Source organism: Candidatus Omnitrophota bacterium (genome assembly GCA_025453395.1).
Classification (GTDB): domain Bacteria; phylum Omnitrophota; class Gorgyraeia; order Gygaellales; family Profunditerraquicolaceae; genus JAlOQK01.
Window position 1 is genome coordinate 1 of record JALOQK010000006.1, and the last position, 57,671, is coordinate 57,671.

51 protein-coding genes (1 of these 51 running past the window's edge) are annotated in these 57,671 nt (G+C 42.1%); 1 reads left to right on the forward strand and 50 read right to left on the reverse strand.

Annotation, left to right across the window (positions count from 1 at the left end; translation table 11 throughout):
* From MUF05_06165 to MUF05_06240, 16 genes are all read right to left on the reverse strand, one after another.
* Nucleotides 1-1,594, reverse strand: a 1,594-nt coding sequence (locus MUF05_06165) for a putative Ig domain-containing protein (protein ID MCU0666658.1), incomplete at its 3' end; no start/stop codon positions are given.
* A gap of 14 nt (nucleotides 1,595-1,608) precedes the next feature.
* On the reverse strand, nucleotides 1,609-2,403 hold the full coding sequence (locus MUF05_06170; GenBank protein MCU0666659.1) for a response regulator: 795 nt from the start codon (nucleotides 2,401-2,403) through the stop codon (nucleotides 1,609-1,611).
* A gap of 586 nt (nucleotides 2,404-2,989) precedes the next feature.
* Nucleotides 2,990-4,393 carry a hypothetical protein gene (locus tag MUF05_06175; protein MCU0666660.1) on the reverse strand — a complete coding sequence of 468 codons (1,404 nt, stop codon included), beginning with the start codon at nucleotides 4,391-4,393 and terminating at the stop codon, nucleotides 2,990-2,992.
* A 72-nt stretch (nucleotides 4,394-4,465) separates the two neighbouring features.
* Nucleotides 4,466-6,622: a tetratricopeptide repeat protein gene (locus MUF05_06180; protein ID MCU0666661.1), complete on the reverse strand. Its 2,157-nt coding sequence runs from the start codon at nucleotides 6,620-6,622 to the stop codon at nucleotides 4,466-4,468.
* A 12-nt stretch (nucleotides 6,623-6,634) separates the two neighbouring features.
* Nucleotides 6,635-7,345 carry a hypothetical protein gene (locus MUF05_06185; GenBank protein MCU0666662.1) on the reverse strand — a complete coding sequence of 237 codons (711 nt, stop codon included), beginning with the start codon at nucleotides 7,343-7,345 and terminating at the stop codon, nucleotides 6,635-6,637.
* 42 nt (nucleotides 7,346-7,387) lie between these two features.
* Complete coding sequence (locus MUF05_06190; protein ID MCU0666663.1) at nucleotides 7,388-8,005, reverse strand: sigma-70 family RNA polymerase sigma factor; 618 nt, start codon at nucleotides 8,003-8,005, stop codon at nucleotides 7,388-7,390.
* A gap of 251 nt (nucleotides 8,006-8,256) precedes the next feature.
* The gene (locus MUF05_06195) at nucleotides 8,257-10,359 is read right to left on the reverse strand and encodes a sodium-translocating pyrophosphatase (protein ID MCU0666664.1); all 2,103 of its coding nucleotides are present in this window, start codon (nucleotides 10,357-10,359) and stop codon (nucleotides 8,257-8,259) included.
* Nucleotides 10,360-10,486: 127 nt separating this feature from the next.
* Nucleotides 10,487-13,186, reverse strand: a complete 2,700-nt coding sequence (locus tag MUF05_06200; protein MCU0666665.1) for a cation-translocating P-type ATPase — start codon at nucleotides 13,184-13,186, stop codon at nucleotides 10,487-10,489.
* Between the two features lie 84 nt (nucleotides 13,187-13,270).
* Nucleotides 13,271-15,886 (reverse strand): diguanylate cyclase, encoded by a 2,616-nt coding sequence (locus MUF05_06205; protein MCU0666666.1) that lies wholly within the window; start codon nucleotides 15,884-15,886, stop codon nucleotides 13,271-13,273.
* Between the two features lie 173 nt (nucleotides 15,887-16,059).
* Nucleotides 16,060-16,341: a hypothetical protein gene (locus MUF05_06210; protein MCU0666667.1), complete on the reverse strand. Its 282-nt coding sequence runs from the start codon at nucleotides 16,339-16,341 to the stop codon at nucleotides 16,060-16,062.
* Nucleotides 16,342-16,347: 6 nt separating this feature from the next.
* Nucleotides 16,348-16,848 carry a nitroreductase family protein gene (locus tag MUF05_06215; protein MCU0666668.1) on the reverse strand — a complete coding sequence of 167 codons (501 nt, stop codon included), beginning with the start codon at nucleotides 16,846-16,848 and terminating at the stop codon, nucleotides 16,348-16,350.
* Nucleotides 16,849-16,850: 2 nt separating this feature from the next.
* Nucleotides 16,851-17,231, reverse strand: a complete 381-nt coding sequence (locus MUF05_06220; protein MCU0666669.1) for a YbgC/FadM family acyl-CoA thioesterase — start codon at nucleotides 17,229-17,231, stop codon at nucleotides 16,851-16,853.
* Nucleotides 17,232-17,648 (reverse strand): secondary thiamine-phosphate synthase enzyme YjbQ, encoded by a 417-nt coding sequence (locus MUF05_06225; protein ID MCU0666670.1) that lies wholly within the window; start codon nucleotides 17,646-17,648, stop codon nucleotides 17,232-17,234.
* Nucleotides 17,649-18,125: a hypothetical protein gene (locus MUF05_06230; protein ID MCU0666671.1), complete on the reverse strand. Its 477-nt coding sequence runs from the start codon at nucleotides 18,123-18,125 to the stop codon at nucleotides 17,649-17,651. It lies immediately after the preceding gene.
* A 73-nt stretch (nucleotides 18,126-18,198) separates the two neighbouring features.
* Nucleotides 18,199-18,780 (reverse strand): HD domain-containing protein, encoded by a 582-nt coding sequence (locus MUF05_06235; GenBank protein MCU0666672.1) that lies wholly within the window; start codon nucleotides 18,778-18,780, stop codon nucleotides 18,199-18,201.
* Nucleotides 18,777-19,439 carry an HAD family phosphatase gene (locus tag MUF05_06240; protein MCU0666673.1) on the reverse strand — a complete coding sequence of 221 codons (663 nt, stop codon included), beginning with the start codon at nucleotides 19,437-19,439 and terminating at the stop codon, nucleotides 18,777-18,779. Before MUF05_06240 ends, MUF05_06235 begins: the two co-directional genes overlap by 4 nt.
* A 63-nt stretch (nucleotides 19,440-19,502) precedes the next feature.
* Between MUF05_06240 and MUF05_06245 the strand changes: the two genes are divergently transcribed.
* Nucleotides 19,503-22,187 carry a cellobiose phosphorylase gene (locus MUF05_06245; GenBank protein MCU0666674.1) on the forward strand — a complete coding sequence of 895 codons (2,685 nt, stop codon included), beginning with the start codon at nucleotides 19,503-19,505 and terminating at the stop codon, nucleotides 22,185-22,187.
* Nucleotides 22,188-22,300: 113 nt separating this feature from the next.
* Here MUF05_06245 and MUF05_06250 read toward each other — a convergent pair whose 3' ends face one another.
* The 34 genes from MUF05_06250 to MUF05_06415 all read right to left on the reverse strand — a co-directional run.
* Nucleotides 22,301-22,525 (reverse strand): DUF167 domain-containing protein, encoded by a 225-nt coding sequence (locus MUF05_06250; GenBank protein ID MCU0666675.1) that lies wholly within the window; start codon nucleotides 22,523-22,525, stop codon nucleotides 22,301-22,303.
* Entirely contained in the window at nucleotides 22,522-22,914 is a 393-nt protein-coding gene (locus MUF05_06255; GenBank protein ID MCU0666676.1) for a response regulator, read from the reverse strand. Before MUF05_06255 ends, MUF05_06250 begins: the two co-directional genes overlap by 4 nt.
* A 4-nt stretch (nucleotides 22,915-22,918) precedes the next feature.
* Nucleotides 22,919-23,212, reverse strand: coding sequence for a hypothetical protein (locus MUF05_06260; protein MCU0666677.1), 294 nt, complete (start codon nucleotides 23,210-23,212; stop codon nucleotides 22,919-22,921).
* A gap of 66 nt (nucleotides 23,213-23,278) precedes the next feature.
* The gene (gene fusA / locus MUF05_06265; protein ID MCU0666678.1) at nucleotides 23,279-25,333 is read right to left on the reverse strand and encodes an elongation factor G; all 2,055 of its coding nucleotides are present in this window, start codon (nucleotides 25,331-25,333) and stop codon (nucleotides 23,279-23,281) included.
* A 972-nt stretch (nucleotides 25,334-26,305) separates the two neighbouring features.
* Entirely contained in the window at nucleotides 26,306-27,370 is a 1,065-nt protein-coding gene (locus MUF05_06270; GenBank protein ID MCU0666679.1) for a DUF362 domain-containing protein, read from the reverse strand.
* 3 nt (nucleotides 27,371-27,373) lie between these two features.
* On the reverse strand, nucleotides 27,374-29,830 hold the full coding sequence (locus MUF05_06275; protein ID MCU0666680.1) for a DUF748 domain-containing protein: 2,457 nt from the start codon (nucleotides 29,828-29,830) through the stop codon (nucleotides 27,374-27,376).
* Between the two features lie 16 nt (nucleotides 29,831-29,846).
* Entirely contained in the window at nucleotides 29,847-31,316 is a 1,470-nt protein-coding gene (locus tag MUF05_06280; protein MCU0666681.1) for a hypothetical protein, read from the reverse strand.
* 69 nt (nucleotides 31,317-31,385) lie between these two features.
* Nucleotides 31,386-33,062, reverse strand: a complete 1,677-nt coding sequence (locus tag MUF05_06285) for a hypothetical protein (GenBank protein ID MCU0666682.1) — start codon at nucleotides 33,060-33,062, stop codon at nucleotides 31,386-31,388.
* A 20-nt stretch (nucleotides 33,063-33,082) separates the two neighbouring features.
* Nucleotides 33,083-34,006 (reverse strand): class A beta-lactamase-related serine hydrolase, encoded by a 924-nt coding sequence (locus tag MUF05_06290; GenBank protein ID MCU0666683.1) that lies wholly within the window; start codon nucleotides 34,004-34,006, stop codon nucleotides 33,083-33,085.
* 32 nt (nucleotides 34,007-34,038) lie between these two features.
* Nucleotides 34,039-34,788 carry an N-acetylmuramoyl-L-alanine amidase gene (locus MUF05_06295; GenBank protein ID MCU0666684.1) on the reverse strand — a complete coding sequence of 250 codons (750 nt, stop codon included), beginning with the start codon at nucleotides 34,786-34,788 and terminating at the stop codon, nucleotides 34,039-34,041.
* 1 nt (nucleotide 34,789) lies between these two features.
* Nucleotides 34,790-35,815 carry a M42 family metallopeptidase gene (locus tag MUF05_06300; protein MCU0666685.1) on the reverse strand — a complete coding sequence of 342 codons (1,026 nt, stop codon included), beginning with the start codon at nucleotides 35,813-35,815 and terminating at the stop codon, nucleotides 34,790-34,792.
* A 14-nt stretch (nucleotides 35,816-35,829) separates the two neighbouring features.
* Nucleotides 35,830-36,867 (reverse strand): 3-deoxy-7-phosphoheptulonate synthase, encoded by a 1,038-nt coding sequence (locus tag MUF05_06305; GenBank protein ID MCU0666686.1) that lies wholly within the window; start codon nucleotides 36,865-36,867, stop codon nucleotides 35,830-35,832.
* Between the two features lie 58 nt (nucleotides 36,868-36,925).
* Nucleotides 36,926-38,446 carry a hypothetical protein gene (locus MUF05_06310; GenBank protein ID MCU0666687.1) on the reverse strand — a complete coding sequence of 507 codons (1,521 nt, stop codon included), beginning with the start codon at nucleotides 38,444-38,446 and terminating at the stop codon, nucleotides 36,926-36,928.
* Nucleotides 38,447-38,452: 6 nt separating this feature from the next.
* Entirely contained in the window at nucleotides 38,453-40,183 is a 1,731-nt protein-coding gene (locus MUF05_06315; GenBank protein MCU0666688.1) for a cation:proton antiporter, read from the reverse strand.
* Between the two features lie 23 nt (nucleotides 40,184-40,206).
* Complete coding sequence (locus tag MUF05_06320; GenBank protein ID MCU0666689.1) at nucleotides 40,207-41,673, reverse strand: glycosyltransferase family 39 protein; 1,467 nt, start codon at nucleotides 41,671-41,673, stop codon at nucleotides 40,207-40,209.
* Between the two features lie 40 nt (nucleotides 41,674-41,713).
* The gene (greA, locus tag MUF05_06325; protein ID MCU0666690.1) at nucleotides 41,714-42,184 is read right to left on the reverse strand and encodes a transcription elongation factor GreA; all 471 of its coding nucleotides are present in this window, start codon (nucleotides 42,182-42,184) and stop codon (nucleotides 41,714-41,716) included.
* Between the two features lie 16 nt (nucleotides 42,185-42,200).
* On the reverse strand, nucleotides 42,201-42,980 hold the full coding sequence (locus tag MUF05_06330; protein MCU0666691.1) for an EFR1 family ferrodoxin: 780 nt from the start codon (nucleotides 42,978-42,980) through the stop codon (nucleotides 42,201-42,203).
* Between the two features lie 9 nt (nucleotides 42,981-42,989).
* Nucleotides 42,990-43,916: a glycosyltransferase family 2 protein gene (locus MUF05_06335; GenBank protein ID MCU0666692.1), complete on the reverse strand. Its 927-nt coding sequence runs from the start codon at nucleotides 43,914-43,916 to the stop codon at nucleotides 42,990-42,992.
* Between the two features lie 155 nt (nucleotides 43,917-44,071).
* Nucleotides 44,072-44,572 (reverse strand): hypothetical protein, encoded by a 501-nt coding sequence (locus tag MUF05_06340; protein MCU0666693.1) that lies wholly within the window; start codon nucleotides 44,570-44,572, stop codon nucleotides 44,072-44,074.
* A gap of 79 nt (nucleotides 44,573-44,651) precedes the next feature.
* Nucleotides 44,652-45,380 carry a thiamine pyrophosphate-dependent enzyme gene (locus tag MUF05_06345; GenBank protein ID MCU0666694.1) on the reverse strand — a complete coding sequence of 243 codons (729 nt, stop codon included), beginning with the start codon at nucleotides 45,378-45,380 and terminating at the stop codon, nucleotides 44,652-44,654.
* 2 nt (nucleotides 45,381-45,382) lie between these two features.
* Nucleotides 45,383-46,303: a class I SAM-dependent methyltransferase gene (locus MUF05_06350; GenBank protein ID MCU0666695.1), complete on the reverse strand. Its 921-nt coding sequence runs from the start codon at nucleotides 46,301-46,303 to the stop codon at nucleotides 45,383-45,385.
* Nucleotides 46,300-47,238: a GDP-mannose 4,6-dehydratase gene (locus MUF05_06355; protein ID MCU0666696.1), complete on the reverse strand. Its 939-nt coding sequence runs from the start codon at nucleotides 47,236-47,238 to the stop codon at nucleotides 46,300-46,302. Before MUF05_06355 ends, MUF05_06350 begins: the two co-directional genes overlap by 4 nt.
* An 87-nt stretch (nucleotides 47,239-47,325) precedes the next feature.
* On the reverse strand, nucleotides 47,326-48,165 hold the full coding sequence (gene lipA / locus MUF05_06360; protein MCU0666697.1) for a lipoyl synthase: 840 nt from the start codon (nucleotides 48,163-48,165) through the stop codon (nucleotides 47,326-47,328).
* The gene (locus MUF05_06365) at nucleotides 48,143-48,868 is read right to left on the reverse strand and encodes a lipoate--protein ligase family protein (GenBank protein MCU0666698.1); all 726 of its coding nucleotides are present in this window, start codon (nucleotides 48,866-48,868) and stop codon (nucleotides 48,143-48,145) included. The genes lipA and MUF05_06365 overlap by 23 nt, the downstream gene beginning before the upstream one ends.
* The gene (gene gcvPB / locus MUF05_06370) at nucleotides 48,865-50,310 is read right to left on the reverse strand and encodes an aminomethyl-transferring glycine dehydrogenase subunit GcvPB (GenBank protein ID MCU0666699.1); all 1,446 of its coding nucleotides are present in this window, start codon (nucleotides 50,308-50,310) and stop codon (nucleotides 48,865-48,867) included. The genes MUF05_06365 and gcvPB overlap by 4 nt, the downstream gene beginning before the upstream one ends.
* Nucleotides 50,311-50,318: 8 nt before the next feature.
* Nucleotides 50,319-51,650: an aminomethyl-transferring glycine dehydrogenase subunit GcvPA gene (gcvPA, locus tag MUF05_06375; protein MCU0666700.1), complete on the reverse strand. Its 1,332-nt coding sequence runs from the start codon at nucleotides 51,648-51,650 to the stop codon at nucleotides 50,319-50,321.
* Nucleotides 51,647-52,036 (reverse strand): glycine cleavage system protein GcvH, encoded by a 390-nt coding sequence (gene gcvH, locus MUF05_06380; GenBank protein MCU0666701.1) that lies wholly within the window; start codon nucleotides 52,034-52,036, stop codon nucleotides 51,647-51,649. The genes gcvPA and gcvH overlap by 4 nt, the downstream gene beginning before the upstream one ends.
* A 45-nt stretch (nucleotides 52,037-52,081) precedes the next feature.
* Complete coding sequence (gene gcvT / locus MUF05_06385; GenBank protein MCU0666702.1) at nucleotides 52,082-53,164, reverse strand: glycine cleavage system aminomethyltransferase GcvT; 1,083 nt, start codon at nucleotides 53,162-53,164, stop codon at nucleotides 52,082-52,084.
* 21 nt (nucleotides 53,165-53,185) lie between these two features.
* Nucleotides 53,186-53,896, reverse strand: coding sequence for an energy-coupling factor ABC transporter ATP-binding protein (locus MUF05_06390; GenBank protein ID MCU0666703.1), 711 nt, complete (start codon nucleotides 53,894-53,896; stop codon nucleotides 53,186-53,188).
* A complete protein-coding gene (cbiQ, locus tag MUF05_06395) occupies nucleotides 53,897-54,703 on the reverse strand; it encodes a cobalt ECF transporter T component CbiQ (GenBank protein ID MCU0666704.1) in 807 nt (268 codons plus the stop codon).
* Nucleotides 54,696-55,709: an energy-coupling factor ABC transporter permease gene (locus tag MUF05_06400; GenBank protein ID MCU0666705.1), complete on the reverse strand. Its 1,014-nt coding sequence runs from the start codon at nucleotides 55,707-55,709 to the stop codon at nucleotides 54,696-54,698. The genes cbiQ and MUF05_06400 overlap by 8 nt, the downstream gene beginning before the upstream one ends.
* Nucleotides 55,710-55,727: 18 nt before the next feature.
* Entirely contained in the window at nucleotides 55,728-57,080 is a 1,353-nt protein-coding gene (locus MUF05_06405) for a carbohydrate porin (protein MCU0666706.1), read from the reverse strand.
* 32 nt (nucleotides 57,081-57,112) lie between these two features.
* Nucleotides 57,113-57,526, reverse strand: coding sequence for a nickel-responsive transcriptional regulator NikR (nikR, locus tag MUF05_06410; GenBank protein MCU0666707.1), 414 nt, complete (start codon nucleotides 57,524-57,526; stop codon nucleotides 57,113-57,115).
* A 78-nt stretch (nucleotides 57,527-57,604) separates the two neighbouring features.
* Nucleotides 57,605-57,671, reverse strand: partial view of an ABC transporter permease gene (locus tag MUF05_06415; GenBank protein MCU0666708.1) — the 3' portion only. 1,904 nt of this gene lie beyond the right edge of the window; 67 of the gene's 1,971 nt are visible here — the last part of the coding sequence; its start codon lies off the right edge, out of view — the gene reads right to left on this strand; its stop codon occupies nucleotides 57,605-57,607.

The following is a 57,671-nucleotide window of genomic DNA, read 5'->3' on the forward strand; positions in this document are numbered from 1 at the left end:
CATCAACTGTCCAATTGCTGAAACTATACCCAGTATTCGCTGTAGCAGTAAGTGTAACTTCTGTGCCATAAGGATAGACTGCTAGATCCGGACTCTTGGCTACTGTCCCGTTATTAGCGGTAATATTTAAGGTATAGGTATTTTGACTAAAGTTCGCGGTAACAGCTTTGTTGCCGTTAATAGTAACTTTTACAGGATTAGTGCTGCCAGTTGCGTCGCCTGTCCAATTAGTAAAGCTATACCCGGCATTAGCTGTGCAGGTAAGAGTAACTTCTGTGCCATAGGTATATGTCGCCTGATCCGGGCTCTTGGCTACTGTCCCGTTATTAGCGGTAATATTTAAGGTATAGGTATTTTGACTAAAGTTCGCGGTAACGGTCTTATCGTTATCCATGGTAATGGTCTGCGGATTTACGCTACCGGTTAAACCACCGCTCCAGGATGAAAAAGTATAACCAGAATTAGCAACTGCTGTTAAGACAACGCTCTGTCCTTCATTATAGGTAGAACTATTGGGATTGCGGCTTATTGAACCATTATTAGCTGTAGTAGTTAAGGTAAAGGTACGTGCCACATTATTTACCGTCAAAGTAACTGTTTCGGAATCTGACCCGCCATTGCCATCGGAAACACCAAAAGTAACCTGATAGGAACCCGCCTGGCTATAGCTAGGAGTCCAAGAGAATGTAGCAGCAGATAAAGTCGCCCCTTGCGGCAAATTGCTCGCAGAATAAGTTAAAGTGTCATTATCCGCATCTGAAGCTGCTAAAGTTATACTTAAAGTCTGCCCCTCATTAACGCTTTGTGCTCCTATAGAAGCTAATACTGGAGCGCGATTTGTATTAGTAACAGTTATAGCTATATCCTCACTATCAGCGCCACCCCTACCGTCACTAACCTCAAAATGCACGTTGCTATATGTGCCGGCCTGTGTATACGAAGGGGAGAAACTGAAGGCCTTGGTACTTGTATTAAAACTAGCGTTGGTCGGAAGATTTGTGGCGCTATAAGCAAGAGTATCATTATCTAGATCGCTTGCACTTATATTAAACATTAAGGTTGCGCCTTCTGCCACTTGTTTATTACCAATAGAATCAAGCACCGGTGCTCTATTGGCTTGGCCCAATACTGTAATTGAGCCATTTTGCTTAGTAACAGTATTGCTGCCGCCGCTTAATACTGCCTTATTCAAGGTAAGCGTGCTGACGCCAGAGGCAGCTTGCGCATTGATCGTAAACTTAAAACTAATAAGTGTACCTGAACCGGAAATGCCATAGGGGTTAAATATAGCAATCACTATTTTCCCCGCGGTATTCCCGTTAATAATCGGCATATAATTAGCCTGCCCGGAAATTGCCCCTGAAGTATCATAGCCAGTATAAGTAAACTTACCGGAATCATAAAGCAGCTCTCCATCAAAAGAGATAGCCCCGTCGGCAAGCGCAAGCTGACTCATGGCCAAAGGAACAATCACGGCATCACCTGGGTTACCGGAAGTATTTCCGGCAGCGATTGTCACGTTAGCCGCCATCGCCTGCTTAGGCATAAACAAAACAAACATTAACGCTAACAAAACCAAGATTTTCTTAAACATTTTTTTCTCCTTAGTTATATTTGCACCCATTTAATCTCAATAAGGCCATTCTTAATACAAGCGGCCTGAACCGTTCTTATGATTTTCTTAAGCTGGATTTTATTAATTTTATCGAGGCTGGGGATGTCATACATCACAACCGCCTTAGGCCAAAAATTATTATGGGCGAACAAAGTCATCATTTTTGAGTAATCAGCCAGACACGCGGCATTTACTAAGGCGATATCCGGAGTAAATTCTTCAAATTTCTGCATAAGCGTATCCGCAGAATTAACCACATCCATAGTGTATTCTTCACCCTTAGAAGAAAGATTATGAAAATAAGCGTTTAAGAAACCATAGATCTCTGGTGACGGTTCTACAAAAAGAAGTTTGGCGCTTACTGTCAACACGCGCGCGTTAGCTTCATCCTGCACATCTAATTCATAGATCGGGCTTTCTTTGGCGTTAAAAGAATCCATAAGCTTGCTATATAGCTTTTGGATATCAACCGGCTTTATAAACGAAGCGTCCATAACATGCTCTTTTGAAAGGGCGTCTATTTCCTGCGGATAGCCGCTTACTACTATAACCTTAGTCTCTGGAGATCTCTGTTTAACAAATCGCGCTACTTCAGCCCCGCTTTTCCCGGGCATAGTAATATCTAATAAAACTACATCTTCTTTCTCTTTTTCTAATATGCCTAAAGCTTCCTGGGCATTGCAAGCCGAGGAAACACAGTGCCCCTTGTCAGAAAGAAAATGAGTTAAACTTGTTAACACATCCGGTTCATCATCTACTACTAAGATCCTTCTTCCTAAGTTGTCCATTTTATCCTCCGCCTAGTTGAGGCGCGCTTGGCAATCCTTTTTACCAAGGCGCCTATTTACTTTCACACCCCGCGCTTATCAGCATACGTCTTTTTTTCTATACCCGGCGCTTATTTGAATTGCGCCGGTATATTGCTTTCGGCAATAAAAAACCCTAAGGCGATTTAACCTTAGGGTATAGACACTCCATAAATGTTTCTTTTTTATGGCAGCCCAGCTATCCGCGTCCTTTACTTTTTTAAGGATGGAGGGATCTGTGGCTTTGCCCCCTGCTGTTACGCAAGGGTCCGCCTACGTGTTGTGGCGGAGTCTCCCGATTACTCGAGGTTTGCCTTTTACATAAAACTGCTTGGCGTTTCTAAAAGATCAAGCGTGCTTACGTTCTATATAAACTATAACATAAAGCCAATGCCTGTTTCAAGCCAATTGCGGTTTTTTTGGAAACCGCTTTCTATAATTATACCCGTAATTTATAATGAAGTAAGTTCTTGTGGCACAACAACTTATATAAACAGGCAGATATCAAATGAAACATTGAAGCGGCATTATTCAACACTTTTTTATTTAATGGCCTTGACAAATCACACTATTTTCTTTTTGAGAAGGCCCCGCCGGTCATAGCGTCCAGATAAGCGCTCAACTCTTCAACTTTAAGTTTTTTATCATTGACCTTATTTATATTTTGGGAATCTATCTGCTCTAATTCTTTTTTTATCCTTAAACGCTCAAAATAAATCCGGGTTACCTGGTCTAAAATATCGCCGCGCAATTCCACCATTAATTTAGAACGCACATCAATATTTGTCTGGTCCGGATTCCAGATAAGCTCTGACAGATCCCAGCTTAACCCCACTGACCAACCAATACTATCTTTTCCTTTCATCAAATAATCATCTCCAGTTTTGGTAGTTGAACCAGATTCCCAATGCCAGATATCCCCGGTATCCCGATCAACTGAAGCGCTCAATTTAGGCAAAAATGCTTTAGCCCTTACCTGTTTTCTCCAGGCAATAATCTTTTCTGGATACACTTCCGCATAGGAAATAGCGGCCATCTGTACTTCACGAATCCCCAGTTCATCATCAGCTGTTTTATCTTGGGCAGGAAAATTTGATAGATCTTCAAACTTTCCTTTGAACAATCCACGTGAACCAACAAGATAAATATTGCCCTGATTATCCTGATGCAAAGAGAATAAATCCCCTGCGGCAAGGGGCAGAAATAATCTGCTCCATTGACCGGATTCAAAGATAAAAATATCTCTTTGGGATAAGCAATAAAATCTATCTACCCCAAAATAGAAAATGGAACATGCTTCTTTTTGCGGCAAACCAATAGAAGGAAAATCCTGCCACGACAAACCCTGATCAAGGCTTTTATAAATTACCCCCTTAGAAAGCAAATAAATTATATTACCTCGCGCATCAAAACAAAGCTTATGACAAACTTCATCACTACCCGGTATTTTATTATCATCTGAAACTGTAGAAACCCAATCCTCTTCTTTATCCAATTCTTTGCTTTTTATTTTCTGCCAAGACAATCCGTAATCAAAGCTTTTAAACAACCCCTTATTAGAATAAGCAAACACATTCCCTTTTGGTACAGCTAAAATAGAATAAACTGCAACGTCCTTTAAGGCGCCTCTGTTTTTACTCCATGTACTGCCGTGATCGCTACTTGAGAAAATCCCTTTTTCAGTACCAACATAAATATTGCTGCCCAATTTCTCCACACAAAGATAATCCACCTTGGCAAATAGGCCTGCTTGTAAAATCCTCTTCCAGCTCTTGCCCCGGTCAGAGCTTAAAAATAACCCCTCTTTTATAACAGACCAAAACAAAATTTCACTGTTTTTGCCTTCCGTTATAAATACACGGCTTGCTTTAACATAAAGGTTCCCCATTCTTTCCCAGGCTAAAGCCTTACCCACAAATACAGCGCACAAAACAAGCGCCCCAACACAACAAAACCAATTACTCTTCTTCATCTTGACACCTCCTTAGTATACAAGACGAATAGAAAATTGGTTTCTTACAAAAATATTTCTTTTTTCTTTAAACTAGTTGCTAAGATTAAGGAGGGTTTCTTTTATCTTTTGATACATCGCAGAGTCAGAGCGATAATATATTTCCTGTGCTTGACGCAAATATTCTCTGGCCTTGTTTTTCCTGCCTTCTCTTATATAGAAATTGCCAAGATTATAAGAACTCTGGGCTAATTCAAGCGGGGCTTCTATCCCGGAAGAAATTTCAATTGCCTTCAAATATGATGCTTCTGCCTGCTTATAATCGCCAATTTCCAAATAAAACTCACCCATCATATCGTAACTTGCAGATAAGCTTGGGAGGTTTCCTTCAGCAATATCTATCTCTAGGCCTTTCTTGTAATAATCTAAAGCCATACTATATTGTTTTTCTAAAAGATATATCTCGCCTAAGTTAAAATAACAATCGCTGATCTGACTTTTTAAATTCATCCCCTGCAAGATAGCCTTAGCCTTTTGGTAAAAATCCGAAGCAGCTTGAGAATCATTTTTATTGGCAAAGACAAGCCCCAAATCAAAATAATCACAGGCTAAGTTATAACGATGTGAGGCGCTGCTTAAATGCATACGGTTTATTTCAGAACTTTTTAACAATAACTCTAAAGCCAGATCATAATTTCCTTTTTCGGTGTTCCAAACCGCAAGCTTCCTTAAAGCCACCGCTTCATTCAAATAATCCTTATTTTCTCGTGCTAAAGCTAAAGCCTTGGAATAAAAACCTTCCGCCTTTTCATAATACCCAAGAAGCTGATAAATCCACCCCACTTCAATATAAGCGGAGATCCAGCCCGGTTTATAATCTTTCTTCTGGCTTAAAAGTATATAATCAAAATAAACCTGCAGTGCCTTGCTTCTTTTGCCTTGGCGCTGGTAGGTTTGGGCTAAAATCGGATAAACCTGTAAGAAATCTGGATGGGCTTCAAGTATTTTCTGGGACAGCAAAACAACTTCCTCGTTTTTGCCTTTTTCATACAGCTTTTGCATCTTAGAAAACAACAGCCGTTGACTGGGAGAGAAAATAAACCAGGAAAGCCCCAAAAATAATAAGCATAAGACCAAAGATAACTCTATCAAGAAATTCCTTTGCCTTAAACGTTGCGCGATATTTTTTGCTTTAAGTTTTACCGAGAAATGCCTTGGCTTCTTCTTAAAAAGGATAAAGTTATTATCACCATAAAGTATGTAACTTGCCCAGGAGAGAGCTAAAATTCCCTTATCGTGAATGATTTTCGTGCGCGCCCTGTGTATAGCTTCTCCGACGCTGTATCCATCAATAAGCCGGGCATAGAATTCACGGGCGAAATCAAAACTGTAATTATCCTCCATGCGCCGGATGGTGCCGATATAATGCCTGACCCCTGACAAGATAAACGCGCATGCCATGTTATAACTGGAATAGCAGGCATTAGAAAATATCAAAGATGGCATAGGCATGGATTCTGCTAAAGTAGTAATATCGCGCACCGTAAACCTGCCATCCTCAAGCACCCATCCGCTTTGCTTGGCATCTTTCTGGTCATATTCACAATGCCCGGCAAAATGCACAATATCATAGTCGCGCATATTTTTCTTCACATACAAACTATCAATGTGCGTGCTTTTAAAATCAACGCAAATTTCATTATTTTTATTGCCGAATTGATTACGGATATTAATACCCTCGTGATACGCGGATTTCAAATCGTTGGTAGGATTAGCTAAAACCAGCATTTTTAGGCTTGCGCTATGCCCGCGGTAATTTGCCTGCCCCAGTTCTTCTTTTTGGGTCCTAATCATGCGCCCAAGATTAAATTTCAGGCACAAAAAATTGCTTCCGTCATAAAGAAGCTCCCAGGGGATAAACATCAGCTGTTCATCTAAAACAACAGACAAATCCCTGAATGAAGATTTTAAAAGCGCGTCCTTGATATTTCGGCTTAATAAATGATCCCATAAAAACTGGCAATCCTTTTTAAACTGCGCAAAAAGCTCTGCCGGCAAGAAACCATTCTTATCCGCGTGGTTTAAGGTTTTATAAATACTTTCACAAAGGGCGTGTATCTGGGGAAATGAAACTTTGGCTTGGCTGAACCTGCGCACGGTAGGTGAAAACCCGCGCTGTTCATAGACGCTGGATTTAAGCGCGTCGGCATGCTTGGTAATCTCAAGTATGACTGGATTCTTTTCTGTCAACTCTATTAAAGGCTATTTACGGATATCAATTAATAACCCGGCGAGCTTTTCCTTGATCCGCCAGATCTCTACTAAATATTTACCCACAGGCACGCCTTCAAAAATAACCCCTCCGGAAATAGCTTCATAAGATTCAAGCTCCACATCTTCCTTTAAAAGGCTTATGCGTATGTCTTTCAAGGCCTGCTGCGAAAGCTTATCCTTGATCATCACATGAAGCTTGAAATTCTGGGCGTTGATTTTGTCTATCTGCACCTGCACGCGGACATCTTTAAAATCGCGATAAACAACTACTCTGTCTTTAAAATCCTGGATATTGCGGCTTCTTAAGACTGCGCAGGGCAAAAGCTGGTTCCCCACTAAAACATCTCCATTGGAATGAATAATCTCCCAGGCTTCTTCCTTAAGCCTTAAGATTAGTTCAAGGGCGAATTCAAGTGCCGCAGGATTGCCTTCTTGAAGCGCCTTGGCCCAGGCAATAAGCTGTTCCGGCAAGTCAACCTGTCCTTCAGAGGCCAAGCGCCAGGATAATAAGAATTTACCCGCGCAATCATCGCACAAAGCAATATGCTTTTTTACCGCTATTTCCTCATCCGGCTTAAGCTTCTTCTCTATAAGAGAAGCTAAGACTTCTTCATCCAAATGCCCCAATTTATCGGCATCGGTTTTATCCTTAAACACCTGATGGGCTCTTTTAATTAAATCTTCGAACTTCTCTGGCATATAAGCCTTTCTTTGTCTACTATAATGGACGAAAAACTTAAGCTAATCTGACAAAAAACCTTTACGCTTAAAACACTCTCTTAGCTTTTCAATAATACGGGATTTTCTTGTGTCCACATTTTCCCGGGTAATCCCCAATATATCCTTAAGATCCCCCAAAACCACGCCCAGATTAAAATGCATCTGGATAAAAAACTGTTCCTGGCTTTCAAGCTTAGAGATGCAATCGGAAAGTCCAGCGGCTTTCTCCTGGTTAAAGACAATCTGGCGGCTGGACAAGGCGTGGTCTTCAATAACTTGACCCAGGCTAAAACCATCTTCATCCTCTTGTTCCAATGATAAAGCCGGCTTCTTTAGCTTGCGCAAATAATCCACGGTAAAATTTACTACCACCTGCCTAAGCCAAGTAGCTAAACTGGCGTTATTGCGCGCGGAAAAAGTCTTAAGTTTATGAAAATCGTCTTTTCTTAAGAAAACGAACAACTCCTGATAAATCTCTTTGGCAGTGTCTGAAGAAAAACTCGCTGAACCATTAGTTTTTGCCACACTGTGAATGGCAGAATAAATAAGGCGGGCATATTTCTCTACGAAGTCGTCCCAAGAAGCTTTATCCTGCCTGATGCACCTTTGGACAAACTCCAAATCGCTCATTAAATACATTATACATCTATTTCAAGCAAAAAAATACATTTTTCAGCTATCAGCTTTCAGCCTTCAGCTGTCAGCTTTCGGCAAAAACCAAAAAAAGCCAAATTTTAAACAAAATTAAAATAAAAATACGAAAAACATAAACTAGTTTGGTTTTGTATTTATTTTTTAGCTGAACGCTGATAGCTGACAGCTGACAGCTGTAAAAAAGGCGCCTTCTCTTTTAAAGAAAGCGCCTTTCTTTACAACTTAAACTTATATTTTTATTTCAAGAAAGCATTCTTAACGATAAACGAAGCAAAAACAATGGAAACCATAGACATAAGCTTAATCAAGATATTCAAACTTGGCCCGGAAGTATCTTTAAAAGGATCTCCTACGGTATCGCCAACAACTGCCGCCTTATGGGCAACTGAACCTTTACCTCCATGGTTTCCTTCTTCAACGTATTTCTTAGCATTATCCCATGCTCCCCCGGAATTAGCCATCATTACCGCCAAGACAAAACCTGAAACCGTGGCACCAGTCAAAAGCCCGGAAACCGCCTCCACGCCTAAAACTATGCCCACAAAAATCGGAGAGATGATCGCTAATAATGAAGGCAGGATCATCTCGTGCTGGGCGGCAACAGTAGCAATATTCACGCAACGCGCGTAATCCGGCTTAGCTGTGCCCTCCATTAATCCGACTATTTCTTTAAACTGGCGGCGCACCTCTACCACGATCTTTCCCGCGGCACGTCCCACAGCGCGCATAGTCATGGAGCAGAAAAGAAACGGCAGCATCCCGCCGATAAATAACCCCACTAAAACGCTGGGATCCATTAAAGAACCCTTTATTTCTTTTCCAAAAAGAGCCACCTGATCCCGGTAAGCGGCAATTAAAGCCAGAGCGGTTAAGGCTGCCGAGCCGATAGCGAAACCTTTTCCAGTAGCCGCGGTAGTATTTCCTAAAGAATCCAAAGCATCGGTACGTTTACGCACTTCAGGAGGAAGATGCGCCATCTCGGCGTTTCCTCCGGCGTTATCCGCGACCGGGCCATAAGCATCTGTAGCTAAGGTAATGCCTAAAGTAGAAAGCATCCCCACCGCGGAGATGCCTACGCCATAAAGCCCTAAATTAAAATTAGCGGCGCCTCCTGATAAATAGAAGCTTAACATAACCGCGATACTTACAATTATAACCGGCAAAGCCGTGGACATCATCCCCACTGCCAAGCCTCCGATAATCACTGTTGCCGGCCCGGTTAAAGCTTGCTCGGCGATAAAACGCGTAGGTTTAAAAGTACTTGAAGTATAATATTCAGTGCATAAACCAATTAAAACTCCGGCGACTAAACCGGATAATACCGACCAGTAAATACCTAAATTCTCTACGCCTAAAATAGACCTCACCAGAAAATAAGAAATAACTGCCACTAATATAGAACTGCTGAATACCCCTTTTCTTAAAGCTGCCAAAAGCACTTTCTGGCTTGCCTCTTCTTTACTTTTGACAAAGAATGTTCCAATAATAGAGGCAATAACCCCTACCGCGGCCATAACCATAGGGACAGTGACCCCAGCTAAACCTAAACCTGCGGCAACCCCCAAAGCAGAAGTAGCCACAATAGAACCGACATAAGATTCGTAAAGGTCAGCACCCATGCCCGCGACATCACCGACATTATCGCCTACATTGTCCGCGATAACTGCCGGATTACGTGGATCGTCTTCAGGAATACCGGCTTCAACCTTACCTACTAAATCCGCTCCCACGTCCGCGGCCTTAGTAAAAATTCCACCGCCAACCCTGGCAAAAAGGGCCTGGGAACTGGCCCCCATACCAAAACAAAGCATGGTAGAAGTAATCGCGGCGATTTTATCTGTACCTAATGGAATGGGATGACAGGAATAATACCAATTCAGAAAGTAATACCAGACGCTTAAATCCAACAGGCCTAAGCCCACCACAGTTAAACCCATAACTGCCCCGCTTGAAAAAGCCACCCGCAAACCTGAATTCAGGCTCTTCATCGCTGCTGCCGCGGTGCGATTAGACGACTGCGTGGCAATGGTCATGCCGATAAAACCGGAAAGCCCGGAAAAGAAACCTCCAGTTAAGAAAGCAAAGGGCACAAATATAACTAAATACCCTTTTAATGCCATAGCCAACAAAATGATAAAAACTACCGCGAAAAACAAAGCTACCCCCAGATACTGACGGGTAAGATACGCCCTTGCCCCAATCCTGACTGCCTCGGCGATCTCACGCATCTTCTCATTGCCTTGGTCTTTGCGCAAAATACTAAACGCCAAATACACGGCAAAACCCAGCGCTAAAATTGAACCTACAGGCGCTAAAATCAACGGATCAAACCCTGACATTTTTTACCTCCTTGCCCAGCAAGGGCATACTTGCGCAATTCCGATAAGCGCAAGGTACTTGCCAATGTTCCAAAATAAGGTTTTACTATACCGCAATATAACTCTATAGTCAATAGAAATAGGAGCTTTAAGAAACCATTTTGCTTGGATAAAGTTTCTTAATAAGTTGCATCGCCCAGAGAGGCAAAGAAGAAACCAGCATCACCAACAGCCAATCCCGCAATCCCAAAGCCTCGATTTTAAAGATCTTCTGCAAGAATGGGGCATAAATAACCGCCGTCAGAAGAACAAAAGAAATCCCTGCGGCATAAAGCAATTTCAGGTTAGTAAAAAGCCCAAGCTTAAATAAAGAAACTTTCTGGCTTCGGCAGTTAAAAGCATGGAACAACTGACTGCATGCCAACACAATAAAGGCGCAAGTGCGAGCGCGGATTAACCCTTCTTTTTCTATGAATAATACGAAACAAAAAGCGAATAAACTGCAAAAGGCAATAAACGCTCCCTGTAAAAGCATTAAAACAGCTTGTTTTTTATTTATGATCGCTTCGCTTGATTTACGCGCGTTTTTTTTCATAATATCAGGATCAACCGGATCCACTGCCAATGCCAAAGCCGGCAAGCTGTCAGTCACAAGATTAACCCATAATATCTGTATAGGCAATAGCGGCACCGGCAAACCCAGCAAAGAAGCCAATAACATCACTAATATCTCTCCGGTATTACAGGAAAGAAGATAATGGATAGATTTTCTTATATTATCATATATGCCTCTGCCCTCTTCAACCGCATCAACAATGGAAGCAAAATTATCATCGGTAATAACCATATCGGAAACTTCTTTGGTTACATCTGTTCCGGTAATGCCCATGGCTATTCCGATATCCGACTCTTTTACTGCCGCAGCGTCATTAACTCCGTCCCCAGTCATAGCCACAACTTCACCTCTTTTTCGCCAAGCTTTCACAACCCTTAATTTATGCTCTGGCGAAACCCGGGCATATACTGCCACATTGGCCACACAAGCGTCAAACTCTGGATCGCTTAATTTATCAAGCTCTTCCCCGCTTAAAGCTAAAGAATCCTTATTAAAGAATCCTAACTGCCCGGCTATAGCTACAGCGGTATTCTTATGATCGCCGGTGATCATCACAATTTTAATCCCGGCTTCACGGCACAAACCTACTGCCATTTTTACTTCTTCCCGAGGAGGGTCCATCATCGCGATCAACCCGGCAAAAACAAGGCCCTTCTCAATTACCCGCGGATTGATTTCTTCTGACAAGCCGCTTAAATCCCTGTAGCCAACTGCTAAAACGCGCAGGGCAGAAGAAGCTAACTCTTCGTTGCATTTATGGATAGAGGCTTTATCCTCTGGGGTTAATTTTCTCAAAATGCCATTTTCCTCAATTTCAACAGCATCTTCCAGGAATAAATCCGCAGCCCCTTTTACAAAAGCTGTTCTTTTGCCTTTATATTCACGGATAATAGTCATTTTCTTGCGGTCCGAATCAAAGGGAATCTCATCAATAAAACAAGCTTGTTTTTCTAAATCATTCTTCCATAATCCTGCCTTACCGGCAGCAGATAACAATGATCCCTCCGTGGGATCTCCTGCAATTTTATAACCATCGGAGGTTTCCTTAAGGCTTGCCCCGTTGCACAAAACCGCGCAAGTAAGGGTCTTTAACAGATCCGGATAATCAACCGCGCGTATTTCTTTTTTATCTAAAGAAAAAACTCCTTTAGGGGCATAACCAACCCCGGAGACTTCAAAAAGTCTTCCCCCGGAAAAAATAGCCTGCACCGTCATTTCGTTCTTGGTCAGGGTCCCGGTTTTATCTGAACAAATAACCGTGGCACAGCCCAAGGTCTCCACAGAAGAAAGCCTTCTTATCAAGGCATGCCGCTTGACCATTCTGTGCACTCCCAATGCCAAGGAAATGGTAACTACCGCCGGCAACCCCTCGGGAATAGCCGCCACAGCAAGGCTGACCGCGGTTAAGAACACATCAATGACCTTGCCGCCGCGGGACCACTCTAACAAAAATACAAGGCCGACTAAAACAAAACATAAAACAACGATCCATTTTCCGAATTCTTCCAGTTTTTTCTGTAGAGGCGTTGTTTCTTTAACTGTTTCCTGCACCATCCCGGCAATCAACCCAAGTTCTGTATTCATTCCAACAGAAATAATAAGCGCTCTGGCCTTACCGGACACAACAGAGGTGCCCATATAAACCATATTTAAACGATCGGCAAGCGCAGCCTCTTTGCCTTCCAAAATAGCGGTTGTTTTCACAACCGCGGCAGATTCTCCTGTAAGGCTGGACTCTTGGACGCTGAAATTAGAAGTAACCCAAACTAATCTTGCATCCGCAGGCACATTATCCCCTGCTTCAAGCTCAATTAAATCGCCTACAACTAATTGCGCAGAAGCAATAACTTCATTTTTACCCGCGCGGATGACCTTTGAGGAGGGATTTGTTAATTTTCTTAAGGCGGCTAACGACTTTTCCGCGCGGTATTCCTGAACAAACCCTAAAATGGCGTTTATCACCACTATCGTTATAATAGCAAAGGCGTCCACCCACTCCTGCAAAAATCCAGAAACTAAAGAGGCGCCTATTAATACCCAGACAATAAAATCATTGAATTGCCCCAAAAAAATAATAACCGCGGAAACGCTTTTCTTCTGCTGAAGCTGGTTCGGCCCATATTCATCAAGGCGTTTTTTAGCTTCTTCAAGTGACAACCCGGAATGAATATTGCTTTTTAACTGGTTTGCAGTTTGATCTGCTGAAAAACAATAAAATTTAATAGCCTGCATTTATAAAAACTCCTTCTTCTTTCTATCTTGGGTAGATTATATACTGAAGGGCAAGGTTTGTAAAACAAATAATGAGAAGGGATTTCAATTTTTTTTCAGGAGGTCAATAAAAACACCTGCGATACGCGGGTCAAAAAGCCTGCCGGATTCATTAACAAGAATGGAAACCGCCCCTTGATTAGAATAGGCCTTGCGGTACGGGCGGTCAGAAATAAGCGCCTGATAAACATCGGCTAAGGCCACAATGCGCGCGCCCAAAGGTATCGCGTCTTTTTTAAGGCCCAGAGGGTAACCAGCCCCATCCCATCTCTCGTGATGATGCATTATATAAGGAATAATGGGATGGAAAAAATGGATCGGCCGGATGATCTCTACGCCGATTTCAGGATGCTTTTTGATCTGATCGAATTCCTTCTTAGTAAGAGAAGACTTCTTTAAAAGTATATTTTCACTTATCCCAATCTTCCCCAGATCGTGCAAAATAGCGGCCTGACGGACAAGCTCAATTTCATTATCTGACAATCCTAAAGCGCAGGACAGATCTGTGGCATACTGCACTGTCTGCTCCACATGCTCTCCGGTATAGTGATCTTTGGCTTCTATGGTCTTGGCAAAAGCAAATACTGCCTCCATTAATCCCTGATTAGCGCGTTTAGTTAATTTGCTTATTTTATGCTTCAAGAAATGGATACTTGCTGCTTCTTGATAATGCGCGGGCTTTATCAAGCTGACATTATCCGAAGAATACACCCGGTTTCCTCCGCCTTCTTTTGCCCGATTCAGGATTTGGTCCACTAATTCCACCAGATCCATACCGCAATTAGCCTTATCTTCAGGGTATGAAGCTACGGCAATAGTTAATTTTAGCCTTAAGAGATGTTGCTTATCCCCTAAATCCGTGAAATTTATTATTTTTAATAACCGCTGGGCGAATTCAATGCCGTCCTTGCGGTCAAGTGCCGGAGAAATAATTATAAATTCTTCTCCTCCATATCTTATTACAGTATCATACCTGCGCACTATTTTCTTAAGCTGACGGGAAAACTGCTTTAAAACCAAATCCCCAAACTGATGCCCGTAAACATCATTAATGGATTTAAAATAATCCAAATCCAGCATCATCACCGAAAAGCAAGACATATACCGCTTGGCGCGATGAAATTCCGCTTCTACAATTTCATCCAAATATCGATGGTTATAAAGCCCGGTATGGGAATCGCGCAAAGAAAGCTGTTTTAATTTCTGGTTTGAAAGAAGAAGTTCCTTGTTAAGTTTCTCACTGTTTTTTTCTGCCGTACGGCACTGGCCTATTTTCTCCTGAAGCTTGGCTGTCCTTTCTTGAACTAATTGCTCTAATCTGCCCTGATACTTCTTAAGCGCTTCTTCGGATAATTTGCGCTCGGTGATATTCCGGGCAATACCGGTTGTGCCTAAGATCTGGCCCTCCTGCCCATAGATAGGAGTCTTGATAGTTTCAATCCACTTGATTTTACCTTCTTTATCCGCTAACGGCTCTTCCACGCATTTACGGCATCCGGTAGACATTACTTCCTGATCGTCGCTGCGGTATCTTTCTGCCAATTCTTTAGGCCAGACATCAAAATCGCTTTTACCGATTATCTGTTCCACGGAAAATCCGCAGGCATTGGCAAAAGGCTGGTTTACCGCGATAAATCGGCTTTCGTGGTCTTTAAGCCAAGCGATATCGGGGATATTATTCAGGATGGCTTTTTGCTGAGTCTCTGTCTGCCTTAGTTTTTCCTCAAATTCTTTACGCTTAGTTATGTCAACATTGACTTCCGCGACCATCCATTTACCTTCGGCAGATTGAAAAGGAATGCTTGTTACCTGGATAGGACGGTTATTTTCCCTGACTAAGATTTCCTCTGTGACAACTGCGCACTTCTTTTCTAGCGCCTGCGCCACGCCGCAACCCGGACAGGGGCTGTCTTTCCCCATAAAATACTGGTAGCATTTCTTGCCAGAGCAATCTCCGTAAATCTTGGCCCATTCAGGATCAACATAAACCACAACATAATCGGAGTCAATAATATCTAAACCTGTGCGGCTGGCGCCTAAAATAAATTCAATCCGTTTACTCAGAGTAATTAAATCTTTTTCTATCTTCTTGCGCTGTTTTATTTCTTCAGTAAGCTTAAAATCATGTTCTTTAACCAGAAGTTCCAGCTGTTCACGGTATAATTCTAATTCTCTCTCTTTTGCTTTTCTCTCGGTTATATCGTGGTTGATCGCGCGCAGGCCCAATAAAACGTTGTCACTGCCATAAAGAGGCTGACAGACGTGAGAAATCCAGCGGATGCTGCCGTCGCGATGAATAATCCTGAATTCTATATTTTCTGTGCAACCAACCTTAGCACAAGAACAATTGTGGCTGACAAAAATCTGACGGTCTTGCGGATGGATAATGCCTAAGAAAAATCCGGGGTCTTTCTCAAAATCTTGCGCCTGATAGCCGCTTATTCTCTCTGCCTGCAAAGAAGAATAGATTATATGATTTTGGGTGTCCAGCCAGAATTCCCAATCAGAGTTATACCAGGAAAAAATATCATTTTTATCCTGGCAGGCTGATTCTCTCTGCGAAATCGCTAATTTTCTAGAATTATAATTAACCATAAGCTTAAAATAAAAAAAGCGAAGCTTTGGATAAAAAGCCTCGCTTACTATAGACTTAGCCTGCAAATCCCATTGACCACTCCTTTTTGCCCCGACGCCAGGATTAAACTCCAAGAAAATCTTTCGGGTTCGGGGTTACGGCTTATAAACCGCAACATCCTGCCAGTGGCTGTAGCAAAGTATAGCACATAAGGCAAAGCATTTCAAGACACTGAGCTAATCCTCTGCGGGACAATGATTTAATGCAGCTGTTTACGGTCAGGTTCGGCGGGGTCAACCTCTGCCTCTACATCAATTACCCCTTTTGAACGGGGATGGCCAGACGAAAAGGGACTATTAGAGAATATCTTTCTGGTAAATATTTTCGTAACCAAAACGAATATTAAGACTAGAAATAACTCTATCTGTATCCATAACAAAGGGTTAAAGAAGAAAAGCCCAAAAAAAAGATTGAAGAAAATTAAAAATGGCAGCAGGCAACCGGCGTGGCTGAAGACAACAATAGATTTAAGTTGATTCATAGAGGCTTAGAAATGCTCCCAACGTAATAGATCCGATACCGGGAGTTTATCTTTTAAGACAAAACTATCCTTTTGGGCAGGATACCCTAAAGAAACTAAACTGACCAATTTAAACTCCACAGGAGCTTTAAGAAGAGAACAGACTTGCGGACAATAATCTTTTTTATCTCCGGCAACCCAGCAAGAGCCTATACCTAAAGAAGCTGCCGCAAGCATTATATTCACCGTGGCAGAACAACCATCTTCAAGATAATACTTGGTATCCGCGCAAAATACCGCGATGCATAAAGCAGCGCCTTTAATAAACTCGCCGTTCTGGGAAAAACTTGCGATCTTTCTTAAGGTTTCCTTATTAAACACCGCCACAAACTTCCAAGGCTGGACGTTTCTTGCGGTAGCGGCAAAACGCGCGGCATCAATAATCTTCTCTATGTCGCCTTTAGGAATAGGCCGGTCTTGATATTCCCGGATACTGCGGCGGGTTTTAATTTTTTCAAGCATATCCATCGCTAACCCCCAAGCTTGCTCTTAATATCTTCTGGTATGGCTTTGGGCTTTATGCTGCTGTCCACGCAGACCAAGACTGCCTTGCCCTTACAAACAAGCTGGCCATTTTGGTTATTAACTTCATGCTCATATTCCAATTTCACTGTTGATATTTTAATAAGCCTTGATGAAATCTCCAGAATATCCCCATAGCGCGCAGGCAGTTTATAGTCTATTTCCTGATGCGCCACCACAAAATATGTGCCCTGCTCTACCAAGGCCTTCATATTTATCTGGCGGCTCTCTAAGAATTCAGTACGCGCCTGCTCCATATATTTTAGGTAATTGGCGTAATAGACCACGCCCCCGCAATCCGTATCGTGATAGTAAACGCGCACCTTCATCTATTCTCCTATGATTTTGACTAAAACCCTCTTTTTGCGCTGCCCGTCAAACTCGCCGTAGAAAATCTGTTCCCATGGCCCGAAATCCAGCTTGCCGCAGCTTATTGCCACAACCACCTCGCGGCCCATAATAGTTCTTTTAAGATGCGCGTCGGCGTTATCTTCGCCGGTTAAGTTATGTTGATATTTATCTTTGCCAAAGGGGGCTAATTTCTCAAGCCAAACAGAAAAATCTTTATGCAGGCCGGATTCATCATCGTTTATAAAGACGCTTGATGTAATATGCATGGCATTGACCAAACACAAGCCCTCTTTTATTTTGCTTTTATCGATAGCTGCCTGGACAGAAGAAGTTATATTAATGAAATCTTGGCGGGCTTGGGTTTCAAACCAAAGGTATTCTTTATAGTGCTTCATTTAATTAAAGTTTTTCTGCGCCAGATTCGGCTTTAATAACGCCGGTTTTACAGGAGATGTTTTTTGGGATTTAATAGCGGCTTTATTCTTCTGCCCAAATGCAGGCCTGTGCAGAGAGAAATCCTTAAAAGCGTCAAAGGCATCACTAAAATCATAGACATCCTTAAAATCATCCAGAGAATCTTCGGAAGTCTTATTTAAAAGCCCCTGCTCGATCATATTAAAAACGATGTTTCCGAAATCCGCTGTTTCGGTAACGCCCCAATGCGCAAAAACAGTCCTGGCCATGGGGCCGTATATATCCAAAGCGTATATTCTAATTCCGCCAAGAAGTTCTCTTCCGGACACGTGCCCCTTTTTCTTGAATTTGCGCTGGGTAAACCATAATGCCTGCATCATAAATTCATAGGCATCTGATTTGTACCGGCTGTCTTTCTTGATAATCTCTTGAATTTTTCCGTAGAAAATATTGCGCATACACTCCTCTGTTTAAAATATAGGTATTATTATATAAATTATTACATATATTGCAAGAGTTTTAAGAAATCTATCATATCGCCGCGGTATTGCAAACTTCCTTAAAGGCACAAACCACTTGCGGGTCAAATTGCCTGCGGGCGTTATGCTCTATTTCCGCCAAGGCTTGCGCGCGGCTTAAAGGCTTGCGGTATGATGAAACAGAGGTAATAACATCAAAGGCGTCTGCCACGGAAATAATCCGCGCCTGGATAAGTATCTTTTCCTTCTTTAAGCAATCCGGATACCCCATACCGTCAAAATGCTCATGATGTTGGCGCACAATCCCTGATATATCTTCTAAAGCCTTTATTTTCTTGATCATCTCTGCGCCCAATAAAGCGTGTTTCTTTACTTCTTCGTATTCTTCAAGTTCAAGCGAAGTTGCCTTATTTAATATCGTGTCCCTGACCGCAATTTTGCCGACATCATGCAAGAGAGCGGACAACTGAAGCTTGCGAAGTTTTTCTTTGCCAAGCTTCATATGATTTCCAATAAGCATGCTGATATTGCAAACGGAAACCGCGTGGCCATGGCAAAATTTTATCCTCTGCTCACATAAAAAAGCTAACTGCCGCGCGAACTCAAGCAAGAATTTGTTTTTATCAAATTTCATAATTCACACACCGCTTTTTTAAGCTGGGTAAAAGATTTAAAAACCATATCCGCGCCTTTCAAATAATAACGCGGAAGCGAAGTCTCTAACGCAATACAGCGCAACCCTGCTTTCTTCGCCGCCTCAATGCCAAAGGGCGCGTTTTCAATTACTACCACATCTTTCTTGGCTAAAACCAATTTGCCAAACGCTTTTAAGAAAGGCTCCGGGTTGGGTTTGCTTTTCTTAACTTCATCGCCAGTAACCGTAACACAAAACAAATCCCGCAAATCCCGCGGAAGTATTCTTTCCATCTCATGGCGCGAGGTTCCGGTAACCAAGCCCAGAAGAAACCCGTGCTTGTGCAGATTGCGCACAAAACTACGGCTTCCCGGGACAAATTTTATGCGCACAATACGCTTAAAAAGCTCTTCTTTGCGCCTTAAAATATCTTGCGCCTGGCGCAAGTCAAACTTAAGGCCTTTTTCTTGGAACAAAGTCCTTAAGGTGCTTAAACCATCCTGTCCTTCCCGCTTATAGACATCGAAACAAGACGCCTTGATCCCGATATTTAAAAGAACTTCTTTCCAGGCCTTAAAATGATAGGGCATGGTGTTGGTGATAACCCCATCCATATCAAATAAAACCGCTTTAAATTTACACTTTAATTTTCTATACATGAGTTCGTATTATAACATAAAGCCCTTGCAAAAGCCACCCTCTTATGCTAAATTAAAACACCTATGAAGAACAATTTGTGGCAATTTAACGAAAATAACTGCGGCTTTTCTTCATTTGGGGCAGAAGGCATAAAACAGCTCTATTTCCCGCTTTGCAACAAGCTTGCCTTCGCCTCCAGCATCACCCCGGATCTTCACGGTGACGCTAAAATAAGAAATAACTGCTTTTTGCTTGAGCCGGTGTCGCGGATCAACTTAACTTCTTCGCGCGCAAGCCGTAATTTCTGGGCGTATATCCGTCCAGATAAAATCTGGTCAGCTACAGGAGTTTCCAAAGATTTAGCAACCACCAAAAAAGATAAATTAAAAATAGAGGCGGGACTTCTCTGGCACAAAGCCTCAAGAGAGAATCCCGCTATTGGCTTAAAAGCAGCTATAACCTCTTTTGTCCCGATTGACCAACAAGTTGAAATAATGCTTGTTGAAATAACCAATATCTCCCGAAAGAATATTGCCTTTACCCCCACCGCGGCAATACCGCTTTATGGCAGAAGCGCAGACAACCTGCGCGACCACCGTCATGTAACTTCACTCTTAAACAGAATAGAGGTAAATAAATACGGGGTGATACTTAAGCCTACGCTGGCCTTTGATGAATCAGGGCATAAATCAAACACGCTTTCTTATTTTGTGCTTGGCACAGACGCTTCGGGTAAACCGGCCCGGCATATTTACCCCTCAGAGGAAGAATTCTGCGGCGATGCTTCAGATTTAGAAGCGCCTATGGCGGTCGTAAAGGACCTGCCCAGCCGCAAAGATTTTCCCTCGCAAGGAAAAGAGGCCATGGGGGCGCTTAAATTCTCCCGCTGCAGCTTAAAACCCAAAAAATCATTTTCTTATATTATAGTTTTTGGCATAGCTAAAAGAAATAAAGACATCTCTTCTATCTTCAAGAAATTCAATTCCCTTAACAAGGTAGCTTTTGCCCTCAAGCAAAATTGCGCCTTCTGGCAGAAAGAAAGCGCAAAAATAAAAATCCAGACTGCCAACGCAGATTTTGATAAATGGTTTTCCTGGGTAACTATCCAGCCAACCTTGCGCAAGATTTACGGATGCTCTTTCCTGCCGGATTTTGATTACGGCAAAGGCGGAAGAGGATGGCGCGATTTATGGCAGGATTGCCTGTCATTGTCCCTAACAGGAGGACACGCTACGCGGGGGATGCTTATTAATAACTTTAAGGGCGTGCGCGTTGACGGGTCTAATGCCACTATCATCGGGCAGAAAGAAGCAGAATTCATCTGCGACCGCAATAATATAAGCCGCACCTGGATGGACCACGGGGCATGGCCGCTTCTGACGACGCATTTTTATATCCACCAAACCCAAGATATAAAAATTCTTTTTCAGAAAATACCTTATTGGCGCGACCGCCAGCTTTGCCGCGGGAAACAAATAGACCTATCATGGAATAACAAGGAAACAAACACATTAAAAACCAAAAAACACAAAACCTACTACGGGACCATCTTAGAGCATATCTTAGTGCAAAACCTAACCCAGTTCTTTAATACCGGCATTCATAACCATATACGTTTGGAAAACGCCGACTGGAACGACGGCCTTGATATGGCCTCTGCTAAAGGCGAAAGCGTGTGTTTTACGAGCATGTACGCGGCCAATTTAAAAAGTATCGTTAATATGCTTGAAGAAAACAAAATAAAAGAAATCGTTATATTCAAAGAGTTAAAGGTGCTTCTTGATTGCCTATCTGGAAGATCGGTTGATTACGGCGATTCGAAGAAGAAAAACCTGCTTCTCAAAGAATACCTTGATAAAACACAAAGACATTTAAGCGGAGAAACTATTGCTATCAGGACAGAAGACCTGATCCGCGATCTAAATAAAAAGGCAGATTTTATTTTCCAGAATATAAGAAATAACGAGTGGCTCAAAGACGGATTCTTTAACGGATATTACGACAATAATTCCCGGCGCTGCGAGGGAAAGGTTAATAACGTATTACGGATGAGCCTGACAGCCCAAGTATTCCCGGTATTAAGCGGGCTTGCCACAAAAGAGCAGATCAAGACCCTCTTTAATAATTCTATAAAATATTTACGGGATAAGAAGCTTAAAGGCTGGCATCTTAATACGGATTTCAAACGCCAGATGCCGGAATTAGGCAGGGCATTTTCTTTTATTTACGGAGAAAAGGAAAATGGCGCATTCTTTAACCATATGACGGTAATGTTCAGTTACGCATTATACAAAGAGGGTTTTGATAGAGAAGCTTTTGAAGTGCTCTACTGCATTTACCAGATGGCGCTTAATACAGAAAAAAGCAAGATCTATCCCTGCCTGCCGGAATATTTTAACGCCCAAGGCAGGGGAATGTACAGTTATCTGACCGGCTCGGCAAGCTGGTTTGTCTTTACTCTTGTAACCCAGAATTTCGGAGTCCGCGGTGAATATGGAGACCTGCTGATTGCCCCAAAATTGGCCCTGGCACAATTTAATAAGGATAAAAAGGCTTCCATAGAAATCACTTTTGCGGATAAAAGGATCAGGGTTGTTTTTGTTAATACTGAAGATAGAGATTCTAAAGATTACAAAATAGATTCCGTGAAAATAAACGGCGCGCTCATTAATGCCCAGGGCGGTTATCCTAAAGTAAGAATTCCACGCCGGGAATTCCTCAAGGCCTGCAATAAAACAATAAATACCATTGAAGTAACACTTCGGTAACTTTTATCTTTCTACGAATTTTATCCTGATTCTAATCCTAACCCCATACCCACTATGCTCATACTCAATTCTCATTCTTATCAACTGCCTGTTAGTAAGCATTAATGACTATGCTAATATTCTATTATTTCTACAACTTTAGTTTTAGAGGTACGCCCCTTAAGAATATTGATGCGGGATTTTGGCAGGCCGTAGTAAGAACTTAAAAGCTCTACCAGGCCGGAATTGGCAAGGCCATCATGCGCGCGCTGGTTTACCCAAACGCGCAATTCTGTGTCTTTGATCTTTTCTATTTTTTCTTTTCTGGAATTGGGCTTAACGCGGATCAAAAGCTTCACTTAGTAACTTGCCCTGAGAAACGTTCCGATAGGCGCACAATACTTGAGATATGCTCTAATTGCTGGTCTATTTCGTTTACTTTAACAATAAAGCCCGAAGCTTTCAGGTTATTAGCGCTTCTGAAGTTTTCATCATTAGTAAGGCCGGTAAGCATGAAAACCGGCAGATTCTGGTCGCCCTGGCGGATACGCCTTAAAGTTTCTATACCGTCCATCTGCGGCATCATAATATCCAAAAGCACCAGATCCGGCTTCTCCTGCTCGATCTTATCTAACGCTTCCTGACCGCTGTTTGCGATAACAACCTGAAAATCGCGCTCCTTAAGCTTAGGCTCAAGCATGCGAATAAAAAGCTTCTCGTCATCAACCAACAAAACTTTCTTGGGCATAAATTTATTTCTGCTCAGGCACAGGCACCTTGGGCGCTTGCGGAACCTGCTGCTGCATAGGCGCGGGCCTTCTTTGCATTGTCTTATCCTGCTGATAAGAAGCTCGCGGCGCGAACGCCTGAATAATACTTGCCGCAAAAAGGACAACTGACATACCGATAAAAACAACAGACACAATGCCTAAAACTTTTAACCTTTTATCTTCGGTCTTGCTTAAAGCAACTAACACCAGAAATAAAACAGATAAAATTATTGTTGTAGGCAGCATCAAAGACATTATTATCCCCAGTATAGCCATTTGTTTCTCCTTTCGTTCTTAGTATTATAGCAAAAAAAACGGATTCCACAATAATTATTGTAAAAACTAAGATTGTTTCTTCTTCTCTCTATCCTCTATTAATTTGGCGGCGATTTCCTGCGGGGCCTGCATATAACATTTAAATTCCATAGAGCTGTTGGCCCTGCCGCTTGATAAAGAACGAAAGGCTGTGGCATAACCAAACATTTCCCCTAATGGGACATCCGCGGAAATCAACTTTTGTTTACCCTTGGCATCCATATTCAGGATCTTGCCTCTTCTGGAGCAGATATAGCCGATAACACTATTAGTGTACTCATCAGGAGTAGAGACTTGAAGCGACATATAAGGCTCCAATAACACCGGCTTTGAGTGCATCACCGCGTCTTTGAAAGCCATGCTGGCGGCAATCTTAAAAGCAAGCTCCGAAGAATCTACCTCATGGAAAGAACCGTCCACTAAGGTAATTTTGATATCAACAACCGGATACCCCACATAAACGCCCTTGAGCATTGCCTCTTTCACGCCCTTCTCTACCGACGGAATAAAAGATCTTGGGATCGCCCCGCCTTTTATGGCGTCCACAAATTCAAAACCTCCTGCCGGACCCAAGGGAGCTATTTCAATAACTACATGCCCATACTGGCCGCGGCCTCCGGTTTGACGGATGTATTTGCCTTCGGCCTTAAAGGTTTCAGTAACAGTCTCCCGATAAGCAACCTTCGGCTGGCCCACAATAGCGTCCACGCCAAATTCTACTTTAAGCCGGTCCACAATAATCTCAAGGTGCAATTCCCCCATGCCGGTAAGAAGCGTCTCTTGAGTTTCTTCATCGCTGGATACGATAAAAGTTGGGTCTTCATCGGACAAACGAGCCAAAGCCCTGCCAAGCTTATCCTGGTCTGCCCGGGTTTTGGGAGAAATACTCAAAGAAACAACTGGGATAGGAAATTGTATCGCCTCCAGAAGCACGGGATTCTTAGGGGCACAAAGAGTGTCTCCGGTTGTGGCATCTGATAAACCGATCAAGGCCACTATCTCGCCGGCGTAGGCATAATCAATATTTTCGCGCTGATTAGCGTGCATGCGCACAATTCTTCCCACGCGCTCTTTTTTATCTTTGCGCACGTTTAATATATAAGTGCCGGTTCGCAAGACCCCTGAATACACGCGCACATAAACTAATTTTCCCATGTGCGGATCAGACTGGATCTTAAATGCCAAGCCTGTAAACGGCTCTTCAAAATCCGGATGGCGCTCTATAAGAGTTTCCGGGTTAGAAACATCATGCGCTTTAACCGCAGGCAGATCTAAAGGGGAAGGTAAAAACATCCCCACAGAATCAAGCAGTTTCTGTATCCCCTTATTCTTAAAAGCTGCTCCGCACAAGACTGGAATTAGTTTATTGGCAATGGTGGCCTTACGAATAACTTTGATCAGCTCGTCATTAGTAATGCTTTCTGCATTCTCCAGATATTTTTTGGTCAATTCTTCGTCACAGGTAGAAACTTTTTCCAACAAAATATGGCGGTATTCTTTGGCCTTTTCTTTATATTCCTCGGGGATTTCTTCAATATTGAAATTCTTACCCTGCGCGTCTTGCTCTTTATAAACATAGGCCTTCATCTCTATCAAATCAATAATGCCTTTAAAATTATCTTCCGCTCCCACAGGCAAAACAATCGCCACCGCATTTGCTTCCAAATCTTCTTCTATTGCCTTTAACACCGCGTAGAAATCAGCGCCTGTCCTGTCCATCTTATTTACAAAAGCTAACTTCGGAACATTATATTTATTAGACTGCCTCCAGACGGTTTCTGACTGAGGCTCTACCCCTCCTACGGCGCAGAAAACCGCAACCGCCCCGTCTAATACGCGCAGTGACCGCTCCACCTCTACTGTAAAATCCACATGGCCGGGAGTATCAATAATGTTAATCCGGTTTTTATTCCAGTAACAAGTAGTCGCCGCTGCGGTAATGGTAATGCCTCTTTCCTGCTCCTGCTTCATCCAATCCATCTGGGCCTTACCATCATGCACTTCTCCGAGCTTATGAGATCTGCCGGTATAAAAAAGAATGCGCTCCGTAAGGGTAGTCTTGCCAGCGTCAATATGCGCCATGATCCCAATATTTCTTAGATCTTCTAATTTAAAATTTGGTTCCGGAATTAAAACATCTTCTTCAGAAACAGCTTCTTGCGGCTTTACAGGGGAATCTTCTTGCGTTTCCTCTGGCCGCACAACCGGCTCTTGCGGCTTGGCAGGTTCAACATCAACTTGCCTGATATTCTCTTGGCCGGCCGGGCTTTCTTCTTTAGCTGCTTGCTCGCAAGAGATCTCTTGTTTTAGGGGCTCTTCCTGCGGCGCTTCAAACTGGGCGCGGCTATTCAATTGATTTTTAAGCGCCATTATTTCGTCAACCAGTTTCTTGATCTTTTCTTCTTTAGCATCAAGCTCTTTCTCAAGGCCGGTATATTCCTCATTAAGATTATTAAAATCCTGCTTGGGCACCCATTCGCTTAACTTTTCCCTCTCCCGAAGCTGCGAAATTAATATATCTTTTTCCTTGATCGTCTTGGCATGCCGCTCTATCTGATGTTTCATAGATTCAATCTGGTCGGATTTATTCTTATTATCTTTAACAAGCGAGTTCATATCCAAACTCATATCATTCATCTGGCGGCTTAACTCTACATTGCGGGTAAAATTATCCTGAAGCTCTTTTTCTCTATCGGTAAACTTTTTCTTTACCGACTGATTTTCTTCCTGAAGGCGTGTTATCTCTTCCCCTTCTTTCTTGATCCACTCTTCCCTGCGTTTAATCTCTATATTCATCTGGGATTCAACCGTCTGAAGGCGATCAAGATTAGCCTGCATAGAAAGAAAATTAGTATTAGATTTATCAAGCTCTGAGCGGGTTTTATCCAATTCCTCCTGAAGGCGCAATATTTTCTGCTCTTTAGCGATAATGCCGTCTTCAACGCTTTTTTCGCGCCGCGCCTTTTTTACAGATGCTTTGCCGGCAGGCATCATTAACCCGTAGATTGCCAAGCCTACGCCGAAAACAAAAATTGAAATCAAGAAAATTAACATCTATTTAATCTCCGCTAATTCATAATCAAGGCTGCCAAGCCCGAGCTTTTGGGCATATTCCAATTGCCGCAAGGCGTCTCTCTCGGGATGGGCCTTTTTAAAAACATCTTCTCCGGATTTCTTCAAAACTGAATCAAAACAGGCCTTATCTATTGCTACCGGATCACTTGAAGCAAATATCCCTACGTCCGGACAGATGCTGGGGTCATCCTTGGCCAGGCAATCACATTCCTTGGTGATCTTTAAAGCAAAATTAATAAAACACGCCGGTTTAGACATTCCCTTAAGCAACGCGAAGGCATATTCTACCATCTTTTCCTGGATTGTGGAACTGCCAGATTCCCATTTCACATCAATGGCTTTTTTAGGGCAAACCGCGATACAACTGGCGCAGCCAATGCAAAGCTTCTGATCTATAACAGCCGAATCTTTATTTAAGCTTATTGCCTTGACAGGGCAGACATCTACACAATGTCCACAAACAATACAAGAATCTTTATGCACCACAGGGCACAAATCTGAATGCTGCGCTAATTTCCCCTCTCGAGAAGCGCAGCCCATGCCGATATTTTTCAAGGCCCCGCCAAAACCAGTCATAATATGCCCCTTAAAATGCGCGATATCCACTAAGGCATCCACATCATTAAAAAATGAGGAAATTTTTGCCTCTTTGACATATTTTTTGTTAATAACAACCTCTGTGCTTTTATCGCAGCCTATTTCAACAGGGGCATGGATATTTTCCAGAAAGAAGCCGTGTTCTCTGGCCAGCAACAGATGCTCTTCGGATTTCACTCTTCTTCCGCAATAAAGGGTATTGGTATCAACCGCCACCGGCAGGGCTTTCTTTTCTTTGATCATATCAGAAACCGCGCGCACATATTCCGGCTTAACAAAACCAGTATTGCCTTCTTCGCCAAAATGCAGTTTTAACGCTACTTTCGCGCCTGAACGGATAAAATCCAAAACCGCGCTGGCTTTAAGCAAACGGTTAAATTTGGCCAGAATATCCCGCTTTTCCTGTTTATCTAACACTGAAACAAAATATACTTTGCTTTTTTCCATGGGCTACTGGGATTTAAAGAATATGTCCGTAAAACTTTTAATTATTGATCCGACTGCCGGCTTAAACTTATATTTTGGCTCTTTGAGCGTTCCGCCTATAGTAATCAAGCCAAAACGCGTAGCCTGCCCTAATATCGCGGTAGTAATATCGCGTATGCCGCCGGTTAAGGGGGCATCGGGAGAAATCTCCACATTTAAAGAAGCATCCAGGGAGGAATCAAAGCCAATCAGGGCATTTCCTTTAATTGTAGCCAAATTACTGATAAGGATCAAATTATCCGTTGATATCTTTTGTTTACCCACGATAAAATCACATCCGCCTTGGGTAAAAACTACGTTCGTAAAATCAGTGGTAAATAAAAGCTTGCCTATGCCCTTAAGCAAATTTAGATTCCAAAGTTTACCGTTATAGACTAAAACCCTTCCCGCGCCTTCTATATTTTGCAGATCATTGCCTTTTCCGGCCAATTCAAACTGAGCGGATAAAAGCCCGGACAGGTCAGAATCCTTGGCTTGGGTGTCCATCTTTAAACGCTCAAGCTTTACATTATCAATAACTGCGCGCAAAGAAAACGGCATGGATGCCTCACGCAAATCTACTGTTGCCGTGCCAGTTATTTTACCTTCGTATAGAAAAGCTACGAGGTCAGAAAACTTTCCCATACCGGAATTTTGAGCATAAACTGCCTGCAGGCCATCTAATTTTATTCCATAAAGAGAAACTGGAGAAGTTTTTATATCCATTTTAAGGGAAGCTTTGGGCAGGGCATTTAAATAGCCGTTTAACTCAAACAATACCTCTGCCTTGCCATTTAAAGAGGCTTTTTCAAGCTGCGGCTTTAATGCAAGCGGAACAACATTAATTATATCTTTTAAATCTACCGAAGCTGTTGCTCTTACTCCGGCAAGGGCAACCGCCTGAGAAAGATCAAATGAGCCAGAAGCTGATACCTCAGAATTAGAATACCGGGCTTTGAATTTTGACAAAACCAAAACCTTGCCGCTGGAAGCAAATTCTGCGACTGCCGACAGATCCGCAGATGATATTGATATAATTCCCGACGGGCTTGACAGGCTTAAGATTGAACCCGAAGACTGACAGGCCTTATTCATATAGCCGAATCTTAAATTATCCCATTGCAGGCTATCCCGCGTAAAATTTATCCTGCCATTTACTTTTTCAATAGCAGCTGGCAGCTTTTCTTGCTTGATGTTCACATCCTTTAAATCTAAAGCGCCGGTTACTTTAAGCCTGTCTAAAGAAAGCGGCAGCACAGATGACACTTGACAGGCCAATACCGCATCGCCATCCATTTTATAAATAGCGGTAATCTTAAATTTATTGTTTAAAGCGTCCTGCAATAGCGCCATGCCAAAAGAAGAATTAAGCTTTAAATCAAAAGCTGGCGCCTGAAGGCTATTATCCAGTTTTAACTCTGCCTGAAAAGGAACACCCGAAACAGAAGCATTAATGCCTTTTAATACCGCCTGCTTATCATCAAATTGGGCGTTACAAGAAAAGTTATCCAAACGGCCTATATGGTCTATACCGGTAATACTGGCATCCTGGATGCGCGCCTTACCGGCATAGCTTAATTGTTTATCTGCAAGGCCGTATTTAATGCTGGTATCCCCGGAAAAAGACGCGTCAAAACCCAGTTTATCTTTAATAAAATTAAACTTAGCCGCAGAGAAATTTAAATTGGCGCTTAAAATCCCTTCTTTAAACTGCAGGTCTGCCTTTGAGCTTAAGATGCCGTTTTTAAGCTTGATACCCAAGGCATCCATGTAAACAGCAAATTGCGCAAGGTCAAAATTATCTAAATCAACATGCGCGGATAGATCTTTCTGCGGGATGCGGTATTGCCCGGAAAAGGAGACCAAAGATGAAATTACCGCCTGCCCGCGAAATTTAACGCTTGCCGGAAGGGACAGGTAAACGGTTAAATCTAAATCTTCGATTTGCTTATTGAACACGGGCTGAAACATATTGTCTTTAAAATCAACCCGCGCTTTAGAAATAACCATTTTCCGCACTACAAAATTAAGCGCGCTCGAAGAAAATTTATTTGCTGAAGCATTTGTGAATAAAGATAAAATATCGATGCCGCCGAACTTATCGCGAGAAACCCATATTTGCGGATTAAGAAGATGCACCGAAGAAATAACGATTCTCTTTTGGATAGGAAAGATAAAAAAGCTTATATAGGTTTTGGGAAGATATATATAGGTGCGGCTGTCATCAAATATCTTAAAATCCGTTAAAACTATCCCTCTAAAAATATTAAGCTTTAACGAACTTAAGCTTACTTTTTTCCCGGTTACGTTTTGGCTGGCTTCAATAATGGCGGATTTTATTTTGGTAGGCAGGTACACCCTATCCAGGTAAAAAAAACAAAAAGTTAAGGCAAGAATAACGGCCAGTAAAAAAATAAGCGCCAGTTTGATCTTTTTGAACATAAATTTTTTTGGAAAACTAAAGAATGAATTCCGGCTTCTTGACAAGCGGGTTATTTCTTATCTGTTCTTTAACCGCCTCACAAAGCCCTGGTTTGTCCAATTTAAAATACATATAATTCTTATAGCCCTCTACCCCCGGTTGGTCAAAGGCATTGATACCCAGAAGCTCTGCTTCAAAAGCAATTGAAATCTGAAAGAAGGCCAGCAGCGCCCCCCAATAATATGGGGTTATCTCAGGTAAAATAACCGTGCAATTCGGGCGCTTTTCTCTCACCAGCGCCCACTGGGTAGCTTCCTGCGCCAAAGAGAGAAGGCTGCCATAAGATTTTCCATCAAGGATATCCTTATTCACGGGAAGCTTAATATCATTCTTAAAACGCTCTATTTTGATAAAAGTAACCGCTTTATCGTTTCTGCCCTCTATATTATTCTGCTGTATGGAATGCAAGTCATTGGTCCCGCGGCAAGAAACAGGAGTCCTGCCCACATTCACCAGTTTGTCTTTATCCATCTGCCAGTTTTCCGTGCCGTCATTATTCACAATTATCTTACGCGCGTATTTTTTACCCAGGCTTTCGCCTAAAAGCTGGCTATACCAATCAGCGGTTGATTTCAAAGTCTCGGCAAATGGCATCATAATAGCGATAAACTTATCCTTCTTTTTGTAAAGTATATAATGCAAAAGCGCGTACATGTAGGCGGGATTCTGTAAAACTTGCTTATTCTGGCAGCGCTTGAACATATCCCTTGCTCCAGATAAAACTTCTTCCATATTTATCCCGCAAACCGCCAAATGCAACAAACCCATGTTAAACTCCGAGAATCTTCCTCCCACGCCTTTTAACAAGTCTAAGCTTCTGAAACTATCCGGATCTTTCTGATTAGCCATATCTGCTTTCTTGCGCAATGCCCCGGATGAAGGGTCAGTAATAGCCACGATCTGCCGGAGGTATTTAGGGCCGGCATTCTTCTTTAACCACGCCTGCACCACAGAAAAAGCGGCCTTGGTTTCCGTAGTCTCTCCAGACTTGGAGATAACTACCACAAAGGTCTTCTTGGCCTTAAGGCTTTTTAATAAAACGCTTAAAGTCTGGGGGTCGAGATTATTGCCTTCAAAATATACCCGGGGTTTTTTCTTTCTTAAAGAAGAGAAATCATTGTAATAAGCGCTTGTAAGCGCGTCAGAAGCAGCTTTCAGGCCCAGATATGACCCTCCAATGCCTAAGAAAATAACATTTTCGTATTTTTTATTGATTTCTGCTGCCAGCTTCTTGGTCTTGGCAATAATTTCAGCTGATTGACAAGGAAGATCAATCCAGGCAAGCGAGAGATTAAGCTTATCTTGAGGATTCAAAAAAACTTTATCCAAATGCCGAACAGCTTGCTGGCAAGCCTCTTTTAATTCTTCTATGTCGCCAAGGCCAACTCCGTGTTCACCAACATTTATTTCAAACATATTGTTAAAATCAAACTTAATATTTTCCATGATTGCTCATCCCCTGTTTATTAAAAAAAATGTTCCCGATATTTTCCTAATTTTATCACATCCGACAGCTTATGCAACATTTCTTCTTGGGAAATAGAATGCTGAAAGCCCAAGAATAAAAATAAATATAAGCGCTAAACAGGAAACTGTTACAGCTATGGCGCGCACCGGAGTATAGCCGAATTTTATCCTGATGCTATGAACCCCTGCGGGGATCATAAATTCAATAAGCCCGTTGGGAGAGCTTGCCCAAACTTCTGTTTTTGCCCCATCTATCCAAACCTGCCAGCCGGGAAAATAAAAAACATCATAATAGGCGTTGGTTTTTGAAGCGCAGGATACTGAAAATAATTTCTCAAGAGAAGAAATGCCCTGCTTGTCCAAAACCTGTAAGTTTGCCTGCCCGGAAGAAGAAAATATGGAATCCTGATGCGGTTTCCTGGGCATCTGTTTTACCCAGATAGGAGTATATTCCTTGGCATCGGGAAGATGCATGTAATCCAAAAGCTCTCTTACATCACCAACATTAAGCCAATCACTGTTCCATAAAGGCTTGGTAGTGTTTACCTGGCAATAAAAAATATTAGCCACAACCACAAGAACCGCTAAGAATATATTTACAAAGCGCATAATCCTGTTTTGGGCGATCAAAGACACGCCGGCGGCTAAAAAAGACGCGCTTAAAGTAACAAGGGTTAAAAAACGCCAGGGAAATTGAACATATGAAAGCATGGGTATTTTCTCCCAGAAGAAAGAAGAGGCAGTCAGAGTAAAAAAACATGATACTAACATAAGGCCAAGGAAAAATAAAACCTGCCTGAAGGTTTCCCGATAGACACGGTAGATCCTTAAAAGCATAAAAACTGCCACAGTTGAGAAAATAAGATGCAAGGGGCCAATTTGGAAAGACATCCCGTCGTATGGCCCGGATAGAGAATCTCCATAACCCCATTTAGAATAAATAAGCTGCCAGGGATAAACAAAGTGGTTAATATACTGCCAGCGCCCGCCGATCATATTATGGATCTGAACAAAATTCTTCTCAAGGATCGCCGGAAGCCAAAAAAACGCGCCTAAGGATAAACCGGTAATCATGCTGGACAACAAGTAAAAGATATTCTTTCGGCATAAAACGATTGCGTAAACAAAAGCTACCGGAAAAAACAGCATGCACATAATATTGTGCGACAGGCTTAAAGCAGCCACCGATAAAGCGGCCAGGATAAAATACCCCTTGGAGGATTTAAGGCTTAAGCGATACAGCGATAAAAGAATAAAAGGAAACACGGCAAAAGAACTAAATTCCGCAAACGCCCCTCTGACATAGATATCCACGATATGATACGGGGCAAAGGTATAACAGACACCGGCTAAGAAAGCGCCTGTCTTAGGGAAAAATTCCCGCGCGAATAAATACATCCCCACAGCGGAAACAATCCAGAAAAATACAGCAGCAATATTTAAAGAGGCGACCACCCCTACGCCTAAAAGGACGAATGCGTGCGCGGCGTAATAAAAAAGCGGCGGATAGAAATTAAAAAGCGGATACCCGAAACCAAAATTAAAATTACCCACCCACCTGACCATAAATTGCCCGTCGCCAAAACAACGGTATAGCGACACCTGGCGGATAAAACCCGCGGCAGAATCATGCCCCAGATTTAATTTATCATTTAATAAGCCCCGGCAGGCCAACAAAGATGCCAAAACAAGAACAGCCAGTAAAATCCAATCATTTCTTTTCATATTTTCTTCGGGCCTTAGGATTATTGAAGATTCGCGTAATAATTATACGCCTTTAAAGCAACCTCAGCAATAAGCCTTTTGGCTTCTTTGGCAGGGCCAGAATGTTTTACCAAGACGCTGATCAAAAAATCTCCGTATGGCGTAAAAACTATCCCTACGTCATGGCAGACATTTCTTTCTAATCCGGTTTTATGCGCCACTTTAACATCAGAAGGAAGCCGCGCGGGAATACGGTCATTTATTTTCTGGCGAGCCAATAACTGAAGCGATTGCCTGGAGACAGCCTCATTAATAAGCCTTCTTCTGTACATTAGTTCCAAAATGCGCGCCATATCATAAGCGGTAGTATAATTTTCTATGCCTCTTCTTCTTTTACTAAAATCCATCATCTTGCGTGAAATATTAGTCCCGGATAAACCGATGCTTTTAAAATAACTATCCAAATAATCCATGCCCAGCTTATCAATAATAATGTTGCTTGCGGTATTATCGCTTTGGGTGATCATATATTCCATTAACTGCCAAAAATTATAAGAAGAGCCATTGGGCATCTGCTTTAACGCTCCGGAACCGTTTGTCTTGAATCTGCCCTCAAGCGTGATTTTTTCTTCAGGGTTGACCTTGCCCTGCTGTATGGCCTGAAAACAAGCGGCCATAATCGGGACCTTAACCAAGCTTGCCGAAGCGAAATTATGATCGGCATTAACGCTTATTACCCAATTATATTCTAAATCCTTAATAAATACCCCTTCTTTGCCGTTAAATCGGCGCAATGAATCTTGGATATCAGATTCTAGCCTGTTCCATGCCTTTTGCCTTAATATCAAAACCTGCTTAACCCTGCAAGCTTCCCGATATTGTTGATAATAATATACGGAACAAACCAAGAACAAAGCCGACATCAAACAGAAAACAATGAGGATATTTCTTTGTAATCTCTTCATAACTTTATCTTTTTATTTTTGTTGCGGGTTTATTATTGTATTTGCCTTTTAAACTCTCGCCAAGGAAAATAATTTCCCGGACATTCAGTCCGGGCGCCAGGGACCTGACGATGCCCCAGGATATTGCGGTAAGGGATATTGTAATAGCGCTTCAAGGTGTTAACTAAATACACCAAAGAAGCAAGCTGCTCGGATGAAACCTTCTCTCTGCTGAAGTTGCCTACTAAACAAATGCCGATCCCCCGCGAATTCATATTGTTGGCGCGGCAATGCGCCCCATCCTGCTGTTTGATCCAGCGGGGCGCAACTTCAATCTGCCCGTTTTTCTTGCCATAGGTGCCGTTGTCAATAACAAAATGATACCCTAAACCGGCAAAACCTCTTTTGTTGTGGATATTGTTTAAAGAAAGCGCGTTTCCAGAATCCGTGGCGCTGTGATGCACAATAATATAATGCCATTTATGCGAAGGATATAGCGGGACAACCGGCCTGATGGCTCTTGGAAGAGGAATATACAGACGGGCCCCCACAGCCAAACCTTGCGCGGACTCAATATTGTTGGCGCGCATAATCTCTGATACTGAGGCGCCGTACATTTTACTGATCCGCCACAGGGTTTCCCCTGGCGCTACAACATGAAATAACGCGCCTGTCCCCTGCGGTATAGCAGTAGGCAAAGAAACAAAATTTCCTCCGGGCCCAATAGGAGAATTATTTCTTACCGGAACAGCCGCGCAGGAAGACAATAAAACCGCGCAAATTAATAAAACAATAAGCCTCATATTATCCGATCGCCTCAACTGCCGCCACAACAAGCTCTATTGCGCAATTGACATCCTTTAAACTAAAAACCGCGGAAGGCGCATGCACATAACGCGTTGGAACGCTTAAGACGCCAGTTACCACGCCTTCCCTGTTCATATAGATCATTGCCCCGTCGGTCATGCCTGCATCTAAAATAGACATTTGGTATTTAATATTTTTATCTTTAGCGGTGTTTACCAAAAGCTCTTTCATTTTCTCGCTGACAATAATCCCTCTTCCAGAGGCCTCAATCAAAGTAATCGCCACACCTTCTCCCAATTTAAGCTCTGTCTCGTTTTCTTTGACCTGCGGGGTATCTCCAGCGATAGTTGTATCTATGGCAATAGCATAATCCGGGTCAATCCTGAATGAAGAGGTGCGCGCGCCTTTTAAACCGACTTCTTCCTGCGCGGTAGCTACAGCATAAACCTGGCAACGCGGATTAATCCTCTCAAAAGCCTTAAGAAGAATATAGCAACCCACGCGATCATCAACTGCTTTCCCGTAATAAATATCTTCCCCTAAACATCCGCAGTTAGGCTCAAAGATGATCTGATCCCCCAAACTAACTTTGCCTAAAGCATCATCTTTATTCTTAGCGCCGATATCTATAAACATATCCTCATGCTTCAGAGGGGATTTCTTTTCTTCTTCCTTCTGTAAATGCGCAGGGCGCGTGCCGATAATACCTGTGATATCGCCCTTTTTGGACTTAATAACCACTCTCTGCCCGGGCAAGATCCGGTCGTCAAATCCGCCGATCTTAATAAAATAAATAAATCCTGAATTATCTATATACTTTGCCATCAACCCTATCTCGTCCATATGCGCGGCCAACATGATCTTTGTCTTACCGCTTCCTTTAACCGCGATCACATTGCCGAAATTATCAATTTGTACGTTTTGAGAGCTTTTCTTAAAATATTCCTGCATAAGCAAAGAGACTTCTTTTTCGCATCCAGAAACTCCTGATGCGCTTAATAATTTTGCTAATAACTGATCCATATATCTTATCCCTCCTATATCTTAGCGATTCTCTCTGCGATATCTAAAATCAACTTTTCAGAATCCTTCCAGCCCAAACACGGATCCGTAATAGATTGGCCCTTTACTTTTCCAGCCGGGCTTTGAGAGCCTTCTTCAAGGTAACTCTCGATCATCAAGCCCTTAATGATATCCCTTAAAGAAGATGAATTTTGCATGCTATGCAAAACCTGCTTGGCGATACGCGGCTGCTCACGAAAATCTTTACCGGAATTAGCATGGTTGGTATCTATGATCATCCCCGGATTAACAAGCCCTCTTTTACGGTAAGCTTCTGCTACTTGCATCAAACTTTCATAATGATAATTGGGGATGTTCTGGCCGTACTGGTTCACTGCCCCCCGCAATATGCAATGCGCGAATGGATTACCGGCAGTTTTTACCTCCCAGCCGTTATAGATAAAGATGTGCGGCTTTTGCGCGGCGTAAACTGAATTTAACATTACCCCGATATCCCCGCTTGTGGGATTTTTCATGCCTGCCGGTATATCCAGCCCGCTGACGGTCAGGCGGTGCTCTTGATTCTCCACAGAACGCGCTCCAATAGCCACATAGCTTAAAAGGTCTTCCAAATAAGGGTAATTACCCGGATAAAGCATCTCATCGGCAGAGCTTAAACCCGTATGATCTAAAACATGCATATGCATCTGGCGAATGGCTTTTATGCCTTCAACAATATTGGGCTGATCGCAAGGATCCGGCTGATGCACCATGCCTTTGTACCCTTCGGCAGTGGTGCGCGGTTTATTCGTGTAAATACGCGGCACCAACACAAGCACGTGCTTAACTTTTTCCTGCACCAAAGACAAACGCAGGGCATATTCATAAATAGCATCTTTATCATCGGCAGAACAAGGCCCGATAATCAAAAGAAATTTCTTAGAATCTTTTCTAAAAATATCTTTTATTGTTTTATCACGCTTTTCTTTAAGAGAAGCCAACCGCGACGGCAAAGGCATCTGCTTAAGAATGTCTTGGGGCTTTGGTATTTTTCTTAAATTAGTGAAACTCATCTTACGTCTTCTGCCTTTCTTCTTTAAACCTTCATCTTTCTTCCCGGGCCTTTTTTCATTAATGCCGGCAAAATCCCCGGAACTCTTTGGGGATAAAGCCAACTTGTATTCTATTATCTATAAAATATTTTTCAACTAAATTCTCCCGTTTTCCCCCTTCCGGGACAACTCCTGCTAAAACACCGCTTTTACAAAGAAGCTGCACAGCATCCAGAAACGGGAAAAAGGCGTCAGCGGCAAAAACCGCCCTCCTGGGATTATGGGCGTTTGAAGAAGCCCTGGCTAAAGCAATGCTGGCGGCATCAAAAGTAGAAGGCCCTCCTCCTATAGACAGAAGCGCTGCGTCCTTGGCCAGGGCGACTTCGTTACCTCCTAAGTTAGAGGTATAGCAAGCGGCCCAGGCAATGGCTATATCAATAACCCGACGGTAATCTTTTAGCGGCACCACCCAGCGTAAAGAATGCAAATCTAAAATATAGTCCGCATAAGGTTGAGACAAAAACCCGCAACGCACCATGCGAAGAGACTGCTTGTGATGGCGCAAAAAAGGCTCTCTCAACGAAGGATTGATAAAAATTTTTCTATTAGTATTCGCAGAAAGAACCTCTAAGGCCGCAGGATTTATTTGCGGGCAGGCGATCAAATCAAGCATCCAGCTTCCCGAGCCGTATTCTTTTTTTCTATGCAGGCTGTTTTTCATAACCTTTGCCAGATCAGGGGTGATAGTGAAATTAACGATAAGCTCCCCTCCCCAGATCGCCCTGGGGTTACCCCACAAGGCGCAGGCAAGCGCCTTTAACGGATCATTTCTGCTTACCCCTATCCCGCAGGGATTGCCATGTTTAGCAGCAACGCAAATAAAAGGTTTCTCCACGGAATTTAGCACTAAACAGCTATAAAGCCTGGAAATAGTCTCAAGGATAGCATCAAAATCCGCCAGATTAGTAAAACAGGGGCTTTCTCCATGGATTTGTTTAAAAGCGCCTAAGCCTAAAGGGTCATGATCCGCGATAGAATATAAATATGCCGGCGACTGATACGGGTTTTCTCCGTTTGAAAGCTGGTATTTCTTTACCCCTTGGAGCACCTGCACGTCTTCACTGTTGTTAACTATCTTCAGATAATGCGCGCTTATGGCAAGATTGGCTTGCACCTGCAGTTCATGCACAACATCATGCGGGACTTTGCCTTTTTTCTCTAATAAGGAAACTACCCTTTCCATGTCCGAAAGATGCATTACGGGAATTCTATTTCCTTTAACCGCCAAGGCCAACAACGCTAACCCCCCAACATCATTACCCGCGCTCAAACTGTAAGGGATATCATAAACTAAATCTATGCGCTGGTCAGAATCCTGGGTGAGCGCTTTTTCGATTAAAGGATGCAGTGTCGCCGGAAAATTAAGATCGTATCTAAAATCAACAAAATCCTCAACCTGAACAACCGGTATTTTCTTGGATCTTAAGAAATCACAGGCATCCTTAGTGGAGACAATCTCCCAGCCGGCCCTGGAAAGCCGCAGAGATAAATCCTCTAATCCAGGGTGGACATTCACAGAAATAAGGGCGCGTTTTCTCATTAGAGTTTACTTGTGTTTTTTCTTTTTATAAATATGCTGCTGGGCAAAAAGTTCCTGAAGCGCCTGCCAAATTTCATGCTGGCTATCGGCAGCCAAGAATTTCTTGCGGTTATTCTGATCGGACATAACACGCGCGATAATGCCTAATATCTGGACCTGCGCTTCGTCATCCTGCTTTGGAGTCAGGATAAGAAAAATAAACTTTGCAGGATTACCGTCTGGAGAATTCCATTCAATCCCGGATTTTGCCCGGCCGAGGATGACTCTTGAGTGCATCAAAAAATTAATCCGCGCGTGCGGAAGAGCGATGCCCTCTTCTATTGCGGTGCCCATCATGTTTTCTCTTGCTAAAACAGGCGCATATATCCTTTCAGCATCAGGCATGTTGCCCTGCTCTGATGCAAGAGAACATAATTCGTATATGGCGCTGTCCCGGTCTTTGGCTTTCATATCAAGGATAATTTCTTTATGGGAAAAACACTCCATCACGCTTATTTTCTTTCTTAACATAAGCGAATACTTTAAGAGCGGGCCCAATAAAGTTGCTGAAGTCACCCCGCTTGCCACAATTGCCACAAACATCTGCTCAGTAATAAGATTATACTGCAAGGCTAAAATGCCAATAACAATCTCCATGGAGCCTCCGGGAGTATGCGCTACCGCCACAGAAAGCCGATTAGCCCGGGAAAGCTTGGTAAAAATAACCCCGATCCATGCCCCGATAAATTTGCCGAAGAAACTTACAAAGGTGATAAAAATAATTAACTTAAGATTAAAGTTATGCAAGAAATCAATATTCAGACCAATGCTGGCAAAGAAAAGCGGGACAAAAATAGCATAGACCATCTGGGAGATCACCTGACGGGTGCGCTCAGGAAGCGCCTTTGCTTCTCCCGCCATTACCCCGGCGGCAAAAAATCCCAGCATCGCGCTTATGCCTATTCTCTGAAACAGCGCCCCGCAGAAAAAACCGGCCAAACAAAGAAAAGTAAGCGAACTTGCCGGTTCGGGCATTTCAGACTTCTTGATAAAATTAATCACCTTCTCAGATAAGCGCCTGCCGTAACTTAAACAAAAAACCACCAGGATTATAGCCGACGCCAAAACCATAACAAGCTTAATAAGATGCACATTGGTGTTAGTAAAGACAGCTAACACCAGCGTAAAAATAACCCAACCGATTATTTCATTGACCGATAAGGCCGACATAATCAAATATCCCAAATCAGTCTTAGAGATATTTAAATCATTTAGAGCCCTGATTGTCACAGGCATGGCGCTTATGGTCATAACTGTAGCCATAAAAAGGGCAAATATTATTCTTTGGGACGGATCAACCAGGAAGCTATCAGGTATAAAAAGGCTTAAAACAAAACCCATGAACATCGGGAAAATAATATCGCTTGAGGCTATTTTTAAGGCATTGCCGCGATGGCGCCAGGCAGCGGAAAAATCCATGCCTAATCCGGTCTCAAGAAGAAAAAACAAAAGGCCCATCAAAGCGACAGTCTCAAGCATATAAAGCTGCGCCGGATCCTGCGGAAAAACAAAATTATATGCCTTAGGAAAAAACCTTCCGAAAACTGTCGGCCCGAATAAAATCCCCACGAGTATCTCTGCAGTTAAAGTTGGCTGCTTAAACCTGCGGAAAATCTCGCCTAATAGCCTGGCAAAACCTAAAAGCAAGAAAACCTGCAGCAAAAAGATAAAAATATTGTCCTGAGCGAACATGATCATGCAAAACTCCTTTTCTATCTATTTTAACGCGGAACAAGCCTCATCAATTCTTCTTTTAAAAGATGTTTCCTGATCGCGCAATCCTGATGCCAATTCTCATTCAAAAGCACAAACTGCCTTTGCAGAAAGAAATTATTCTGTATAAAGTTAAATAAAACGCGGCAGGGATCATAAGAAAGCCCGGATGAGACAAGATACAGGGGCCTGCCGCTTTGATAATGTTTACGAAGCTGCGATAAAAAATCTGTCCACTTATTTACGTCACAATCAGAAGGAGGCACCAGTGCTTCTCTTTTAGTGTAATACTTCAGGAATATCCATTCATCCTGGGTAATAATCAAGCTGTTGGGCTGGGTAAAAGCTTCAATATTCTTGGCAAAATCCACCTGATAGGCATGCAGGTGCCTTTGCCACAAAAGAGGATATATGTATAAAAACATGGGGATAATAAATAAAAATGTTAGCGCCCCTGAAAGAAAAAGCCTCTCCCGAGATAAATAAGCGATCCCCCGCGCGGCGTAATAAAAAAGAAAAAACACAGGCACAATAAGGTAACGCGGGGTGTCCGCTTCACGGTTAACCACATAGACAAAAGGCACTAAAAACGCTATAAAGAAAAACAGATTTAATTTAAGATTTTCTTTTTTCATCCACAAATAAAGCCCTACCAGGCAGGCTAATATGCTAACACGCAAAGTCTGGCCCAACATCACAAACCCTTGGGCAATGTGCGCGAAGGTAAATTCCCAGACGATTAAAAATTGATCCGGTTTCTTAATAAAAAAACGCTGGACTATTTCCGGCATAATAAAATTATCTACCCACCCCTTCCTTGCAGCTAAAAGGCTTATAAGCGCCCACAGCCCTAAGGAAAACAATGAAAATAAAAACACGCAGCGCAAGGCATAAAGGATATTCTCCCGTTTCTGAATAATAAGCCAAAAAAGCATAGCCGGAATAACAAGGGCGCATTCGCCCCGGGAAGCAATGGCTAAACCAGCGAAAATAGAAGATTTTATCCATGACAACTCAAATAAATAAAACAGGCAGATTGGCAGCAGCAACGAAGCCAAAGCATGATCGATCCTGCCAAATGTAGTTACGGAAAGAAAAGCGGGATAAAAAGAAAACAAAAGAAAAAGGGCAAAACTGGAAGCATCCCCTATTCTCTTCCTAAATAATAAATAGCCTAACATCTGGCCCAATGACGAAAATAAAACCGTAACGAACATCAATAGATTCAGGTCATCAAGGTTTTTCAAAAAAAGGGATTTAATCCAGGAAAGAAATATCACAAAAACAGAGGCCAACGGCATATAAATACCATGCTCGCTGATAGAATGTTCCCGCATTTGGATCAAAAAATCCACGGTATCGTAATGGAACGGCCCCTTGCTTAAAAGAAGCCATCTTACCCAAAAAGACACAGCAAAAATAAAAAGCCCATAATAAATAACCCTGCTTGAGGAAGCTTTGTCGCGGTTTTGCATTCTTATGAATTAAGCTATTTTTATAATTGGTATTTCGGTATTATCTTGATATCCCGGTAATTTTATATTGTAAAACTCCCGCGGGAACCTTGATCTGCACTACCTGGCCTATTTTATGGTTTAACAATGCCGAACCTACAGGAGAAGAAACGGAAATCTTATTCAGATTGTAATCGGCCTCTGCCTCAGAAACAAGCATGTATTCCAACTCTTCTTCGGTGTCTAGATCCTTTAATTTCACGGTTGCCCCAATCAACACTTCATCCTTGGGGATATTAGTATTATCTAAAATACGCGCACAGCTTAACTTTTCCTCGATCTGGGAAATTCTTAACTCATTATGCGCTTGGGCGTCTTTGGCTGCATCGTATTCAGCATTCTCACTTATATCTCCTTGGGCACGCGCCTCACCAATCGCCTTAGATAATTCCCTGCGCTTCACAGTCTTTAGCTTCTCTAACTCTTCTTCTAATTTCTGATAACCTTCTTTAGTAAGATAAATTGGTTCCATTGTTTCTCCTTTGATATTACATGTTTATCAAATCTTTTAAATCTACTGCCGGATTACGATAACGCTTCTTTCCAATGGTACTTTTACCGTATTGTATGGCTTCCACGGGGCACCACTGCAAACAAGCCATGCATTGCTGGCATTGCCCCAGCCACTTAGGTTTACCCTGTTGAAGTTGTATGTTCTTAACCGGACAAACCTTAACGCAGGTACCGCAATGATTACATTTATCCTCTGCCCAAAAGCCTTTATCCATTTTAGGGATCTTAGGAGAAGCTACTTTATATAAAAATGAAAAAAGAAATCTTAAAGCGCCCATGTCCTTTTCAACCGGCAAAATCTTTCGGTCTTTTATCAAAGAGGAGATCTCCTTTACTCTTTTATCGGCTTTAACAAACATCTCATCCTGTTCGTCCTGTTTTATTGCCCCATAAAGAGCAGTATAATTACCGGGCATTCTTATTAAGAAAGCAGAAGATAATTCAAGGTTTCGTTTCTCAAATAAATTCTTGCACATACCTAAGGCATTACCAGCCTTCCCGCCATAAGTAGCAACTGCAAAAATATATGAACCCTTAGTCACTTCTAGCCTATCAATAAAATCCCTAACTAATAGAGGCAAACCAAACATATACACCGGAAATACTATCCCTATACAGGACGAACTTACGCTTACAATATCTTCCCGGAAAGTTGCGATAGGGCAAAGTTGAGTATCGCCTAATTCCTTGGCTAAACTGCGGGCGACTTCCAAAGAATTTCCTGTGCCGGTAAAATAAAAAATCATGTTATTCATCTAGACCCCCTATTCTTTCTTAAAAATACTTTTTACAATATATCTGGGGCGCTGTTTAACTTCTTCAAATATCTTGCCGATATACTGCCCTAAAACGCTTATCCCTAAAAGCTGGATGGAGCCAATAAAAAGCACTACCACCAAAACTGTTGTAAAACCCTGCGGGGCACTGGGAGTAATAATCTTTATAATAATCTGCGCGATGATACCGATCATAGATAAGAAAAATGTTACAAGCGAAAGCAAGGTCATTAATTCAAGCGGGACATAAGTAAAAGAGAATATTCCTTTCATCGCCCAGCTAAAATTCTTTAAGAAATTATTGGTTGATTTGCCAAACATACGTTCCGGCCTAACATAAGAAACACCTGTCTGCTTAAAACCTGCCCAAGCGCGCAAGCCCCTAATAAACCTATCGCGCTCTGGCATATTTTTTAACACCTCTACCGCCTTCTTGTCTATCAAAGAAAAATCTCCGGCATTAAGCGGAACCTGCACATAAGAGATCTGGTGAAACAGGCGGTAAAAAAGCTTGTAGGCTATCTGCATAAAAATTGGCGCTTCACGTTTTATGCGCACTCCGTAGATTACGTCAAACCCTTCCAGCCATTTATTATAGAATTGCTCGATTAGCTCAGGGGGGTCCTGCAGGTCACCGTCAAGAAGCACTACCCCGTCGGAACTTGCGATGTCCATGCCGCTTGTAAACGCCATTTGGGAGCCGAAATTACGCGAATGGTTAACCGCTACCACATGGGCGTCCTTATTCACAAGCTGTTTTAATACAGCTTCGCTGTTATCAGGGCTGCCATCATTAATAAAAATAATCTCATAGCCACAGCCTATCTTATTAAAAACATCTGTTAGCCGCTTATGCATAATCGGGATTGCCTGTTCGTCTTTATAACAGGCAATAATCGCGGATATCTTTTTCATAAAACCTCCATTTAAATAACCAATAATCAAATCTCAATCACCAAATAATAACCAATTACCAATGCCTCAATAACCAAACGAATTTGGTAAATTGGTTATTGATTATTGGATTTTATTTGGTTATTGGTGCTTAGTTATTGATAAATTGCATATGTCTATTTTATTAAGTTTATATAATACGGCTTTGGGTTATTCGCCATTTCCTCAACCATACTTAAGATTTGGCTATTATCTTCCGGCCAAAGGCCTGTGATGTTTGAAAATATCTGCATCACCTTTTTATCTTCTTCTGCCCAATGAGAGAAGCCGTCATGCAAATAATCTTTATTTCTCCCAGAAGCAACCAGTTTCACCGGGATCATTTCATTATTTATGTAATTACGGATAGTTTCAAACGGGCGGTATAATAAAAATGGAGTTATAGAATAAACAAACGGTATCTTTCCCGATAAAGCAAGCCCCACGGAAATATCCATCATCGCCTGTTCAGCGGCTCCGGTATTAATAAATCTTCCCGGATAATCAGCGCGTATCTTATCCCACATTTTGTACCCTAAGTCTCCTGTAACAACCCAAATCTTATCATTCCGGGACATTTTATCATGCAGGGCATCAGCAAAACACCTGCGCATCTTTACAGCAGAAATTTCTTTCATACCCCACCCTCTCTTCCCACTCTCATTCCAACCACACAACTCACAACCCACAACTCATAACCCATAGCCCACCCCCTCTTCAACTCAATATCTCCATAGCAAACTTAAAATCTTTTTCGCTCATAACATAGTAATGCGCGTCAAGCCCTTTCAAAAAAGGCATCTGCTCTGATTTGGTCTTTATTAACAAAAGCAACGGGACACTTTTTGTGCCTGCGTTTCTGGATAATGCCTTAACAATATCATCCGGATCACAAGTATTAATGCTTACCGGATTTAAACCAAACCCCTTGAACTTACGCAATAAACTGCTTATGTCTACCTTCTTATACGCTGCCCAGCCATTAGCATTAACTAAAATATTAAGATTAGAAAGCTTGTTTTCCACGGCGATGTTTAAAGCCTCCCAGATACTTCCCTCAGCGCATTCTCCGTCAGATATAAGGCAATAAACATTTTTCTTTCTATCGCCCAAGGCCATGCCTGTGGCAATACCTAAGCCATGGCCTAAGCTGCCGCTTGAAACATCTATGCCATAGCTTGCATTACGATCAGGATGAATATTCAACTGCATCAGGGAATCTTCTCTTAAAGACCCTTGTTTTTCTAATACTGCGTACAAGGCAACTGCGGCATGTCCGCTTGAAAGGACAAACGGCTCATCCTTTTTCTTCGCCTGATAGACTGCGCCTATAATGTCCACGGCCGTCAAGCAGGAGCCCAAATGCGATAAAGATTTTTTATGGCTTATTTCAATGATTCTGCGGCGCAGATGTTTATGCTCGTTTTTCAGTTTCTTAAAATCCATGATTAGCCTTCCTCTGCAGGCTTAATTGCTATAATACACAAATTGCCCAATCTTAAGCTAAAGTTTAAAGATAAGAACCAATTCAAAAAACCTGACCTTGCTTTTAAAATATACTCTTTGAATCTTTTTCCAAGCGGTAGCAGCCATAAAAAATAGCTTAAAGAAATCCTATTATATGGGGAATATATCTTTAAAGTGACAAACCCGCGCGCTTCAAATATTTTCTTTATAGTTTTCTTACTGTATAAAAAAGGATGCTCGATATCCACAATCGGGCTTTTTTCGCCTAAGAGTTTACTGGAAAGGCTTTCTGCGTCGTGGTTAAAACACAAGACATACCCTCCGGGCACAAGCAGATCATAACAAGTCTGCAAGAATTCAACTGGCGCATCAACGTGGTCAAAAGTCTGGAAGAAAAAAATAAAATCAAAACAGCCTTTTTCAAATATGCCGGGTGTCAAAAAACTTGTTTTAATGCTTGCTTGAAGCGATCCATCGGCCTTAAGTACCGCTTGCTTGCTTGGCTCAATGCCAAAAATATTTTTATAGCCTCTTTTTAAAAGCTCTGTAAGCAGAAATCCATTGCCGCAACCAATCTCAAGGATCCTGGCGTTCTGGTTTAACCTTTTTAACACCTGCTCCAGCGCTTGCATATAGGAGCTGGTTAAATTCTTGATTTGCTTTTCGTAATTAAATTTACTCTTACTATAAAAATCTTCTACGGTTGTTTTATCTAAAACAGGATCAGCGCGCAATAACCCGTCTTTATTGCATTTCACAATCCGGTAATGCACCCTATCGGGAAGTCGGCGTGCAGAAAAAGTATCTACATTAATATCTGCAGTTTCAAAATTTTGATCATAGATTACTTTATAATCGCCAAGGCTGCCGCACAAAGGGCAAGATGTATGCACAAGTTTCATTTATATATAGAGTGATTTCTTTTAAACCATTCCCAAGTCAAACTCAAACCTTTTTCTAAGCTGACTTGCGGCTTAAAACCTAAGAGTTTCTTTGCCTTAGAAATATCCGCCACCCAGCAGGAAGTATCCCACTGACGCATCGGCATCTTGCCCCATCTAAAAGAAGTAGTTTTGCCGGTTACCTTGACTGCTTTTTCTACAATATCCTTAATTGAAGACTGTTTGCCGGTTGCGATATTAAAGATTTCACCGGGGAATAATTTTAGCCGAGATATATTCATATAAGCGCTGACCATGTCATCAACATATATGTAATCGCGCGCGATATCCGGATTTACCAAATCCATGGCTTTCTTAAAATACAAACAACGCATCAGTGTTGGGACAAAGCGCGAAGGCTGTTCATAGGCCCCATAAACCGAAAACGGCCGAAGCGTAACAACGGGTTTTTTTTCTTTGCGCGCGAAATACGAGCATAAAAGTGACGCTGAAGACTTACTGACTGCATAATAACTTGTTGGTTCTAAACAATCATCTTCGCGCATGGGCTTATCTTTAAACCCATATTCCGAAGAGCTTCCAGTATTAACCAGCAACTCGTAATCAATGCAGGATGCAGCCTTTAAAATATTCCATGTGCCGGAAAGATTAACCTTGAATGCTAAATCTGAATCAGTCTGCTCTGGATAAGCTCCATAAGCGGCAAGATGGTAGATTACAGTGGGTTTTGCTTTAAAGAAAATCTTCTTTAACTCTTGAAAAGAAGTTAAATCTGAACAATGAACTTTTGTTTTCTTAAGAATATCTTTGATGCGCCAGACTTGAGCTTCTTTTCTTAAGATTATATGGACATCTTCTTTATTTTCAACAAGATGCCTTAATAGGCAAGAGCCCACAAATCCGCTAGCCCCAGTAATAAGATAAACCCTTTTCACATACCTCTCCTTGGAGGGTATTTTAGCACAAAAAACACAGGGACGGTTCTATTTTTTTTGAAGAATAGAACCGTCCCTCATATTTACTTATTCCTTAAGATACTCATGCGCCATGTAGGAACTGCGCGTGTAGGGTGAGCTTTGAACATGCAAAAAACCTAACTTCATGCCTTTTTCTTTATAAAAGGCAAATTTCTCGGGAGTAACATATTCCTTCACCGGATAGTGTTTAATGCTTGGGGCAAGATACTGGCCAATGCTTAAAAAATCACAGGATGCATGACGCAAATCTGACATAGCGCAGGCGACTTCTTCTTCTTTCTCGCCCATACCCAGCATAATCCCGGATTTGGTTTTAATCTCTGGCGCAATTTTCTTAATAAATCTTAAAACATCAAGCGACCTCTGGTAACTTGCGCCTTGACGCACCAAACTGTAAAGCGAAGGCACAGTCTCAATATTATGCGCGATAATATCAGGATAAGAATCTGCGACTGTAGCTAACGCTTCATCTGAAAGTTTAAAATCCGGAATTAAAATCTCAATTTTTGCTCCTGGCGATAATTTTCGTATGGATAAAACAGTACCCGCAAAAATCTTTGCTCCTCCATCAGGCAAATCATCCCGGGTTACACTTGTAATTACTACATGAGACAAATTTAATTTCTTTACTGCCTCTGCCACACGCATCGGCTCTTCCTGATCAACCGCCTCTGGAGTATTGTTCTGAACATTACAGAATTTACAGCCCCTTGTGCAATATTTACCTAAAATCAAAAATGTCGCCTGGTTATGGCTAAAACACTCTGCAATATTAGGGCAAGAGGCTTGTTCGCAAACCGTATTTAGCTTACTTTCCCGCAGCAATCTCTTCATGTCGGAACAAGCATTAAGATTTATTTTCTTATTTAACCAAACTGGTTTCATAAAATTCTACTCCAAAATTATCGGAAAAAGAATCAATAAGCTTATCCTCTAAAATATTCCTCTCTGGCAAACTTGAAAACTGTTCGGATAGACTAGTTACATTTTCTTTTATGCCAAGCGGCATTTTCTTTAAATAACTCTCTAAAAGCTTCCAATCAATACTAAAAGGAATGCTTCCATGTTGAAAGATGCAATCCCTTTTTCTTTTTTGGGCATTGCCGCCAATCTTCTTCCCGGAAATAGTAACATCATATTTCTCATGGGATGCGCAACACAATTCATGGGGAAAATTTTTATTAAGGAAGCTATCAAGCTCTACAGAAAATTTTGCCTCTAGATTAAGTTTTTTATAAAAATCTAAAAGAAATCGGCAAATACTGCGATACCCCACAAGCAGGCCCTCTGGCTCATTGATATCCTCTTTAGAACAAGCAAAGCTATAGGTAATCTCATGCCAATGAAAAAGTATCCCGCCGCCAGTAATTCTTTTTACCACCTCTACATTACAAGCTATGCACCTATCAAGATTAATTTCATCATCGGGAGTTTGAGAGAATCCATAAGTAAAAGAAGGATTCTTCCATCCATATACACGGAATACTGGGATACGATCTTCTAGATATTGATTAAAGATCTTTTCATCAAGCGCCATATTAAAACTGGCACTTTGTAAACCCGACCTTATTAATTTAAATTTTTTCATACAAAACGCAGATTTGGTTCGCGCGCGGCTTTTGTTTCATCAAGGCGCCTAACAGGGGTATTAACTGGAGCTTGTGTAATAGCAGTTGGATTATCTTGGGCAAGTTTCGCGATTTCAATCATTACATCTATAAACTCATCCAAGGTTTCTTTGGATTCGGTTTCTGTAGGCTCAATCATTAAGGATTCTTTGACAATTAACGGGAAATAAATCGTGGGAGGATGATAACCTTTATCAATTAAGTACTTGGCAATATCCAAGGCATGCACCCCAGTTTGCGCCTGGCGCGAGGCTGAAAAAACACACTCATGCATACAGGGTTTATCAAAAGCTGACTGGTAATAATCTTTAAGCTTCACCCGGCAATAGTTAGCATTTAAAACTGCCATTTCCGAAGCCCTGATCAAACCCTCTTTACCTAAACGTAACATATAAGCGTAAGCCTTTAAGATAACCCCAAAATTTCCGTAAAAAGGCGCGATATAACCAATAGATTTATGGCGGTGATAATCCAAGGCATAGGTGGCATCACTTCTTTTAATCACTCTTGGGTTGGGCAGGAATTCAACTAACTTCTCCCCTACGCCTACTGGCCCTGCTCCCGGACCTCCTCCTCCATGAGGAGTGCCAAAGGTTTTATGCAAATTTATATGCACTACATCAAAGCCCAAATCTCCGGGACGGGCCTTGCCTAAAACTGCGTTTAGATTAGCTCCGTCATAATACATCAATGCCCCTGCCTCATGCGCCATATCAGAGATTTCTTTAATGCGCGGATTAAAAATCCCTAAGGTATCCGGACAAGTAAGCATTACCGCGGCAACTTCTTTATTTAATTGCTTTTTATACTCCGCTAAATCCATATAACCGTCGGGACCAGTGGGAATAACAATAACTTTGTATCCGGCAATAGCCGCGCTTGCGGGATTAGTGCCATGCGAAGAATCCGGCACGATTATATACTTACGCCTGTCGCCTTTATCCTTGTGATACGCGGCAATCAGCATTACTCCGGTTAACTCACCATGCGCTCCGGCTAAAGGCTGTAAGGTAAAGCCATGCATCCCGGTAATTTCGCAAAGAAGTTTTTTTGTCTCAAACAAAACTTCTAAAGACCCTTGAGTCAACATCCCGCCTCCGGCAAGTTGCGGCAATAATGGATGCACATGGGTAAAGCCTTCAAGAGAAGCCACCCGCTCGGTAAACTTAGGATTATATTTCATGGTGCAGGAGCCCAAAGGATAAAAATTACCATCCACAGAAAAATTCATCTGTGACAAGTTTGTATAGTGGCGCACTACGTCCAGCTCGCTTAAAGACGGCAATTTTGCTTCTTGCTTGCGGCAATATTTATCTGGCAAGCTCTTAGCTTCCGGCACATCAGAAGAAGCGTAAGAAAATCCGCGCCTTGCGCTTTTATGCTTTTCAAAAATAAGTTTCATGGGAAATCTCATAATACAGCCTCCAGAGCATCCACAAAGGAATTTATCTGCTCTTTGGTTCTTTTTTCAGTTACCGCTACCAGCAAATAATTATCCATACCCTTATAAAACCTGCCCAAAGGAAAACCACAGGCAAATCCTTTTTCTATCATCCGGTGCACCACATCATCCGCGTCACGCGGCAACAAAACTGTAAACTCATTAAAAGTAGATGAACTTTTCTTTACCTGAACCGAAGAAACTCTGGATAAAACATTTTTAGCGTATTCAGATTTCTGATAATTAAGCTGGGCTAATTCTTTTAGGCCATCTCTACCCAAAAGCGCAGCAAATACCACCGCGCGCAAAGCGCATAAGGCCTCGTTAGAGCAGATATTGGAAGTAGCTTTTTCCCGACGGATATGCTGTTCGCGGGTCTGAAGGGTCAAAACAAAAGCGCGTTTACCTTGGCTATCAACAGTTTGCCCCACAATTCTTCCGGGCATCTGGCGCACAAGCCCTTTTTTTGCTGACATAAATCCTAAATAAGGGCCCCCAAAAGATAAGGGAATCCCTAAACTCTGGCCTTCGCCGGTTGCAATATCAAATCCCATCTCACCGGGAGATTTCAGCATCCCTAAAGATACCGGATATACCGAGGCAATTGCCAAAGCGCCAAACTTATGCACCTGTTCTACTACATCGCTGTAATCATCCACTACCCCAAAGAAATTTGGATTTTGTATAATTACCGCCGCAGTTTTGTCATCCAGGTGCTTTGAAAAATCTGACCGCGAGCTTTTTCCATGCTCAATGGGGATCTCTACAAATTCAATAGAAAGATTAGAAGTATAGGTATAAAGCATGGTGCGGTAAATTAAATTAACCCCGCTATCCATAATAATTTTATTGCGCCCGGTCAGGCGAATCGCCATCATCAAGGCTTCATAAAGCGCGGTTCCTCCGTCGTATAAAGAAGCATTGGAAACATCAAGCCCTGTTAATTCGCAGATAATCGTCTGATATTCGTATATTGCCTGCAGCCACCCTTGTGAACACTCTGGTTGATAAGGAGTGTAAGCCGTATAAAATTCCGGGCGGTTAACAATGGCATCAACTGCCGCTGGGATAAAATGATCATAGAATCCAGCACCCACAAAATTAATTAAATTGGTCGCGTTTTTAGTAGCAAGCCTGTGCAGGTGTTTGGTTACTTCAAACTCTGATTTACCTGGCGGGATATTAAAAGATTTGGGCCTTAAGGCAGGCGGAATATCACCAAAAAGCTCATCAATGCTTGAAACTCCAATAACCTTAAGCATTTCCTGAATATCTTCTTTGGTGTGTGGCACATAACTCATTTTGAAAGACCCTCTAGATAAACTTGATAAGCGTTATTATCCATAAGCTTGGCTTTTTCTTGCTCATTATCAAGCTGGATCACAAAGAAAAAACCTTTTTCATAGCAAGACTTGTTAACTAATTCAGGATGGCTGGCCAATTCTGGATTAACAGATAAAACTGTGCCGGAAAATGGGCTATAAACGTCCGATGCCGCCTTAACCGACTCTACAACCGCCGCCGGATCAGCTTGTTTTAATGCTTTCCCGACTTTTGGTAAATCTACAAATGTAATATCTCCCAATGAACCCTGGGCATAATCAGTAATACCGACATAAGCGGTTTTACCTTCTACGCGCGCCCATTCATGATCTTTGGTATAAAGAAGATTTTCTGGAATATTCATCAAACTTGATCCTCCTGTTATAGCATTATTTTGTCGCCCCACCATTTAATTTGGACGGGCTCCAGAATAAAAAGGTTTTTCAACTATTACTACCGGAATTTCTATATTATCCTCTTTTATTAATAATTGATCGCCTATTTTATGATTGCCCCTTATATATCCCATGCCGATACTTACACCTAAGCTTGGAGAAAAAGACCCGCTTGTTACCGTACCGACTCTTTTACTTTGAGAATATATTCCAAATCCGTGACGCGCGCTGCGACGCGAATCAGACTTGAAATAAATCAATCTTTCTTTAGGGCCGGATTCTTTTTCTTTTAATAGGGCTTGTTTACCGATAAAATCCTTGGAATAATCTACGAATTTATCAAGGCCTGCTGAAACAGGTGAATACTCTAAATTAATATCATGTCCGTAAAGCGGATACCCCATTTCAAGACGCAGGGTATCGCGACAGCCTAACCCCGCAGGTTTAACACGGCTGTCTTCTAAGAGCCTTGCCCATAAACTAGCCACATGTTCAGAAGGAACATATATTTCATAGCCTAATTCACCAGTATAGCCGGTACGGCTTATTATACACCTTTGAGAACTAAAATCAAATTCACCAAAAGTATAGTAACTAAGCATTTCTACCTTAGAGCCAAAAATACCCCTTATCGCCTCAAGAGATCTTGGCCCCTGCAAATCAAGCTTGCCGGTTATGTTAGATACATTATTGAATGTAAATTCTCCGGTTAAATTATTCTTAAGATTATCTTCATCCGAACGGATGGTCGCAGCATTAACCACGATCATCCAGGATTTCTCTTTTAGGCGATAAACAATAAGGTCATCAATGATCCCTGCTTTATCATTAAGCATGTGCCCGTAACGGCAAGTACCAGGCGGCATACCGGTTATATTTTGGGTTACAACCCGATCAAATCCGCTTGAAAACGCATCGGCTTCTAAAATAAACTCACCCATATGACAAATATCAAACACCGATACTTGATTTCTGGTATGGGCATGCTCTGCTAATATCCCTTCATACTGGATAGGCATCAGCCATCCGCCAAAAGGGGCCATTTTAGCGCCTAAAGCAACATGATATGAATAAAGAGGTGTTTTTTGGTTTTCCATGGAAATGATTTTTAGATTGTACTACAAAAGATTACTTTGGGAAAGCAAATTCTTATCACTTAGGATGTTTTGGGCCGATCCGTCAGCAAGGACTTGCCCTTTGTGAAGGACAATAATGCGATTACACAAATCACGCGCCATATCCAGATCATGGGTAGCGATAATCTTAGTATGCTTAAAACCCTTGAGTAATTCTATCAAGAGCCTGCGCGAACGCGGGTCAAGGCTGGAACTTGGCTCATCCATAACCAAGATATCCGGAGACATCGCCAACACGACAGCTATTGAAACAGCGCGTTTTTCGCCTTGAGAAAGTTTATAGGGCGGCCTTTTAGAAAGATGCTCTGCCCCTACTTGACCAAGAGACTCCTCTACTTTTCTTTCTGCTTCCTCTTTAGTTAAACCTAAATTTAACGGGCCAAAAGCCACATCATCAAAAACTGTGGGCATAAAAAGCTGATCATCGGGATTCTGGAATATCATGCCTACGGCCTTACGCACATCTTTCAAGTTATCTTTGGTAATCGGATAATCCCCTATTCTTACGGAACCTTTTGTAGGGGTTAAATAGCCGTTTAAATGCAAGAGAAGCGTGGATTTACCTGCGCCGTTTTCTCCCACAACTGCCACAGACTCTCCATGGGTAATGCGAAAAGATACCCCCTTTAAAACACAAGTACCGTCGGGATAAGAATAATGCAAATCAGCCGCTTCTACAATATGATGGCTCATCTAACCTTTTATGATAAAATTGCCCAGATATAAAGATAAATCAAAAGATCTTAAGAAAATAAATAGCGCAAGCCACAAGAATAGAAAAATAAATCCATCAATGCCAAATTTCATACTACGCATAACATGCATATTGCCGTCAAAACCCCGGCAGCACATGGCCAGGTATATGCGTTCCGCCCTCTGAAATGTGCGCAGCAATAGATTCCCCAAGAACGGCCCGGATATCTCTAGTGACATAAGATCGCGCTTAAAGGACCTGAAAGATGCCGCCCTTATCATCCCGGATACCTGATCAATCAAAACAAATATATAGCGGTAAAGAAACAACAACTGTTGCACAAAAACCCTGGGCAAGCCTAATTTTGCCAAAGCATTACAAATAGCATTAAAACCAGTTAAAGAAATCAGAATAAACGCGGCGCTTGCCGTCAGAATAAAGCGCATGATTATGGAGAGAAAAGAAACCCATCCCGCGCTGACACCTATCGGACCCAGCTGCATAAAAACTTTTGTATCTACAATCGGGTTAAATATCCCTATAAATACAGCGAAAGGCAAAAGCAATAATACCCTATTGAGTAAATACCCGGCAGGCAACCCTCCCAGAGAAATTAAGAACACAGGGTAAATAAAAAACGGCATTAACTGCCAAAGCGCGTATTTATCAAAAGAAATTACTGTGATAATAAAGGCCAAGGTAGCGATCAACTTCGCTCTAGGGTCAAGACGATGCAAAAAGCTGTTACCGCAAGATAATTCATCAAGATAATTTATATCTAACGAGCTTTTACCGATATTATTCACTTGTAACCTTGCGCCTACGTAAAACCAGCCCCGCAATTACCGCGACAGACAAAACTAACGTTCCTCCCACCAACCCTGAAACAGATGTGCCTAAGCTTACCGCGGGGTATGAGGAAGATCCTTGGTGATTCTTAAAACCATAATCCGGCAAGACCGCGATTTTTTCCTGAATACTGGCTAAAGATGAGCCGATGCCCTCGCTTACCTCTAATTCTTCCTTACCGGAAGCCTTAAACATTGCCCACTCCAAACCGTCGGGATTGCTGGAAGCAAACCAACTTAGTATAGCGGCGGTTACCAAACTAACCGCCAATAAACCTAAAAGCACTTTTCGCATATCCACTTTTCCAATAGGGCGATTATTCACCGTGGCGTTAATGATTTCCGGACGCGCCTTCCAGACAAAAGCAACTACCGAAGCGGTAACCAAACCCTCTACTATTCCAATCGCCAAATGTATCGGCTGCATCAAAAGCACAAAACTTTTAAAAGGCAATTCTGATATCCCGGAAAATACTGTCTCCAGAACTACACCGAACGCCCCCAGCTGTAAACCAATAATCGCCGACAAAATAGAACCAACGATAATTTTGCCGCGCGTGAGATTATCACCAACTATTTTCTTGTAAATCATAGGATAAGCAATGAAGCTTGTGAAAAACCCCAGATTAAAGATATTGCACCCTAAGGCAAGAAGCCCACCGTCGGCAAATAAAAACGCCTGAACCGTTAATATAGAAGCCATAACTAAAAATGCAGCGTATGGCCCTAAAAGAATACTTAGGATCATGCCTCCACCCAAATGCCCGCTAGAACCAGTAGCAGGAATGCTAAAATTGATCATCTGAGCGGCAAAAATAAACGCGCCCAACACCCCCATTAAAGGGACTTTACGCTGATCTGACTCGTTTTTGACCTTCTTTGCGCTGTAAGCGATAAGACTTGCGCTTGCCGCCCACATCACGCCACCTACTACCGGAGATAACAACGCATCTGCCATATGCATAATTTATGCCTTTCTTTATTAGAAGTCTACTTGTGCCCTAACTCCGCCAATAAATATACCCGCTGTATCACCAGACACATCTTTTCCAAAAGGATTCCAGATATACTGCAAATCCGGGCTTACTGATAAATACTTATTCAAGAAGATTTTATAGTAAGTCTCAAAATGCCCCTCGGGTTTAGCCAAATAATTATTTCTCTTCTTATATTTTACAGACGGGAATATTTGCCCCACAGCAATTCCCAAAACATCATTATCCCTTCCCCAGGGTTTACCTTCAAGTTGAAGCCCTGCGCTCCAGGATTGCCCAAGAGAATAATTTATATTCCCTGTTGCAAGCGTATCCGGGTTATATACCTTTGGATACTGCCAGCCATAACGAGTAAAAACTGTAGCCATATCATTTAATCTTTGATCAAAACTCAAACCCGCTCCGTAAGAATTCTCTTTTGTCTTGTCCGTATCTGTCCACTTAGTGTGGTACGCATTATTATTCCAGGCATAAAAACGATAATTACCGTCTAGATTGAAAAGCTTTGGCTTAAAATTGATTTCTCCCATATTAAATAAATTATCGCCTAACTTTTCCCAATCACTATTTGCGTCAAGAACCTCATAACCCAACTCCACCCAATCTTTGGGCATATAAGCAACACGGATAGCCGCTGAATTACCAGGAAATTCTACAACTGGATTATTTACAAACATACCACTTAAGAATTGTGCTGTCTCATCATTAGCTGCCTGGTTATTATCAAAATATGCCGTAGGATCTAATTTCCCAACTGTTAAGGCAAGCTTACCATTTAAAAGCATCTGCTCATACCAGGCTTCAGTTAAATGCGCGTCCTCATTGTTATCTGGATCATTGTTTACATTGGAATATAATGTTAAGTCATCGTTCAGGCCATCACCTTTACCCGCCTCAAGATGCACAAAGGCCCTGGAATTAGCGTCCTGGAATTCCTTGATCAAAATTATATCTGTTGAATACGAAGCATCTGTGCGGTCAGACTTCTTCTCTACGCCCGAAGTAGCGTTATTCACGTTGCTGGTTCCTTGAGCGATCGCGGTAATGCCAACGCTTATATCCAAACCTTTGGCAAGCTCTACCGGAGAGATTTCTTTGCGGGTTATTTTCTCATCAAGCTGTGATAATCTTAACTCATAATCGCTTATTTTAGCCTGCTGGGCAGATGATTCATTCTTCTGACTTGCGATATATGCATCCTGCTGGGAGAGTTTTTGCTCTAAAATTTCAATGCGTTTCTGCAATTGCCTAACCACATCTTCAATTGGTGTTTGATCTGCAAAAATTTGTGAAACGGATAAAAATAAGAAACATAACCCCAAGCACATCCTTAGTAACATAAAACTCCTCCTTTTTATTATATATGTTATTCCTATATGCCTTTTCCGGTAGTAGACATACTTAAAGAGGCGTGCCGTACCCCTTTTACAGACTTTAAAACATCAGCTAATTCTTGGGCCTTAGAAGAAGCGCCTTTGACAATGATCACTTCAAGACAATTATGATGATCCAAATGCACATGTTGGGTAGAAATAATAAAATCTCCGAAATCATGTTGTATATCCATAAGCTTATTTACAAGCTGCCTTTCATGGTGGTCATAGATAATAGTAACTGCACCGGCTACTTCTTTTCCTTCCTGCCATTGTTTCTTTACTAAATCTTCCCTGATAAGATCCCGAATAGCTTCGGAACGATTGGTATATTTCTTGTTCTTGATGTGACGGTCAAATTTCTCAAGCAGGTTATCTTCCAGAGAAATGCCGAATCTGACTAAACCGGACATATGGCAGGCCTTTCTTATCTAGTGTTACTTTTTTATAGATTGTAACACCAGTATTAAGATTGTCAAGGCCTTTAAATTTTATTCGTAACGCAGCGCTTCGATAGGATTAAGCTGTGACGCCTGGCGTGCTGGCCATAGGCCAAAA

What these genes read in the sequence shown, in the direction of transcription:
- MUF05_06170 (MCU0666659.1), bottom strand. Translation starts at nt 2,403, where the DNA reads ATGGACAACTTAGGAAGAAGGATCTTAGTAGTAGATGATGAACCGGAT.
- MUF05_06175 (MCU0666660.1), bottom strand. Translation starts at nt 4,393, where the DNA reads ATGAAGAAGAGTAATTGGTTTTGTTGTGTTGGGGCGCTTGTTTTGTGC.
- MUF05_06185 (MCU0666662.1), bottom strand. Translation starts at nt 7,345, where the DNA reads ATGCCAGAGAAGTTCGAAGATTTAATTAAAAGAGCCCATCAGGTGTTT.
- MUF05_06190 (MCU0666663.1), bottom strand. Translation starts at nt 8,005, where the DNA reads ATGTATTTAATGAGCGATTTGGAGTTTGTCCAAAGGTGCATCAGGCAG.
- MUF05_06195 (MCU0666664.1), bottom strand. Translation starts at nt 10,359, where the DNA reads ATGTCAGGGTTTGATCCGTTGATTTTAGCGCCTGTAGGTTCAATTTTA.
- MUF05_06200 (MCU0666665.1), bottom strand. Translation starts at nt 13,186, where the DNA reads ATGCAGGCTATTAAATTTTATTGTTTTTCAGCAGATCAAACTGCAAAC.
- MUF05_06210 (MCU0666667.1), bottom strand. Translation starts at nt 16,341, where the DNA reads ATGAATCAACTTAAATCTATTGTTGTCTTCAGCCACGCCGGTTGCCTG.
- MUF05_06215 (MCU0666668.1), bottom strand. Translation starts at nt 16,848, where the DNA reads ATGGATATGCTTGAAAAAATTAAAACCCGCCGCAGTATCCGGGAATAT.
- MUF05_06220 (MCU0666669.1), bottom strand. Translation starts at nt 17,231, where the DNA reads ATGAAGGTGCGCGTTTACTATCACGATACGGATTGCGGGGGCGTGGTC.
- MUF05_06225 (MCU0666670.1), bottom strand. Translation starts at nt 17,648, where the DNA reads ATGAAGCACTATAAAGAATACCTTTGGTTTGAAACCCAAGCCCGCCAA.
- MUF05_06230 (MCU0666671.1), bottom strand. Translation starts at nt 18,125, where the DNA reads ATGCGCAATATTTTCTACGGAAAAATTCAAGAGATTATCAAGAAAGAC.
- MUF05_06235 (MCU0666672.1), bottom strand. Translation starts at nt 18,780, where the DNA reads ATGAAATTTGATAAAAACAAATTCTTGCTTGAGTTCGCGCGGCAGTTA.
- MUF05_06240 (MCU0666673.1), bottom strand. Translation starts at nt 19,439, where the DNA reads ATGTATAGAAAATTAAAGTGTAAATTTAAAGCGGTTTTATTTGATATG.
- MUF05_06245 (MCU0666674.1), top strand. Translation starts at nt 19,503, where the DNA reads ATGAAGAACAATTTGTGGCAATTTAACGAAAATAACTGCGGCTTTTCT.
- MUF05_06255 (MCU0666676.1), bottom strand. Translation starts at nt 22,914, where the DNA reads ATGCCCAAGAAAGTTTTGTTGGTTGATGACGAGAAGCTTTTTATTCGC.
- MUF05_06260 (MCU0666677.1), bottom strand. Translation starts at nt 23,212, where the DNA reads ATGGCTATACTGGGGATAATAATGTCTTTGATGCTGCCTACAACAATA.
- fusA (MCU0666678.1), bottom strand. Translation starts at nt 25,333, where the DNA reads ATGGCGCATATTGACGCTGGCAAGACTACCCTTACGGAGCGCATTCTT.
- MUF05_06270 (MCU0666679.1), bottom strand. Translation starts at nt 27,370, where the DNA reads ATGGAAAAAAGCAAAGTATATTTTGTTTCAGTGTTAGATAAACAGGAA.
- MUF05_06275 (MCU0666680.1), bottom strand. Translation starts at nt 29,830, where the DNA reads ATGTTCAAAAAGATCAAACTGGCGCTTATTTTTTTACTGGCCGTTATT.
- MUF05_06280 (MCU0666681.1), bottom strand. Translation starts at nt 31,316, where the DNA reads ATGGAAAATATTAAGTTTGATTTTAACAATATGTTTGAAATAAATGTT.
- MUF05_06285 (MCU0666682.1), bottom strand. Translation starts at nt 33,062, where the DNA reads ATGAAAAGAAATGATTGGATTTTACTGGCTGTTCTTGTTTTGGCATCT.
- MUF05_06290 (MCU0666683.1), bottom strand. Translation starts at nt 34,006, where the DNA reads ATGAAGAGATTACAAAGAAATATCCTCATTGTTTTCTGTTTGATGTCG.
- MUF05_06295 (MCU0666684.1), bottom strand. Translation starts at nt 34,788, where the DNA reads ATGAGGCTTATTGTTTTATTAATTTGCGCGGTTTTATTGTCTTCCTGC.
- MUF05_06300 (MCU0666685.1), bottom strand. Translation starts at nt 35,815, where the DNA reads ATGGATCAGTTATTAGCAAAATTATTAAGCGCATCAGGAGTTTCTGGA.
- MUF05_06305 (MCU0666686.1), bottom strand. Translation starts at nt 36,867, where the DNA reads ATGAGTTTCACTAATTTAAGAAAAATACCAAAGCCCCAAGACATTCTT.
- MUF05_06310 (MCU0666687.1), bottom strand. Translation starts at nt 38,446, where the DNA reads ATGAGAAAACGCGCCCTTATTTCTGTGAATGTCCACCCTGGATTAGAG.
- MUF05_06315 (MCU0666688.1), bottom strand. Translation starts at nt 40,183, where the DNA reads ATGATCATGTTCGCTCAGGACAATATTTTTATCTTTTTGCTGCAGGTT.
- MUF05_06320 (MCU0666689.1), bottom strand. Translation starts at nt 41,673, where the DNA reads ATGCAAAACCGCGACAAAGCTTCCTCAAGCAGGGTTATTTATTATGGG.
- greA (MCU0666690.1), bottom strand. Translation starts at nt 42,184, where the DNA reads ATGGAACCAATTTATCTTACTAAAGAAGGTTATCAGAAATTAGAAGAA.
- MUF05_06330 (MCU0666691.1), bottom strand. Translation starts at nt 42,980, where the DNA reads ATGAATAACATGATTTTTTATTTTACCGGCACAGGAAATTCTTTGGAA.
- MUF05_06335 (MCU0666692.1), bottom strand. Translation starts at nt 43,916, where the DNA reads ATGAAAAAGATATCCGCGATTATTGCCTGTTATAAAGACGAACAGGCA.
- MUF05_06340 (MCU0666693.1), bottom strand. Translation starts at nt 44,572, where the DNA reads ATGAAAGAAATTTCTGCTGTAAAGATGCGCAGGTGTTTTGCTGATGCC.
- MUF05_06345 (MCU0666694.1), bottom strand. Translation starts at nt 45,380, where the DNA reads ATGGATTTTAAGAAACTGAAAAACGAGCATAAACATCTGCGCCGCAGA.
- MUF05_06350 (MCU0666695.1), bottom strand. Translation starts at nt 46,303, where the DNA reads ATGAAACTTGTGCATACATCTTGCCCTTTGTGCGGCAGCCTTGGCGAT.
- lipA (MCU0666697.1), bottom strand. Translation starts at nt 48,165, where the DNA reads ATGAAACCAGTTTGGTTAAATAAGAAAATAAATCTTAATGCTTGTTCC.
- MUF05_06365 (MCU0666698.1), bottom strand. Translation starts at nt 48,868, where the DNA reads ATGAAAAAATTTAAATTAATAAGGTCGGGTTTACAAAGTGCCAGTTTT.
- gcvPB (MCU0666699.1), bottom strand. Translation starts at nt 50,310, where the DNA reads ATGAAACTTATTTTTGAAAAGCATAAAAGCGCAAGGCGCGGATTTTCT.
- gcvPA (MCU0666700.1), bottom strand. Translation starts at nt 51,650, where the DNA reads ATGAGTTATGTGCCACACACCAAAGAAGATATTCAGGAAATGCTTAAG.
- gcvH (MCU0666701.1), bottom strand. Translation starts at nt 52,036, where the DNA reads ATGAATATTCCAGAAAATCTTCTTTATACCAAAGATCATGAATGGGCG.
- gcvT (MCU0666702.1), bottom strand. Translation starts at nt 53,164, where the DNA reads ATGGAAAACCAAAAAACACCTCTTTATTCATATCATGTTGCTTTAGGC.
- MUF05_06390 (MCU0666703.1), bottom strand. Translation starts at nt 53,896, where the DNA reads ATGAGCCATCATATTGTAGAAGCGGCTGATTTGCATTATTCTTATCCC.
- MUF05_06400 (MCU0666705.1), bottom strand. Translation starts at nt 55,709, where the DNA reads ATGCATATGGCAGATGCGTTGTTATCTCCGGTAGTAGGTGGCGTGATG.
- MUF05_06405 (MCU0666706.1), bottom strand. Translation starts at nt 57,080, where the DNA reads ATGTTACTAAGGATGTGCTTGGGGTTATGTTTCTTATTTTTATCCGTT.
- nikR (MCU0666707.1), bottom strand. Translation starts at nt 57,526, where the DNA reads ATGTCCGGTTTAGTCAGATTCGGCATTTCTCTGGAAGATAACCTGCTT.